This is a genomic window from Bacillus sp. DE0042 (genome assembly GCF_007680225.1).
GTDB lineage: Bacteria > Bacillota > Bacilli > Bacillales > Bacillaceae_G > Bacillus_A > Bacillus_A wiedmannii.
This window is the reverse complement of the sequence record NZ_VEJP01000001.1, coordinates 633,677-691,347: the sequence shown is the minus strand read 5'-3', so window position 1 is coordinate 691,347 and position 57,671 is coordinate 633,677. Positions and strand designations below refer to the sequence as shown.

The window sequence follows — 57,671 nt, the reverse complement described above, 5'->3', positions numbered from 1 at the left end:
AAATGAAGAAGGAAAGCTAATAGATATTATAGGAAGTTGGGTTCAAGCAGTTGGTTCTGTAATTTCATTAATTGGACAAATATGTGAAGAGAGTGTGGAATTGGAAGGGAACGATGAATAGAGTAATTTAATAGAACAGTTAAAACAATAATTCTTTTAAAGTGAAAGCAAACAGAATATAGTCCGGCTAGAAAACTAGAGGACACCAATTCATTAAAGCAGTAATTAAAGCTGTTTTAAGAATAGGTGTCCTTTTTATTTTAAAAAAGGGGATGGGGAAATGAAGGTGCTAAGAGATCAGTTACGTAAGTGGGAAAAGCAATCAAAACAAGCAAAGAAGAAAAATAAGAAAAAACGAAAAGAGAAATTAAGCAATCGTGACATTGAAGATTTAATGGGAATTTATGGGCCGCGTTATGAGCGTAGACGTGGAGCTTTAAGACAAAAGTAATTAAAAAATAAAAAGGAGTGGTCTTACATGACTAAACAATTATCTTTCTTACCAAAAATCGATAGAACGGCAACACAAGAGGAATTAGAAGGCGTGTTGGAAAGTGTACGTATACATAGGCAATTTGGGATGATGCGTAAAGAAATGAAAGTCACTCCTTCTTATGAAATGCGTGAACACGGGCCTACACATGCAGTTGGTAAGCCATTAGAAGATGTTGCCATAGCAAACATTCAACAAAGCAAACGAGAAGAGTGGCTTGAAAGAATATCATTACGTATAGATCAATTTTTAAATCGATTAGGGAACGGACGTGCAGGAAGCATTCAAAGAGATATTATTTATAAACGCTATTTAGAAGAAGAGGACGTATGTGATTACATGGTTTATAACGAAATAGGGATGTCAGAGCGTACTTATCGACGTTGGAAGTCCAAAGCGTTTTATAAACTTGCTTTTGCACTTGGATTAGAAGTTTACGAGACAGAAGAAACGGGAGGTAATAAATAATGAATTTTGTTCAACCGATACGTGATCCAGAGCAAATACAACAGCTAAAAGAGTACTTTAAGGAAAAAAGCTTACGTAATTACATTCTCTTCATTATGGGTATTAATACAGGTCTTAGAATCTCAGATATTTTGAAACTAAAAGTAGGGGATGTCAAAGGCAGTCATATATCTATGAGGGAAAAGAAAACAGGGAAACAAAAACGAATACAAGTTACTGCAGTACTGAAAAGAGAACTTAAAAGGTTTATTGAAGAAAGAGAAGACAATGAGTATTTACTACAAAGTAGACAAGGGAAGAGTCGTCCAATTGGTCGTAGCATGGCATATAAGATATTAAGTGGAGCAGCGGCAGAGTTTGGGTTAGATGAAATAGGAACCCATACGTTAAGAAAGACGTATGGGTATCATATGTACATGCAAACGAAAAACATAGCATTACTCATGGAGATATTCAATCACTCGTCTGAGAGGGTCACGTTACGTTATATAGGTGTAAACCAAGATGCAATGGATAAAGCAATGACTAGGTTTAAAATCTAAGCATTGCTTTTTTCTTTTAAATTTAGGGGTATCGCCAGCATTTTTGAACCCCCCACGCTAAGAGCATACAAAATTTTATACAGTTTTCGACTAATCCAGTAACAAACGAGAACCTGAAAACGGCACGATGATAGGAATGTATAAAAAGATGAATAGGGTTATAGAAAAAGAAAAAGGCGAATGCATCTTGAAAGTAGGGATTCGCCTTTTTCTTGCTACCGATAATAATGTGTTATGTAAATTAGCAATGAATAGACTATACAATTTCATCGTGGTATTTTAATTATATAATAATATTAGAAAGTAGGTACGAGTTTGAAAGAATGGATTTTGTTAAATGAACAAGAATATGAGAATGTTTGGGATAGATTTTATGATGAATTTGCTTTTAATCCTAATATAGCTGGTGAACAGTCATTTAAATTTTCTTGTCCATATATTACTTATGATTTACCTAATTATTTTGAAGGAAAATGGACTGATGACGATGATTATATTTTTGATCATATATTATTGAAAGCTCTTATTTTATGTACCGAGAAACATGAATATATATATGCGTTAGATTGGCATCATGATAGCTACTGGATGAATCCTAGTTTAAATTTAAATCTAAACGAAAAGGATCATCAATGGAAAATCCCATTTTTTCCGGATGGAGATTATTATTTCTTTTTGCAAAAAGACTTTAAGTGGGGTTATTTAGGGCATCCATGGGAAAAAGTTATTTATATTTTCGGAGAAGAATTAATCAAGAATTTCAAAGAATTAAGGGCTAGTAGATTAAAAAAGACCAATGATAAAGTATAAATTTCACTTCCCATATCGATAATTATGTAAATAAGCTGTCCACATGGGCAGCTTATTTTATTTTTCCGCATAGCGTAGGTTATTTTGCAAAATATTGGTGGTATCCCATCACCATCAAGTTAAGAATTTGGTTGCTCCCCAAAACGAAAAAATATGCTTTTTTGTTTTGGGGAGCACAAAATTTCGTTCTGGGGGTACTATAAAATTTTAGCTTGATGGCTATGGGGCGGGACTCTTATAGGAAACTATAGGCCAAAGTATAATATAAAGCACCCACCAAATTTGAAAAACTTTCAGATGTGGAAGGTTATTCTTTGAATCATTTCAGTATTCCTATCTAGCTAATTTCTTATATTTTGTCAGATATTTCAATGCATTTTTAAATATCCGACAAAATATCATTGACAGTTTATTAATTTATACATCATTATTAATAATGAAAATCATTATCGAACTTATCGGAGGACTTACTATGCGTACATATTTAAAGACGATACTTAGTTTATTGTCAGCTCTTTTTTTAGTGTTCATAGCTGCTTGTGGTAGCAATGAAGTGTCAAAAGAAAAAACAGAGTCAAAATCAAACAAAGTACAAGGTTATACCGTTAAACATGCTATGGGTGAAACAAAGATCACAAAAACTCCTAAACGCGTTGTTGTTTTAACTAACGAAGGAACAGAAGCGATTTTATCAATGGGAGTAAAGCCTGTTGGTGCTGTGAAATCTTGGCTAGGGGATCCATGGTACGATCATATTAAAAGCGATATGAAAGATGTTAAAGTTGTAGGGGTTGAACATGAAGTCAACTTAGAGAAAATTGCATCGTTAAAACCTGATTTAATTATTGGTAATAAGGTACGCCAAGAAAAGGTGTACGATAAATTAAGCGCAATTGCTCCAACAGTATTTTCAGATACACTAGGAGGCGATTGGAAGGAAAACTTTAAATTATATGCAAAAGCTTTAAATCGTGAAGAAGAAGGCAACAAAGTATTAAGCAAATTTGATGCACACCTAGAAGGTGTAAAACAAAAATTAGGTGATAAAGTAAATCAAGAAGTTTCTGTTGTCCGTTTCATGGCTGGAACTTCTCGTATTTATTACACAGATTCTTTTTCTGGAGTTATTTTTGATCAATTAGGTTTTAAACGTGTGAAACAGCAAAAAGAGCTTTTTACTGCTAACAGTAAATTTGGCAACCTTGCTATAGATGTAGGAAAAGAAATGATTCCTAAAATGGATGGAGATGTTCTTTTTTACTTTACATATGCTCCAGAAAATGATCAAAAAGCTTTAGATAAAGCAAAAGAAATGACAAGCGATCCTCTTTGGAAAAATCTAAATGCTGTTAAAAATGGAAATGCACATGAAGTTAGTGATGCAGTTTGGAATACTGCTGGTGGTGTAATTGCAGCTAACAAAATGTTAGATGAACTTGAGAAAATTATGCTTAGCAAATAAGGTTTCAACTTCTTAATTTTTTTATATTAAGGCCGGAGAGTATAAAAATACTTTCCGGCTTTTACTATTTTTTAATGGAAACTTTTGAAGGGGGAGCACCCCATTGCCATCAACCTAAGAAAACAGGTCACCCCCAAAACGATTAATAAGCTTTTTCGTTACAAGAAAGCCTAAAAATTTCGTTCTGGGGGTGTAATAAAACTTTAGCTTGATGGGCATGTGGTGGTATCCCTATACAGTTACTCATAAATTTCGTACTGTGTAACTCAAAAGAAAAGGTTTTATAAAGTCAATGATAGCAAGGGATTTCACGCTAGGGTCAGTTACACACAATATAAGATATGGGTAAGTGAAGAAAAGGCATAAAAAAGGAGCGTAGTTCGTCAAATAGATGTAATGTTCTATTACTATTAAGTTGAGAAATTCATTGTTTCCGATTAATTGCATCTGTTTATTGTGATTCTTATTGATTTTAAAAAATAAAAAATCGCCTTATTAAAGGCGATTCATTTTGTATTCTTTTGATAAATAAATATCTTTTAAAATTAAATACAATGTTCTGCATTAACGTGTTTCTGGATCTTTGTCTTTTTTTCTAAGACCAAATAATCCTAGTAGTCCTAATAAACCAAGCCAAGTCCAATTATTATTTTTATTACGATTATCATTTAAATCATTTGTCGTATTTACATTTCGAGTACTCACATCATTATTAACTCTATTCATGTTATAGTCATTAACTCTATTCGTGTTATAGTCATTAACTCGAGTTGTAGTATTATTATTGTTAACTCTATTCGTATTATGTCCATCGTATTCAGCATGGACGCTTGTACCAAAAACCGTAATAGTTAGTAATAGGGCACCTAAAATAGATGAAAGTTTTTTCTTCATAGTTTTCCCCCTCCTTTCATATTCAGTAATGTCTCCAGTTTTTTAGGCAATATTCGTTTGAAAATATATAAAACCATTTGAATTGAAATGTATTTATTCTTTATAAGAATAAATTTTTGGTAACTGTACATTCTATGAGAGGTAATTACTATATTTGGGTAAGGTGTTCCTTATGAGTTATAAGAACTTATTTTCTTTAATCCAGAACATGGTTAGGAAAATTTTTTCTATAGTAAGTATTGTTGCTAAAAGTCTAATTTCTTTAAGGAGGAATATTTTTATGGGTATTTTAAGTGGAAATCCACAAAATGAACCAATGCACTACGGAGAAGTCTTTGGGATTTGGAGTTACCTTGCGGCGGCACAAGGTGCAATTGCTGGATATCAAGTTCTTATTAACCACACAGGAGACGAGGATTTAAAGAAATTTTTAGAAAACCTTGTAGAGAATGATATCCAATCAGAAGTTGAAGAATTAAAAAATATATTAAAATTGAATGGTGTTGCATTACCACCAGCACCTCCAGAAAGACCAGTTGCATCTATTGAAACGATTCCTCCTGGTGCTCGTATTAATGATGCGGAAATTGCAGCTAAAGTTTCTATGGATCTTGCTGCTGGGTTAGTAGCATGTAGTCAAGCTATGGGACAATCTCTTCGAGAAGATGTTGGAATGATGTTTGGTCAATTTCATATGAAAAAAGCACAAGCTGGAGCTATATTACTTCGTCTAAATAAGAAAAAAGGTTGGATTATTCCACCTCCATTACATGTTCTACAATCAGATCAAGCATAATACCTAAATAAAATTCAATCTATTCTTTATGACTGTTGCAGTGAAGTTGTCTAGAAAAATAAAGGTTACTAGTGAATTAAAATAAGTGGCAGAGTCGTGACCGCTTTTTGGCAGTAAATGTGCCGGCTGTTTAGGAATCAACGTGATATATTTGTATTGTGAGTAGTGGCGGAAAACATTACTTATAAAATTCCTGATAACTGAAAATGGATTGTCATAACCGGTGGCGATGGTTGCAGATTGGATGAACAGTTGTTTCTTAATTTTACATTCAATTGCAATTTACGTTGTATAAACGGAGAAGGGCTTTAGCTCTTCTTCCAGTTACTTAATAATGCATAAAAAGATTTGTGCAGCAACATTAGGTGATTGGAAGAAGGGTAAAACTTCATTTACCGTAATTAAAATACAAATAAATAATTGATATCAGAGCATCCATTCAGGTTGTTTTTATTTTGGAGGAGATTGTACTTTGAAAATACCATTAAAAAAATGGTGCTTGAATAAAAGTTGTGGATTTAAAGAGGCTTCTCATACGATACGTGATGGTTGTAAATGCCATGAACGTAATGGGTCAATGATGAATCAAATTGGTGCAAATGAAAGATAAGAAAATAAAAAAGAGGGCTGAATCCCTCTTTTTCTTTTGATATGCTAATTAATCACAAATCGGTATTCCAAGCACTCTTAGAGCTAATGCTACTTGAAGAGAAATCTCTAATCTAGCAATCTCGATACCTGCTACTGTAAGAACTAAAAAAGGTTGGCCATTTACAAACACAACGCAACTTTCCATGGTTACGCCTCCTTTCTAGCAAACTACTACAGTATATGAATTGAATATGAATATGTAATAGTTAAATTGATGGATTTAATAGAATTGATAGATTTACCTTGTTCTAACAAAACAAACTCAACTCAACCCATTTAATGGAAAGATAGTTAAAATACCATCTAATGTAACATAACGTATGGAGGGGTAAGGAATGAAGTTTGTGCAACCAATTCGAGATAAGAAAAAATTAGAAGAAGTGAAAGAGGTTTTACGTCGCCAGTCTTATCGTGATTTGTTTTTATTTGAGATGGGAATCAATACTGGTCTAAGAATTAGTGACTTATTAAAGTTACATGTAAATGATGTGAAAGAAAGAACTCACATTGTTATTAAAGAACAAAAGACCGGAAAAGAGAAACGTTTCATTATCAATACAGCGTTAAGAGAAAAAATAAATGAGTATGTAACTGGAATGAATGAAACAGATTGCTTATTTGCTTCTAAAAAGACAGGAAAACCAATCACAAGAATTCAAGCTTATCGAATTATGAACGCTGCTGCTGAAAAAGTAGGCCTTGATGAAATTGGAACGCATACTCTTAGAAAAACTTTTGGATATCATTATTACCAAAAGACAAAAGATGTAGTAATGCTACAAACGATCTTTAATCATTCTGCTCCATCAATTACATTACGTTATATAGGCATTCAACAAGATGAGATTGATAAATCATTGGAAGATTTCAGTTTATAAATAGGGGTAGCACCAAATAAGAAACATTTAAAGTAGCGAATCTGCTGCTTTTTTTATTTTACAGAGAAAAAGGAACCCTAAAAAGGGCTCCTCTGTCATCTTGCCGTTCTATAATCGTTGTTTTTAAGCTTTTTTCTAATATCCATAAATCCCAGGACCATTATTATCATGCATATTAATTTGAGCCAGTAGAACTCCTGGTGAAAGATTAGCCCAGAGAAGAAGTCATAAGCGTATAACAAACCGACAATTGGGAATAGCCAAGTCATAAATTTCAAATCTTTTAGATGAAACTTATAATTATTAATCTTTTTCCACATATGTATCAACTCCTATTGTCCTGATGTTCTGTAGTTTTTCTTGATGATATCTCGCATGTTTAGGATAAAGAATAGAAGAAAAACCAAGGCTATGATACCGTAAATCCAGTAGTATGTCCCGTTGTGAATTCAGTATAAAAAGAAAGGGAATTCCAAACTAAAAGGATGGTTGAACAGATAGTAGAGATCAATAATGAACTAAAACTTCTCATGATTTTCACCTCGATTCAAAATGTTAGAGATTATTTATAATTTTACATATAGATAAATAGATTTGCAATAATAGGATGTAATAAAATGATTTAAAGGAATTACCGTGAGGTGGTGTAAATGGAAGAAGAAAATATAAACGTTCCTACATGTTCTGTTTGTAATGAACCTTGTATGTGGACATTAAAAATGCCATTAACTATTACTCATTTTGATAAAACATATATCCGTGAAGCAAATACGGATAATGCTCATATATGCATTGAGTGTTTAGAGAAGGAAGTGCAAACAATTGGATAAGGGGGCAGGTGTTATGTAATTATGGCCAGACAACGAAGTCCAGACCGTAACAAAGCGTATGAAATATTTAAAGAACATAATGGTGATATTACGAATCGTAAAATTGCCGAATTGTTGTCTACATCCGAAAAAACTGTAAGTGAAAAAACGGTTGGCGGATGGAAATCGAAAGATGGATGGATAGACAAATTAAATGGAGTACTCCATAAAAATGAACGGAGTACTCCAAAGAAAGATACGGAGTACTCCAAAAAGAAACCAGGAGCACCCAAAGGTAATAAGAATGCTGTAAACAATCGTGGTGGAGCCAAAAAGGGCAATAAAAATGCTACCGGTAATCCCGGAGGTTCTGCTCCGCTACGTAATGGTAATGCTGCTACACATGGTTTGTATAGAAAGTATTTACCACAAGAATTATACGCTTTAAAAGAAGAGCTAGAGGAAGCCATTAACAATGATCCATTATCAATTCTATGGGAAAGTATAATGCTGCAGCACGCTCAAATCATTCATGCTCAACGTATTATGTTCGTTAATAATAAAGAGGACATGACAAAGGAACTACGAAAGAAAAAGCTTAGTGAAAGCGGCTTTGAAGAAGAGTGGGAGATTCAATTTGCTTGGGATAAACAAGCAAGTTTCTTAAATGCTCAATCTAAAGCACTTTCTACCTTGTCTGCTCTTATTAAAGATTTTGATAGGTTGGCTAATATAGATGATGAGCGACGCGCTAAACTTGAATTTATACAGGTTCAAATCGATAAGATTAAATCTACTAATAATGATGATAATAATATTGAGCCAGTTGTCATTGTAGATAATATCAGTGGTGATTTAAATGTCTAAAAAGCAAATAGATGAAATACTTCCACCAGCATTTCATCAAGTTTGGTTAGCCCGTAAATGTGAATCTATATTAAAAATCGTTTGTAAGGGCGGTCGTGGTTCGGGTAAATCTACTGATATATCCATTTGTATCGTTATGGATGGACCTTATTCAGTTTCCTATTACGGTTCTTTGTATACGTAAAGTAAAGGATACAATAAGGGAATCCTGCTATGAGCAAATAAAAGAAGCGATAGAAATCTTAGGTGTAGAGCATTTATTTCGTTTTAAAGAAAGTCCGATGGAAATCATTTATAAACCGCGTGGAAACAAAATGATATTCCGTGGTGCTGATGACCCTGCAAAAATCAAATCTATTAAAATAGCGAAGTATCCAGTTGCTATTGCATGGTTTGAAGAGTTGGCCGAATTTAAATTAGAAGAAGATGTTTCTACAATAGAGAAGTCTATTTTGCGTAAAGAATTACCGAATGGACTGCGATATAAAATGTATTACTCGTATAAACCACCGAAGAGAAAACAGTCCTGGGTTAATAAGAAGTTTGAAACGCAATTCAAGCCAAAGAATACATTTGTACATCATAGTACATATCATGATAATCCTCATATTTCTAAGCAGTTCGTGGAAGAAGCAGAAGAAACAAAAAGACTTAAACCACAGCAATATGAACACGAATATGAAGGGAAACCGACAGGCAGTGGCGTTGTTCCATTTAGTAATCTCACATTCAGACGTATTACAGATAAAGAAATTAAAACATTTGATAATATACGTCAAGGGATTGACTGGGGTTATGGGAATGACGCGCTGTCTTTTGGCCGTATGCATTATGATAAAACGCGCAGAAAGCTTTATATATTCGGTGAAATACATGGCGTTAAAATCAGTAACCGTTCCTTAGCTGAAAAGATTAAACAACTCGGTTGGGATGACGTCGAGATAATTGCCGATTCATCGGAACCAAAGTCAATTGATGAAATGAAAAATGATCATGATATTAAGAAAATAAAAGGTGCAGTTAAAGGTCCTGGTTCCGTTGAATACGGGGAAAAATGGCTAGATGATTTAGTGGAAATCATAATCGACCCTAAACGTTGTCCGAAAACTGCAGGTGAATTCGAGAATATTGATTATGAAGTTGATAAAGACGGTAATCCTAAAAATAGATTACAAGATAAAGATAATCATAGTATCGATATGACTCGTTATGCATGTGAGGACGATATGAGTAAACGTAAAGTCGTTATGGGTGGAAAGGTTAAAAGAATGTAGTCGGGTATAAATTGTTCGGCTATTTCATTTGCTTTTTATTAATAGAGGTATCGCCACATACCTATCAAGCTAAGAAAAGCAAATACCCCAAAAACAAGAAAATTGGCATCCTCAGGTGAAAATGTACAATTTTTTGTTTTGGGGATACTTCAAAATGTTAGGTTGATGGGCATTTGGTGCTATTTTGTATCATACATCTCTAAATTTTATAGAATGTTCACAGCTGTAATTTTGCAGGTTGAAATAGCAAACCTAACGATTGTAGTTGGATTTATAGGTAAAGTACCTAGAACGATACCAAGACCTGTTTGTTCCACGTTAAAATTTGCTGCAGTAGAACCAGTACTTGCTAAAAGATTCACTGTAGAACCAATAAGCGTATCTAGTAATTCCCTAATTGGTCGTTCACGACAATCACATTCGCATCCTGAGTCTACAGGTGGAAGTAATATTATAGATGGCCCTGGTGGTAAAAATCCTACCCCTGTTACATCAGAAATATTGACCACAAAGGATGTGATACCATCTGTAACTGTAACTAAAAAATCATTTACGGAAGTGATAGTAAATAAAAAGAAAAGAGGGGGGACGTTGGGCGCGTCTGCAATAGTGCCAAGAATTACTGTTTCCCCAATAAGTTGTTGTAAAACGTTCTGCATAGGTAAAACGCAGCAATCACAAAGACAACTTTCAGTTGCTCCCGTTGGGCCAGTTGCTCCCGTTGGGCCAGTCGCTCCCGTTGGGCCAGTTGCTCCCGTTGGGCCAGTTGCTCCTGTTGGGCCAGTTGCTCCCGTTGGGCCAGTTGCTCCCGTTGGGCCAGTTGCTCCCGTTGGGCCAGTTGCTCCCGTTGGGCCAGTTGCTCCTGTTGGGCCAGTTGCTCCCGTTGGGCCTGTCCCTCCCGTTGGGCCAGTTGCTCCTGTTGGTAAAGTAAATGGGGGAATTGGGGGAAGTGTAGGACCAATTAAATTTGGATTCAATGCATTAGCTTGAAGTATTTGATTTTTATCAAACATATAACTACCTCCTATGGGTATATTTTGTTATAGGAATATAAGCAGTTACCTTACATGAAATCTATTCATCACTATATTATATGCTAACTTTTTACTATTGTGTGTTTTTTATAGCACCGAAGTTCATTTTTATCGTTTTGGGGAAGAATGTGTTTCTTAACTTGATAGCGATGTGGCGGTGCCCCTAATAGAAGAAAGGAGGACACATAAACGATATGAGCGATAAGAAGACAATTAAGAATGTAAAAGTATTTGGTATTAATAAAGCTGCAGATGATCCGAAGAATAAGGAAGACAACAGTAAGCAAATGGCGGTTGACCCATTCGCGCAAATATATGGTGATAAGGGATTAATTATACCTCCTTATGATATGTCAGTACTGCTGGAAATAAAGGAAAGTAATCCAATCCATTCTGCTTGTATTAGCGCAAAAGTCGATGATATTGCGGGTGTTGGTTTCGACTTTGCTCCTTTTGAAGAAGTGAAAGAAGCAAACCAAGAGCAATATAAAAGATTAAAAGAATTCATGCGTAATTGTAATCCAGAAATGACAAGCGCAGAGATTATAAGGGCCGTATGGGATGATTATGAAACAGTTGGCTGGGGTATTATCGAGGTTGTTCGGAATAACAAAGATGAACCGTCAAAACTTTACCATATTCCAGCTCATACAGTACGTGCTCATAAAGATAAAGTACGTTTTGCTCAAATCGTAAGTAACAAAGAACGATGGTTTAAAAAATTCGGTTATCCAGATGATTATAGCCTTGTTGATGGTCGCCCTTTAGGAGCGGAGGATATCGCGGAAAATGGAACAGAAAAAGCCGGTGAAGTTATTGTTATTCGTAAATTCGGTTCTCGTTCTTCTTATTATGGGATACCTAATTACGTTAGTTCTATTGGCTCAATAGTTGGATCTCAAGCAGTGAGAGATTACGATATTAACTTTTTCACGGGTAAGACTATTCCAGATGCTTTGTTATTTCTTGAGGGCGTCGATGAAATAGATGATGGAACAGAAAACGAGTTAAAAGAGTTCTTCTCTGCAGAAACAAAAGGAGAGCATCACAAGTTGGCCGTTGTTCCTGTACCGCCAGGAGCAAAAGCTAGGTTAGAAAAAGTCAGTCCGTCCAGACGTAAAAGAAGGTAGTTTCCGTTTATATAAGCAGGATAGCGCAATGGAGATATGTGTGGCCCATCGTGTACCACCTTATCGTATCGGTTGGGCTATGACAGGTTCATTAGGACAAACAACTGCTAAGGAAATGAATGAGATGTACAAGCGTTCTATTATTGAGCCTGGGCAAGAAATATTAGAACATCGATTGAATAATCAATTGTTCCGTGTATTCGCTGAAATATTAGGTGGTTTAGATTGGTATTTTAAATTAAACGAAATTGATACAGATGATCGTGAAGCAGATATGCAATATGCGGCTGATGGTTATGAGAAACGTATATTAACAAGGAATGAATCTCATAAAGTAGTAGGTTATGAACCAGTAGCAGATGGGGATACATTCTTTGAAGGCAGTCAAACTGTTTCTCAAGTAGAGCAGATTGCAAAAGCTGCAGATGATAAACAAGATAACTTAATTGCTATTAATACATTTAGAGAAAAGCATGAAGAAATAGAGAAAGCTATGCAAAAGAAGGTAGCTGATTTTTTTCAGAGCAGGGAAAGCGGCTCTTAAACCTGCTTCCCGTAATTCGTATTAATAAAGCAGATGAAGAGATTGATCTTGTGATTACAGAAGCAGAAGTTGATGAATTTCTTGATAGTGTCGATTGGGATGAGGAACGAAAAATGTTTGTCGATGAAGTCACTGCTACGCTACAGGATGATGTAACAGAGTTTGTACAGAGTACTATTGTATCAAACGGTTTAACCTGGATGGTATTAGATCCAATTGGTGACGTCGCTGCAAAATGGGTTGCTGCTTATGCATTTGAATTAGCAAAGGGAATCCATGAAACTACTAAAGATAGATTAAGAGAAACGATGTTAAAGAATCTTAGTGAGGGAATGGGTGTCGATGCATTAAGTGTTTCTATTGCAGATGTAATGTCTGAAGCGAGTAACTACAGAGCAATGATGATTGCACGTACAGAAATAACATATGCAATGAATTACGGCAATTTAATTGCTTATAAGGGTGCAAATAGAAACAAGAAAACATGGCTTACAGGAAATGACGAGCGTGTTTGTAAAGAATGTGGTGGTTTACATGGGGAAACGGTAGATATTGATGATCTATTTAGTAATGGAAAGATGTGCCCACCAGCTCATCCGCATTGCCGTTGCACTATGATTTCAGAAGAGTAATAAAATACACCTATCTGATTGGGGTTTCATCGTCAAAACGTATACAGCTTTAAATTGGCTGCTATGCGTTTTGACAGTGGAACCCCAATATTTATAGGGAAGGAGGTAAAACAATGGCATATGAACTGAAAAACGCTAATATTAGCTATGTTTCCCTAGTTACAAAGGGAGCTAATGGTCGTCAATTTGCCATCATGAAAAGCGAAGCTGCTAAACAACCAAATATATCAAAACAGATCCCAATCCTTAAAACAGAGGAAGAGAAGCAGCTTATTACAGGTGTAGTATATGAACCGCTTGTTGAAGATAGTCACGATGACATGATGACTGCAGAAGAGATAGAAAAGGCTGCATATACTTTTATGGAAAATTACCAACATATCGATAAGCAGCATGATGAAATAGCTGGTAAAGGTACTGTCGTCGAAAACTGGATTGCTAAAAGCGATATGATGGTTGGCGATCAAGAGGTAACAGCTGGTACCTGGCTTATGACAGTCCGCGTCGACGATGAAGAAACATGGGAACAAGTAAAGAAAGGCGATATTACAGGGTTTTCAATGGGGGGATTTGCTGAACGTGTAGAAATTGCGAAGGCAGATGATTTTACTCATGAAGATAAAAGTCTCATTCGAAAAATGCTAGATTTCGTCAAAGGTGAAAAACACGAAATTAAAAAAGGCGAAGTTAAAGACCGCTTTATTGATGAAAAACAAAAGCGTGATTTACGGGCTGTTTTTAATTTATTTGAAGATGTGTTCTATTGGGAGATTTGGGAAAGTAATCCCGATATCGACCGTATGGCAGCTGCTCTTGACGATATGAAGGACATACTTTCATCTATTAAGGGCGGTTATACCATTGCGGAATCAGAAGATAGTACAAAAGGCGTATGAAGGCGAAACAGTTACAGTTAAACCAAAACCACAAGAACCTTCTCAAAACGTAACATGGACAACAGGGCTTGCTTATATCGATGGATATAATGTAAACCTTAGAAATGGACCATCAACAAATTACGGTATTATCCGTCAATTAAGTAAAGATGAATCCTATCAAGTGTGGGGAAAACAAGGTGATTGGTTAAATCTTGGTGGTAATCAATGGATTTATAACAATCCATCCTACATTAAATATCAAGGGGAACAAACTTCTGCTGCAAGTTCTGAAGTAGGAAAACGCGTTGTTTCTAAAGTGGACAACCTTCGCTTCTATGATTCTGCTTCTTGGTCTGATAAAGATGTAGCTGGAACTGTAGATGAAGGACTTGGTTTCATTATCGATGCCAAAATAAGTGTTAATGGCTCACCGCAATATAAAGTACACAACAGCCAAGGGAAAATATACTATGTAACTGCATGTGAAGTCTACGTATATATGAAGTGAAAAAGTATGCCCAAGTTTAGACATACTTTGGATGATGAAGAATTAGGGTTTACTGTGAATCTAAAAGTTAAAGTAAATGGTTTGCCCTGATATGAAATTCAAAATAGTAAAGGCGTTTCGTGTGCCGTTTATGTTCACATATTTGCTCACATTTTGTTCACGTATTATATAAAAAAGTATGAAAATCCATAAAAATAATTATTCTAATAAACTTTATTCCGGATACTAAAAAGTGCCAGACCCCTTGTGATATAAGGGATTTGGCACTTTTATATTTTTTATGTTTTAGCAAATAAACAACCCTAAAACTGCTCATTCTTCTCCCAAGATTCTACAATATAATGTGCAATCGTCGGGTTGAATCCTTTCCCAACTAAAAACATAATCGCAGCAACTTCTGTTAAAGCATGTTTGTGTGATGTATGTTTTGCTTCATTTAAACCGTAATCTACCCAAGGTTTTACGAAATCTAGTACAGGTTTCTTTAAAGGTAAAAACTGTGTACCGACAACTTGTTGAATTTGTTGTTGCGTTGGTTCTGTAATTGGTCCAGGCGGTAAGATTTGAGGCTGTGTGATATCAAATGTTGGTCCTGGTGGTAAGATTTGCGGTTGTGTAATATCGAGTGTTGGTCCTGGTGGTAAAATTTGTGGTTGTGTTGGATCGATTGTTTGAGGTGCCGGTGGTGAAACACGCGCGTCATAGTTTGGTTGGTGCATTTGCGGCTGAGTTGCATATGGATTTTGTTGAAATTGTTGTTCTTGATTTTGTGGTACTACGTATGGATTTTGTTGAAATTGTTGTTCTTGATTTTGTGGTGCTACATATGGATTTTGTTGAAATTGTTGTTCTTGATTTTGTGGTGCTACGTATGGATTTTGTTGAAATTGTTGTTCTTGATTTTGCGGTGCTGCATATGGGTTTTGAGGATATTCATAATTTGGACGTGTGTCGAATGAATTTTGTTGATGATTAGCTTCTTGGTTTTGTTGTGATGCGTATGGATTTTGTTCATAGTGTTGCTCTTGTAGCTCTTGTTCTTCATATTGTTCTGTGTATCTTTGGTCCTGTTGCTGAGGGTAAAATGGTTGTTGTGGATAAGGCGGTTGATTATTATAGAACATATTTATTCCTCCTTCATGATGATGCCTACCACCCAGTGTATGGGCGGACAAGAAAATATGTGATGAAAAAATGCGGGCGTGTTACAATAAGTAACTGGGTGAAGATAAAATGACAAAACAAGAAAAGATTCAAAAAACAATTACTTTTGTAAAACATATTTTAGAAAAAGATGCGAGTGGGCATGATTGGTATCATATTGAACGCGTACATAAACTGGCGATTTCTTTATCCGAGCAAGAAGGGGGAAATCGTTTTATAATTGAAATGGCAGCATTACTTCACGATGTGGCAGATGAGAAGTTAAATGAAAGTGAAGAAGCAGGAATGAAAAAAGTTTCTGATTGGTTAGAAGAGTTACATGTTGAAGCAGAGGAAAGTAAACATGTTCTTCATATCATTGCCAATATGTCTTATAAAGGTGGTCATGGCGGTAAAGTGGATTCACTTGAAGGGAAGCTTGTTCAAGATGCGGATCGCTTAGACGCTCTTGGAGCAATTGGAATAGCTCGCACATTTGCGTATGGTGGAGCGAAAGGGAGATTAATGTATGATCCAACTATTCCTCCACGTGAAGTGATGACGAAAGATGAATATAGAAAAAATAACGATCCATCTTTAAATCATTTTTATGAAAAACTTTTGAAACTAAAAGACTTAATGAACACGAACGCAGCAAAACAAGAGGCTGAAGTTCGTCATCGTTATATGGAACAGTTTATTGAACAATTTATGAAAGAGTGGAATGCACAAATATGAAAATGTTAACTGTGGAAAACTTATCGAAATCATACGGAGAAAAACCGTTATTTGATGGATTATCATGTAGTATTACAGAAGGACAACGTGTCGGAATTATTGGTGTAAACGGTACTGGTAAATCGACATTATTAAAAATTATTGCAGGGTTAGAAACTCCTGATACAGGTGATATGACGCATTCCCGTGGGTATACAATTAGTTATTTATCACAGCAACCAGAGTTTGATGAAAAACTAACAGTATTAGAGCAAGTGTTCCATGGTGATACACCTTTAATTCGTCTTCTTCGTGATTATGAACAATCGTTATTAAATATCGAAAAAGATCCAAGTAATGAAAAAGTACAGGAACAATTATTTGCAGTGCAGCAACGTATGGATGCGATGAGTGCATGGGAAGCAAATGCGAATGCAAAATCGTTATTAACGAAATTAGGAATTACTGATTTTACAGCAACTGTTGGAAACCTATCTGGTGGACAAAAAAAGCGTATTGCAATGGCGCAATGTTTTATTGAAACACCTGATTTATTAATTTTGGATGAGCCTACGAACCATCTTGACCATGAGACAGTTGAATGGTTGGAAGAATATTTAGCAAGATATAATGGTGCGGTATTACTTGTAACCCATGATCGTTATTTCTTAGATCGTGTGACAAACCGTATTTTTGAATTAGACAATGGTAAACTATATAGTTACGAAGGAAACTATAGTACATTTTTAGAAGCGAAAGCACTTCGTGAAGAACAAGAAATTGCGCAAGAATCAAAACGTCAAAACTTATATCGCCGCGAACTAGCATGGATCCGCCGCGGTGCAAAAGCTCGTTCGACAAAGCAAAAAGCACGTATTCAACGATTTGATGAGTTAAAAGGTCAAGAAGGACCAGCTGCAAAACAGTCAGTTGATATTGCGCTTAGCGGCAGTCGCCTCGGTAAAAAAGTACTTGAGTTAAAAGATGTAACGAAAAAATTCGGTGATAAAACGGTATTACACAACTTTAATCATATTGTAAAACCAGGAGATCGTATCGGAATCATTGGAGCGAATGGAAGCGGAAAATCTTCTCTATTAAATATGCTTGCAGGCAAGTTAGCTCCTGATAGTGGTGAAGTTGAAGTAGGACAAACTGTAAAAGTTGCTTATTATACGCAAGAAAATGAAGAGATGAATTTAAATCAGCGTATGATTGAATACATTAAAGAGATTGCAGAAGTTATTCATACGACAGATGGAAAAGTAATTGGTGCATCTCAAATGCTAGAACGTTTCTTATTCCCGACGCACTCACATGGTACACCGCTTGGTAAACTATCTGGTGGTGAAAGAAGACGTTTATATTTATTACGTATTTTAATGGGAGAACCAAACGTACTATTACTGGATGAACCTACGAATGATCTAGATACACAAACATTAACAGTACTGGAAGATTATTTAGAAGATTTCCCAGGTGTCGTTTTAACTGTATCGCATGACCGTTACTTCTTAGATAAAGTAGTAGATGAATTGTTCATCTTTAGTGGTGGAGGCGAAGTGCGTGAATTCCTAGGTAGTTATACGGACTTTTTAGAAATGGAAAAGACGAAAGAACTTATTGAGAAGGCGGAAGTTCAAAAAGAGAAAAAAGTGGTAGAAGAAGCTCCGAAACAACAACGTAAACGTAAACTTTCATACAAGGAGCAGCGTGAATGGGAAACAATTGAAGATACAATTGCTGAACTAGAAGAGAAAATTGAGTCAATTGGAGAAGAACTTACGAAAGTTGGATCTGACTTCACAAAGGCACAAGAATTATCTGAAGCACAGCAAAAAACAGAAGAAGAGCTAGAAAAAACGATGGAAAGATGGAGTGAACTATCAGACATCGTTGAAGGATTAAAATAAAAACAAGCTGCATATATTGAAAAGTAAAGAGAAAAACTTTACACTATTGGTAGAACCTATTTTAGGAGGGAAAAAATGAGAACATCTAATCCAATGTTGAAAAAAGAGGCATTCCGTAAAGAGGGAGCAAGTGCTTCTGCGATGACGATTGGCGGAACAGTAGGCAAAACGTTTATTATGCTTATCTTGCTACTTGCAACGTCTGTCTATTCATACATACAGATGATGCAGGGGACGATGAAGATGCCAGTACTAATTGGTGCTTTAATCGTTGCGGCAATCATCGCATTTGCGTCTATGTTCTTCCCACGTATTTCACCTTTTGGTGCACCAATCTATGCGGCAGTAGAAGGGGTTGTATTAGGTAGTATTTCAGCGGTTTATACAATGAAGTTTGGCGATTCTATCGTTTTAAATGCTGTATTACTAACAATCTCAATTCTATTTGCAATGTTAGTGTTATATGCAACGCGTGTAGTAAAGGTAACGGATAAATTCCGTACAGGCGTGATGGCAGCAACACTTGGAATTATGGTTATGTATTTAGTCGTATTTCTACTAAACATGTTTGGTGTAACTGTTCCGTACATTCACCAAGGCGGTACGATTGGTATTATTATTAGTGCAGTTGTTATCGTAGTTGCTGCATTAAACTTATTACTAGATTTCGATTTAATCGAAAATGGTGTACGTAGTCAAGCTCCGAAATATATGGAGTGGTACACTGCGATGGGACTAATGCTTACATTAGTTTGGTTATACTTAGAAATTCTTCGTTTCGTTTCTTACTTTACGAAAAATGACTAATAAAAAAATCCTGCATGAAAAATGCAGGATTTTTTTATTTTCAAAGATAGAGTGAAATTTTAATCAGTGAGGCTTATACTGCCTGTTAATGCAGGTTAATTTCGGTAATGGTATAATATGGTTGTTGGTAAATCAAATTGAAGGGGGATGGAATATGATGAAAGAGAAGAAAGGGATTATGAAAAAACTATTTTCTAAAAGTTTTTTCATAGAACTAGAAGATGCTTTAACGTATCCATCATCAGAAGTTATTATTTCCGCTATCGAAAGGTATGCGGTTGAATGTCAGGAACAATTGAATTTTGAGAGTAAAGTTAAACCGATTACTTTTTACTTAGAAAATGTAATGTATCGTGTTGAGATAAAGATGGCTCGCGGTGGATATTACATTTCCTGTAGTGAAGTATAAATTTTGAAACCTTACATGTTTAATATATGTAAGGTTTCTTTTTTTCTTTTACAGCATATAAAATAATATTTTTTACTTTAAAATATATTATTTTACGTTTTTTACCCTTCATACATTTTTCTTTACAATAAAGAAAAATATGTGAGGTGGTATAACATATGATGAATCGAGTTGTATTAATCGGTAGATTGACAAAGGAGCCAGAATTATACTACACAAAGCAAAGTGTCGCTTATGCACGAATATGTGTTGCGGTGAATAAAGGTTTTCGAAATAGTTTAGGTGAGCAACAAGTAGATTTTATTAATTGTGTCGTTTGGAGAAAATCGGCTGAGAATGTAACTGAATATTGTAAGAAGGGGTCACTTGTTGGAATTACCGGACGTATTCATACGAGGAATTACGAGGATGATCAAGGAAAGAGAATATATATAACGGAAGTTCTGATTGAGAGCATTACATTTTTGGAGAAAAGGCGGGAGGGGGCATCGCAATAAGATGGGATTTTAAACAATGGGTTTGGGGGAATTAGGTGGAAAGAGAAAGAATGAAAAAGTATGATGATGGAAAGAAATCAGCAAGATAAAGCATCCGAGTAGGTTTAAAGAGGTGGAACATGTTACAATACAGCTAAGAACATGCAATAAAGGAGAGTTTTTTACGTGAAGATTAAAGCAATTGAACCGACGCCAAGTCCAAATACAATGAAAGTTATTTTGAATGAAGTATTACCATCAGGAGCGCGTAATAATTATACAAATGAAAATAAAGAACAAGCACCAATGCAAGTGCAAGAAATTTTGAAAATTGAAGGCATTAAAGGTGTATATCATGTAGCCGACTTTTTAGCAGTGGAGCGAAATGCGAAGTTTGACTGGAAAGTTTTATTACAACAAGTTCGTGCTGTTTTCGGCGAAGAAGTAGTAGAAGAAAGTGAAGAACAACAACTTGCTCATTTTGGAGAAGTGAAAGTGTTTGTTCAAATGTTCTTTACAATTCCAATGCAAGTAAAGTTAACAGATGGAACAACGGAAGAACGTGTTGGTTTACCAGATCGTTTTAAAGAATCAATTATGAAAGTTCAAATGTCTGCACCAAACGTTGTAAAAGAACGTAAATGGGTGGAACAAAGTACACGTTACGGTAATTTTGAAGAAATCGGGAAAGAAGTAGTAGAAGAAATTGTTGCTGCTTATTCAGAAGAACGTGTAAATGAAACAGTTAAAGAATTATTAAACCAGGCAGGTGCTGTTGAAGTAACGATTCAAAAGCGTGAGCCATATAAAGTAACAGAAGAGATGATGAAAGATGCTGACTGGAAAAACCGTTTTGCGGCATTAGAACAAATGGATCCTACTGAAGAAGATATGCCAGTGTTGAAGATGGCGTTAGATGATGAAAAAGTTTCGATCCGCCGTTTAGCAACAGCGTATTTAGGTATGGTAAAAGGTGATGGAGTATTGCCGTTATTATATAAAGCGTTATTAGATCGTTCAGTAAGTGTTCGCCGTACAGCGGGCGATTGCTTATCAGACGTAGGTGATCCAGCAGCGATGTTCGTTATGATTAAATCTCTGAAAGATTCAAGTAAATTAGTACGCTGGCGTGCAGCGATGTTCTTATTTGAACTTGGAGATGAAAGTGCGATTCCGGCATTAAAAGCAGCGCAAGATGATCCAGAGTTTGAAGTAGCGATGCAAGCGCGTCTAGCATTAGAGCGTATTGAAGGCGGAGAAGAAGCAAAAGGTTCTGTATGGAAACAAATGACGGAGTCTCGTAAAGGAGAATAATGTATGATTGTTTTCTATGATAGTTGGTGCCCGATGTGTACGGCGGTTGCTGAACGTACGAAAAAATTAGATAAAAAGGGTAGGATGAAATTTGTTTCATTTCGAGATGAAGATGTAGTTGAGAAATATGAACTCTCTCAAGAACTACAAAGCAAGATGGAACAAAGATTGTATATTTTGAAAAATAATAAGTGGTATGACGGGATTCATAGCATACATGTATTAGCAAAGGCTGTTCCATCTTACTGGTTTGCCGTGCCTTTTATAAAACTATCTATTGTACTTGGATTTGGAAGTAAAGTATACGATTATATCGCTAACAATAGAAAACTTGTCCCAGTTGGACATTGCCGTGAAGGGGTTTGTGAAATCCCTACAAAAAAATGAAATCATCGTAATCTTTCTTTTGCACCTAGTAATAGAGCGTGATATGATGAATTTGGAATGAAAGTTGAAGGAGAGATTACAAGATGTCAAATGCTTATGAAGAATACATGCGTCAAATGGTAATCCCAATGCGTCAAGAATTAGTGCGTTCTGGGTTTGAAGAGTTAACTACAGAAGAAGCTGTAACAGAATTTATGGAAAACACGGCAGGTACAACTTTAGTAGTTGTAAACTCTGTTTGTGGTTGTGCAGCTGGTTTAGCACGTCCATCAGCAGGTCAAGCAGTTGTTCGTGCTGAAAAACAACCTGATCATCTTGTAACTGTATTCGCAGGCCAAGATAAAGATGCTACTGCAAAAATGCGTGAATACTTCGGAGAAATTCCTCCATCTTCACCATCTATGGCATTATTAAAAGGAAAAGAAGTTGTTCACTTCATTCACCGCCATGAAATTGAAGGTGCAACTATGGACGAAATTATTACGAACTTAGAACAAGCTTTTGAAAAGAATTGCTAAAGAAGGGGGAGAGTAAATCTCCCTCTTTTCTTTATATAGAGGTGAAAAAATGATCGTAACAACAGCAGGAAGAACGAACAAAGAAATGACAGATTATGCAAACAAGGTAGCAGCAGAATTAAATCGTTCTTTCGTTAAACGTAATGACGTACCAGTACATAAACTGCATGAGCAGTATGAACAAGATGTACTTGTTGTAGGGAAAAACCGATTAGCTATTTATCCGAGAGGAACGGAAGAGTCGTTTTTCTTTCATCCAAACTCAGCGATGTTTCGTGTGAAAAGGTTAATGCGCGGAGAACATGATCCGTTTGTACAAGCCACGCAATTAGAGAGCGGAATGACAGTGTTAGATTGTACGCTTGGCATGGCATCAGATAGTATTGTAGCTAGTTATATTGTTGGTGAAAGCGGAAAAGTAACGGGACTTGAAGGCAATGAGTATATGGCTTATATTATGGAAAATGGTTTGAAAACATGGTCTTCATCTGTTTCTGAAATTGATGAGGCAATGCAACAAATCGATGTGAAGCAAACGGAGCATTACTCATTTTTAAAACAATGTGAAGACAATAGTTATGATGTCGTTTACCTTGATCCAATGTTCGAAGAAACTGTTATAGAATCAGATGGAATAAAAGGATTAAAACACTTCGCTTTGTATCATGATATTACTGACGAAACAATTGCGGAAGCGAAGCGTGTGGCGAGAAAGCGTGTCGTTTTGAAAGATCATTTCCGTAGTTCTAGATTTGAAAAACACAATTTTCACGTATACAAAAGAAAAAGTGCTAAGTTTCACTTTGGTGTAATTGACCCTTGCTAATTGTTTGAAAAGATGTATAATAAGCAATAATTAATTAAATATACTGTCTGTGATGAAGAGAGTAGTCTTTTTTCGAAGGAAAGCGAGCTAGAGATGGTGTGAGCCTAGTACGGAAGAAAAAGATGAAGCGCACTTCGGAGATGCTTCTTGAACGAATAGTAGAGAAAGCCGAGGCCCCCTGTCCTCGTTATAAACGGGAAAGTGGTTCTTAACGAACAACAAGGGTGGTACCACGGGTTAAAACTCGTCTCTTTTTTAGAGACGAGTTTTTTGTGTTTTAAAAATTAAGGAGGTTGTAGTATGGATTATAAAACGCAGTTTGCGGAAAGTTTATCTAATATTTTCACGAATGAATTAACGCAAAACCAAATTTTAGATTTAATCGAAACGCCGAAACAAGATGAATTCGGAGATGCGGCATTTCCATGTTTTTTACTTGCGAAACAATATAAAAAATCACCAGCTATTATCGCAAAGGAAGTTGCGGAGAAATTACATGATCCGTTCTTTACGAAAGTAGAGGCTGTTGGCCCTTATGTAAATGTATTTTTTAATCGTGAAACTGTAAGTGATACAGTATTAAAAACGATTTTAGCGGAGAAAGAAAAGTACGGTCAAAATCACTTTGGATGTGAAAAGACTGTAGTTATCGACTATTCCTCTCCGAATATCGCGAAACCTTTTTCAATGGGGCATTTACGTTCTACAATGATAGGGAATTCATTGAAACATATCGCTGAAAAATGTGGCTATGAAGTTGTAGGAATTAATTATATTGGGGACTGGGGAACACAGTTTGGAAAGTTAATTACTGCTTATAAAAAATGGGGAAATGAAGCAGTAGTGAAAGAGGATCCAATACGTGAACTATTTAAGTTATATGTTCAATTCCATGAAGAGGTAAAAGACGACGAAGAACTAGAAGAAGATGGACGCGCTTGGTTTAAGAAATTAGAAGAAGGTGATGAAGAAGCAGTTGAGCTTTGGAATTGGTTCCGTCACGAATCCTTAAAAGAATTTTCTCATATTTATGAACTGCTCGGTGTTGAATTTACTAATTTTCAAGGAGAAGCTTTTTATAATAATTTAATGGAAGATTTTATTGGGATTTTAGAGGAACATGATTTGCTTGAAGAGTCAGAAGGTGCGTTAGTCGTTAATTTAGAAGAAGAGGGAATGCCGCCTTGCTTAATTAGAAAATCAGATGGTGCGACGATTTACGCAACACGTGACTTAACGGCAGCGTTATATCGTCAAAACACATATGCATTTGATAAAGCGTTATATGTAGTTGGCCCAGAACAAAGTTTACATTTTAATCAATTTTTCACTGTATTAAAAAAGCTTGGTTACAATTGGGTTGACGGCATGGAACATGTACCGTTTGGGTTCATTTTAAAAGACGGCAAGAAAATGTCGACACGTAAAGGAAGAGTTATTTTACTTGAAGAAGTACTTGAGGAAGCAATTGACCTTGCAAAACAAAATATTGAAGAGAAAAATCCAAATTTAAAGCAGAAAGAAGAAGTAGCAAAGCAAGTCGGCGCTGGCGCAGTTATTTTCCACGATTTAAAAAATGAGCGTATGCATAATATTGAATTCTCATTAGAAAACATGCTGAAATTTGAAGGGGAAACAGGGCCGTATGTACAGTACACACATGCACGTGCGTGCTCTATTTTAAGAAAAGAAAGTGTAGAATTTGAAACGTGTACGTTTGCTTTAAAAGATGATCATAGCTGGAGCGTTGTAAAATTATTGAATAAATTCCCACAAGTAGTCGAAGCAGCCTTCAACAAAAATGAGCCATCAATCATTTCGAAATACGTATTAGATGTAGCACAATCGTTTAATAAATATTACGGAAATGTGCGTATATTGGAAGAGAGCGAAGAGAAAGACAGTAGACTGGCATTAGTGTTTGCTGTGACAGTTGTATTAAAAGAGGGATTACGTTTACTTGGGGTGGAGGCACCTAAGGAGATGTAAAACAAATAGGTATACGTATCATAGTAGATATGTATGCCTATTTATTTTTATAGAAAATGTGAAAGCAGAAGTTTTATTTTATTAAATCTAAATTTTTCTAGAATTGTTTCAAGTGTAGGAATGTCCTTATTAAATGGAGAATTGTAATGTCATATATAAAAAGGAGGCGTTAAACTTGGAAACATACGATTGGAACAGTAAATTAAAATATTTAAAAAACACGAGAGATTTATATTACAATGACGATTATGTAAGCTTTTTAGTAAATACAGTTTGGAAGATTACTAAGCCAGTAAATATCGTTGATTATGGTTGTGGATATGGTTATTTAGGTTTAGTATTAATGCCTTTACTTCCAGAAGGATCTAAGTATACAGGCATTGATAGTGGAGAAACATTACTAGCTGAAGCGAGAGAGTTGTTTCGTTTACTTCCGTATGAGACAGAATTTCTTGAGGGAGATGCTACAGAAATTGAATTGAACGATACATACGATATAGCAATTTGTCATGCTTTCTTATTACATATGAGTTCGCCAAAAACGATGCTACAAAAAATGATACATTCAATTAAAAAGGGCGGAAAAATAATCTGTTTTGAACCACATTGGATATCAAATATGTCTTCATACTCTTTAGATGGAGAGAATCAATCGGAAATTATTAGGCTAGGTGCTTTGCAGAAGTTATTTGAAAGTGACATGCAGAGAAGCGGAAAAGATGGAAATATTGGTATGAAAATACCGATGTTTTTAAGTGAACTAGGTGTAAAAAATATTGAATGTAGAGTAAGTGATAAAGTGAATTTTTTAGATTCTAATATGCACCATAATGATAAACAAAGGTTGTATCATTCATTAAAAGAAGAGGGGATTGCAGGGGATCCGGGTGATAAACAGCATTTTATAGAATGTTTAATGGCTAGAGGGTTAACATATAATGAAGCTTTAGTTCAGTATGAAGCAGAACTACGATTTTTTAAAGCATTTCAATTGCATTCTTCTTTAGTATATGCTCCGAATATGAAAATTACATTTGGTGAAATAGAATGTTGAAAGATAGCGGTTTATTAAGGATTGCTACCTTCAATATATGGAACAATGATAATCTTTGGTTGGAGCGATTAGAAGCTATTTGTGAGGAGATTCGAAGTATTTCCCCACATATTCTTGCTCTACAGGAAGTTAGAAGTTGTGTTAATTTGAATTCAAAGAAAAATGTTGCGCAGTATATAGCGGATCAAATAGGTTATCCGTTTTGTATATTTAAGGAGTACCCTGATTCTCCAGATGAAGGGCTAGCCTTTTTAAGTAAAACTCCTATTATAGCTGAAGAAGCAATTTGGGAAAATGACATAAAGGAATCAAATTATTGTGCCATTCGAATCATGTTTACATATAAAAATTGTAAGTTCGGAGTAACGAATGTTCATTTAAATTGGAAATCTAATAGGTTAAGAAAAGAACAAATGAATGCCGTAAATAATTGGATTACAAATAGAGTGAGTGATTACGAATTATTATGTGGTGATTTCAATGACGATCCACATTCAAGGGTGCATCAATATTTAATAAATAATCATTGGATAGATGTAGCGCAGCTTAAAGAGGTTCAACCAACTTTAGAGTATAGAAAGAATCCTAATTTAAGAGGAGAGATAAAGAAAGACAAAAGATATGACTGGATTATGATACAAGAAAATGCCCCAATGAGATTTCCTATAATTGAAAACGTATCTATATTTGGGAATTCATCATTAACTTCATCTGGCGTATTTCCTAGTGATCATTACGGTGTTTTTGTAGATTTGAAATTTGATAAATGAAAAAAATGTCATTATATGTAGTAAGTCGATATCCACCGTATAATCGCTGATATATTTAAATTATCGCCGATATAATTTTATGTACTCATTTCAGCTTCCGAAAGATAAGCTCCTCATGTTATGTTATTCCATTTAATTAAACAAAATATGGAGAAAAACAATCATTTTTACTATATTTTGTTATAACTTCGAATAATATTAAATAATACTATCCATTATAGGAGATTTTAGTTGAATACCTACAATATGATGTGTAAAATCTAAGCAAGTAGCAGTGCAAATAAATATTCGAGGTGAATACATGCTAGATTTTAAGCAGTTAGATGCTTGTTTGAAAGACAAGAGATTTATAGATGGATTACAGGAAATAAATAATGAAATTTCATATATAAAAGAAAAGAATGCTTTATCTTATTTGAAGAATTGGCTTGCTAGTGTTCCTTCGCATAAGGAGTTTGACATATTAATACGTCTTACTGATGAAGGGCTTATGCACCAATACAGTTCATTCCTCATTCGCTACGCCTACAAAAAATTCCCAAATATGAGAACGCTCTCTTTATATTGTGATGAGTTAATTGATGAGCGGAAAATACTTGAAGTAGAACAGTTGTTAAAAGACTCATTAGAAGAGGTAAGTAAAGAAGAAATAGAAGCTGATCTTTTAGCGAAAACATATTTTACATTAGTACGATGTTTGTTGGAAATGAAACGAAATGAAGAAGCCCTAATCTATATGCAAAAGGCAGAGGAGTACAGTGCACGTGCCGTATTTGATAAATGGGGCTACGTCTATATGCATACAGGTGAATGGGAGAAAGCAGAAGAACAATTTATAGCCGGCATGCAGCATAAAGATTGTGAAGAGCTATCTACCTATTTATTATCACAATTATATGCGAATCAAGGAGAACAAAAACGTGCATTACAGCTAATTGATGATGCGATTGTAAAGTTCTCGCAAGTACCATATTTTCATTTTGAAAAGGTAAAATATTTATTAGATTTAAGGAAGTATGAAGAAATGTTAGCGGTAATAGATAACATAAATAATCAGCTTCCTTATCATGCGTATAAAGCTTACTTTGTACATTTACGTGCAGAAGCGCTTTACAAAATGAATAAACTTGTAGATTTACAACAGTTATTAAAAGAAGAAAAAATTTTAAAAGAGTCTTTATATCATAATTTAGAAAAAAATCCAGATGGAAAAAAGGTGTATTTACCGATAGTTCCTATTGTACAAAAGGATAATTATTGTGTTCCGACAAGTTTAGAAATGATGTTGCAGTTATGGGGAGAAAAACGTACACAAGATGAAATAGCAGAGTTTATTTTTGATATGACAGGCTCAAAGTTTTCAGATACTGTTTCTTATTTAGAAGAATTAGGTTATGAATATCGTTATTTTAAAGGTAATGAGGAAAATTATAAGAGACTGCTGGATGAAGGGATTCCTGTTTTATTAAGTATAGATATTGAGCATGCTTCACATGTGCAAGTATTATCTGGATATGATGATACGTTACAAGTTTTTTATGTTCAAGATCCGAACTTTATAGAACCAGTTATTGTGGAATATAGTAAGTTACAAGAAAAATATTGTTACACAGGTTGTTTAGCGATTACGTTTGTTCCGAAAGAAATGAAGGAGCAATTAACATTTTTAAATGAAGAAGAAAATCATTATTTTAAATCTGTTTTTTCTCTTACGGATCATTTAGATGAACATGATAAAGAGGGGATTCATAACTTAGTACAATTTTTAAAAGAGACGAGTGATAATCCGAATACGTGGTTATATACGGTTAAGCATTTAGATGTTGAAGTAGATAATGAGTTTATTATATGTTGTATTGAAAAGTTAATGGAGAAGTTTCCGAACTCAGATTTTGTTAAATTGCATGGTGCGCAGTGCTTTATTCGCCTTCAAGAATTAGAAAAAACCGGGCAAATGCTGACAAGTGTTGAGAAGAAAAATAATCGTGCTTTATATCATTTAATAAACGGAAGATATGCTTTTGAACAGGAGAGTTATATAGAAGCGATTTCAAGTTTTCGTTCATCATTACAATTAGACGCAGATCAGCCGATTGCTTGGAGTTTTCTCGCTTTATCATATATGTATATCGATCAATCTGAAAAGGCGTTGCAGTTTTCTCAAGTTGCTTTAGAACGTAGTCCAGAAAGATTCACTTTAACGAATCACGGATTAATATTAATAGATTTAGAAAGATATGAAGAAGCGTATGAAATTTTTAATGACCTATTAAGAGAGAATAAAAATGAGGCACATGTATGGTATGAGCGCGCGAGATGTGCGCATCATTTAGGGAAATTACATTTAGCGATAAAAGGGCTAAAAGTAGCGATTTATTTGGATAGTAATGCACCTTACATCTATACGAAACTTTCGGAAATATACGAGTCTGATTTGAAGGATGAGGAAAGTACGAAAGAAATTTTATTAAAAGGTATTGAGAATTGTGACGATAAGGCACCTCTATACGTAAAACTCGGTGACTATCATTTTCAAAATGATAGTCTGGAAGAAGCAGAAACATTGTATAATCGTGCTTTAGAAGAAAATCATGATGATATTTATTCTCACTTCGGACTTACGCAAGTTTATATGGCGAAAGAACAATACAAGGAAGCGAAACAATATATTCTCGGTATTGAAAAACAAATTGAAAAGAGCCAAGATTTTCTTATGAATGCGGGAATGGTTCTATGGGATGCTGAGGTTGAACTTGGTGGAAATGAAGAAGGGTTTAAAGTAGCTTTGTCTAAGTTAGAGAGTGGTATAAAGCAGAGTGAATATAATGTGGCAAGTGCGTTAGATGAATATGTGAATCGAATTAAAGGAACGGTATTTGTACAAAGAGGTATAGCATTCTTAAGAACGTTACACAAAGAAAGAAATGAAATAAGCGAATACGGTTGTTATACAGGTATTTTATATGAATCTATTGGGCAGTACGGCCAAGCGATGAAAAGGTATAATAAGGCGATAGAACAAAAGGAAACGGCATTACCGTATTACCGAATTGGTGAAACGCTTATGGCATTAGGGCAATTGATAGAAGCAAAACAAGCGTATGAAACATGTTTAGAGCTTGATGAGAATTTCGAAGGTGTACATTTACAGCTTGCAGAAATATACGAAAAAGAAGAAAATCGTTCTAAAGAACAAAGTCATATGGTTCAGGCTATGAAAGAAGAGCCGATGCATATTAATATGGAATATTTGGCACAGCTTTCAGTAGAAATGAGTCTTCAGGAAGAGTTACTGACAGAACTAGAACAATTAGCGGACGAAGCACCTGAAATATGGCGATTAGATGCGATTGCATATGTGTATGGAGCGATGGATGAAATAGATAAAGAACAAGCACAGATTGAAGAGGCACTTCAATTAGATAGTGAGCATATAGAAGTTCTATATCATTATGCCAAAGTGTTAGTGAAAAAAAGGAATGCAAAAGCAATTGAAATTGCAATGAAGGTTATACAAAAAGATGCAAATAATGAACGAATATTTGATGTGTATGTAAAAGCGATAGAACAACATAAGAAATTGTCTAACATACGAGATTTTCTTCATACATTAAAGGTGAAGAAGGCAGAAAGAAGTATGGCATTTATGTATGCTGCATCTGCGGTGACGGAAAGATGGATTGAACGTCAACAAAATGAACAGCCGAAGAAATCCATAATTACGAGAGCTTTTTATCGTATGAAAAACCGTGCGAAAGAAATTTCGATTATTACTATAATCATTGATTTGTATGAAATTTCGTTAAAGTTAAATCAAAAAAATAGTATGGCAGCGCAGCGATTTTCACTATTTTACGAGAATGTGGCGATGTATAAAGAGGCGATAGATGTATTGCAAACATCGTTAGAAAATAAATGGGATTACGATGTAGCGAAGCAACTTGTAAATCTTTTCATGGCGTGTGAGGAAGAAGATATGTTACGGGATGCTTCAGAATTAACGAAGCAAATGGTTCGAGAGGTACCAGATGATTATGATACGCTTCTTTTACAAGCGCAAGTATTCTTTAAAATAGGAGAAGAAAGAAAAGCAGAAAAGATTACCTTACAATTAATGGAGCAAACACCGTTTGTAAGTAGAGCGTTTCTTGCTTTAGGAGAAATGTATCAAAGTCAAGAAAGGTTTGAAGAGGCAATTCATGTATTAGAAAATGCTTCTATACATCATCCAAATGAAGCAGCAATTCTTCTTTCTTTAGCATCTTCGTATCATGGTGCCGGACAAACACTAAAGGCAGAAAAAATAACAAATGATGTATTAACAATAGATGCGAGTGATTTGTTAGCAAGATACGATCGCGCTTGTTATTTAGCACAGTTAAATAGAATTGAAGAGGCGAAGGAAGAGCTTGAAATTGTTCTTCGTGAGGATGAATCAGGATTCTTTGCTGAGCTTATTGAAGAAGATGAAGATTTAGCTGGAATACAAGAATTTAAGAAATAATTGTATAGGAATTGTGAAAAAAGGGTATAATTAAATATATATTTCGAATTAGTTGACAATTTATTGCCCAATGGCATAAAATAGCTTTTAATAAAGTATACAAATCTGAAGACGAGAACGAGTAAAATAATGAATTGTTCCCCAGAGAGCCGGTGTATAGCTGAAAGCCGGTGTGCAGACGTTATTTGAAAATCATCTCCGAGGAGCCGAGGCTGAAAATAAGTAAGCCCGGACGGATGTCTACCGTTACAAAGAACACGTATGATAGTACGTTGCTAAGTGCTATTAGCGAAGAGCTAATAGAATTAGGGTGGTAACGCGGTTAAACCCGTCCCTACTTCATGGGGACGGGTTTTTTGTGTGCTTTAAAATATTCAAAAGGAGTGATTGTAGATGAAGAAAGTAGATGTAAAAGAGTCAGCTGTAGGGAGAGAAACACGTATTCGTAAGCAGTGGAACGAGCAAAGTATTTTCGAGCAATCAATTCAGAATCGAGAAGGCGCACAGTCTTTCGTATTTTATGAAGGACCACCAACGGCGAACGGTTTACCACACGTCGGACATGCACTTGGACGGACAATTAAAGATGTAGTAGCGAGATATAAAACGATGGCTGGTTATAAAGTGCTACGAAAAGCGGGATGGGATACACACGGTTTACCTGTAGAATTAGGTGTTGAGAAGCAACTCGGTATTTCTGGTAAACATGAAATCGAAGAGTATGGAATTGAGCCATTTATTCAGAAGTGTAAAGAGAGTGTATTCACATATGAGAAGCAGTGGCGTGAATTCACTGAAAGCATCGGTTATTGGGTAGATATGGATGATCCATACGTTACGCTAGAGAATCCATATATCGAAAGTGTATGGCATATTTTAGGAACGATTCATGAAAAAGGCTTATTGTATAAGGGACATAGAGTTTCACCATATTGCCCAAGTTGTCAAACTTCACTAAGTTCACATGAAGTTGCACAAGGGTATAAAACAGTAAAAGACTTAAGTGCAACAGTTAAGTTTAAAGTGAAAGATAGTGAAAATGAGTATTTCCTAGGTTGGACAACGACACCTTGGACACTTCCAGCAAATGCTGCGCTCGCTGTACATCCAAATATGGAATACGTGAAAGCGAAACAAGAAGGTCATGTATACATTGTTGCGAAAGAACGTGTACAAGATGTATTAAAAGAAGACTATGAAGTATTATCTATTCATAAAGGTGAAGAATTAGTAAACACATCTTATATGCCGCCATTTCCAATGAAAGAAGTTACAAATGGCTACCGAGTTATCGCAGCCGATTTTGTCACGGCAGATAGTGGTACAGGACTCGTTCATATCGCTCCAGCATATGGGGAGGACGATTATAGAGTCGTTCAAAGTGAAGGATTGTCATTCTTGCATGTTGTAGATGAGAAAGGTGAATATACAGAAGCAGTACCATTTTTGAAAGGGAAATTTGTTAAAGATTGTGACGTGGATATCGTTCGTTATTTAGCGAAGGAAGGTTTACTGTATCATAAAGAAAAGTATGAACATAGCTACCCACATTGCTGGCGTTGTGATTCACCACTTCTTTATTATGCAGGAGAGAGTTGGTTAATCCGAACAACTGCAATTAAAGATACATTTTTGCAAAATAACGATTCTGTTACATGGTATCCAGACCATATGAAACATGGACGCTTTGGTAAGTTTTTAGAAAATATGGTGGACTGGAATATTAGCCGAAATAGATATTGGGGAACACCATTAAACGTATGGGAATGTGAAAGTTGCGATCATCAATTCGCACCGAAAAGCATTGCTGATTTAAGAAAGCATAGTACGAAAGAAACACCTGAAGATTTGGAATTGCATAAGCCATATGTAGATGAAGTGCAAGTTTGCTGTGAAAAATGCGGAAGTACAATGAATCGTACACCAGAAGTAATTGATGTTTGGTTTGATAGTGGTTCCATGCCATTTGCACAATATCATTATCCATTTGAAAATAAAGAGTTATTTGAAGAACAGTTTCCAGCGGATGTTATTGCAGAAGGCATTGATCAAACACGCGGCTGGTTTTATAGTTTATTAGCAGTATCAGCACTATATACAGGAAAAGTGCCTTATAAACGAGTGTTATCACTAGGGCATGTATTAGACGAAGAAGGACAGAAAATGTCTAAAAGTAAAGGGAATGCACTAGATCCAGTTGATTTAGTAAATCAGTTTGGTGCAGATGCATTAAGATGGGCGCTACTCGTTGACAGTGCTCCATGGAATGCGAAACGTTTCTCGGAAAGAACAGTACTGGAAGCAAAGTCTAAATTTGTAGATACATTAGTCAATGTGTATAGCTTCTACGTTTTATATGCAAATTTAGATGAGTATAATCCGAAAGAAACGTATGACGCAAAGCGGACGAAATTGGATGAATGGGTATTATCAAGATTGCATAGCACAACGAAAAAAGTGAGAACAGCACTTGATGATTATCAATTTACGAATGCAGCTCGTGAAATCACGGCGCTTGTAGATGAAGTAAGTAACTGGTATGTAAGACGATCACGTAATCGTTTCTGGGAATCTGGTATGAATGCTGAAAAAGCAGCGGCGTATGAGACACTTCATGAAGTGCTTGTGACAATTAGTAAATTAATTGCACCATTTACACCGTTTGTCGCTGAAGATATTCATTTAAATTTAACTGGAAGTAGCGTTCATTTAGAGGATTACCCAGTTGTAAATGAATCACTACTTCAGCCGAAACTAGAAGCGGAAATGGATGCTGTTTTACAAGTTGTTGAACTAGGAAGAAGTAACCGTAATCAACATTCTTTAAAAGTAAAACAGCCGTTAGCGGAACTTGTATTACTAGCGCATAATGAAAATGATATGGATTGGGAATCTTATCGTGATATCGTCATGGATGAGCTAAATGTCAAAGCGTTTCATGTTGAACTCGATGAAACGAAATACATGTCCTATCAATTAAAGTTGAATTTTAAAGCAGCTGGGCCGAAGTTTGGTAAAAATGTGAATGCATTAAATGGATGGTTAAAACAATTATCAAAAGAAGAAGTACAACACTTTGTATCTACAGAAAGAGCAGTTTACGAAGCAGCATCAGGAGAAGAGGTAGTTGTAACAGCTGAAGATGTACTAGTAGAGAAAGTTGCGAAATCAGGGTTCTCTAATACGACTAACGGACAATATACAGTTATGTTAGATACGAATGTAACGGAAGAATTGTTACAAGAAGGAGTAGCGCGCGAATTCATTCGAGCGGTTCAAGAATATCGTAAGCAGTTGAATTTACCGGTTAATTTACGAGTCGATGTTATTCTTGATACAGAGGAAGAACTACAACGAACATTAACGAACCATAAAGATTTATTGGAAGAAAATTTACTCGTTAAGCAATTTACATTTGATCACTTAACGAATGAAGACGATGAACTATCTTTAGGTGAAGCGAAAGTTCGAATTAAATTAAGCGCGGCTCATTAAAGAAAAAAGGAAGTTGGAATCATTCCAACTTCCTTTTTGTATGATGGAAATTTATCCGGCTAATTTCCTCATAATCCATTCGATAGGTCCTCTAGAAAATTTCTTTCCCCATAACACACTAATTAAAATGCTGAAAATGAAAAATCCACTAGCAAATAATGAAACGAATAGTAGTGATTGTTGTTCCATTTTATTTAATAGAATTAACGTCCCAATACCGATAAATACATGACTGACATAATGAGTTAATGTTAATTGTCCTGTTTGTACAATGGAAGTGACAAACCAATTATTTCTATATTTTTCAGCGATGTTGAGGCAAATGATTAATATAGCAATAGCGGATCCTGTAGCAGATAAAATATATAATACATTTGGTAAGATGGGTCCTGTATTAAATAAAAATGTGGCAGCCTCTTTGCCGATGTATGGAATAAAAAAGTGAGTAAGCCCTTTTGATAAAAGTTCTGACAATATTGTAATTGTAATACCCAGTAAGAGTAATCTTTCTCTAATTTTCTTATTATGAAGATCTAACCTGCCAATTATCATACCGATTAAGAAGAACGAGAACCAAGGGAAAATAGGGTGATAGCCATTAAAGAATAAATTGCGAAGAAAACCTTGTATTGTCCAGAAGTCTACATAGTTTATGAATGGAGTAGGTCCTCCCCAACCTTCGAAAGTATTGAAAGTAAGCTGAAGAGCTTGTGCGATTAATAAAATAATGATAGAAAGAAAAAGTAATAGTTTTTTGCGTACTGTAATGAGTAATGCAGCGACGAAAAGGTAAACACCGTAGTAGTGTATTATATCCCCAGTCCACTCTAGTCCATATAGTAGTAATCCTAAAATAAATAAGAATAGTGATCGTTTCCATATGGTCTTTCGGCTATTAGAAATTTTTATTTTTTCATTGCTAGCAACGGCTGACCTAGTCATTAAAGTTATACCGATGCCTGCAAGTATAACAAACAAAGCAGAAGCTCTACCTTCAAATAGTGACATGAGGGTTATTAAAAAAGGGGGACCATTTCCTTCTGCACCTGTTATCACCATGAAATTAACAAGTAGCATACCAAACATCGCCAAAGCTCTAGCGAAATCTAAGCCGATAATGCGCTTTTTTGTATTCACTTCAATCCCTTCTTTCAAAAATGCTATTTACAGCTTCAATCCAAATTTGTTTATAATCTATCTTTGCATCAATCATCATAAAATTCCCGATATTATCAAGCACTAATGCTAACATATGAGCTTTTGAAACTAGATTTTTATTTTCAATTAATTGAAGTTTATTTGCTTTTGTAAGGAGTACCTCAAATCCATGTAAATATTCTGTTTGCACAGTTAGTAATCGATCTTTGTACATATTGTTTCTTGAAGATAGTAAAACATATTCTTGTAACACAAGATTAAAATAAGGGTCGTTTCGCTGTTCATCAATTATTTTAAGGCCAATTGCAATACATTTTTCAATAAAATTTGTTTTCGTAAATTCTTCTGTATGAAAATACGAAGAGAACTGCATAGCTTTACATAATTCAGTAAAAATACATTCAATCAAGGCATCTTTAGACTTAAAGTAGTAATATATAGATGGTTTTGCGATACCAACCTTCTCACCAATCATCGTATAAGTTGTTTTAGCGATACCGTACGTAGCAAAAAGGCGATAACTTGCTTCCATTATTGAAGAGAGTGTTTCTTCACTTTTACTCATAATAGATCCTCCTAAAAAAGGTTATTTAAATCGTAGCATTCATTTATAATTTTTTCAACCTATCGTTAGGTAAAAAAATCCTATTTTTTAAAACAGTAATATGAAAAGTTTCAGGGGTAAGGAATGACTTTAGAAATTTCTTTCTAAAGTATTGTTTTCATTTTACACATAAATATTGAGAAAATTTCACTGACCCTAAATGGAAAGGTAATAGAATTGTTTATAGAGAATTACTCGTAGATTCAATTTTTATCCCCCCATTTTGTGGGGAATGATTGCCTAGTGGTAATGGGATAAGGTTGAGCTACTTTATTAGGGGGAGTGGTTCTATGTTTAATAAAAAAATGGTGGCAATGGCAATGACTGTGCCGTTAGTAATGGGGACGATTTCTACGGTTTCGGCATTGGAAAAACAGCAGCAAGTAAAGCTAGAAGCTTATTCGCCGCAGAAAAAAGCAACTGAATATTTAAAAGAAAATGCTGCGCAATATGGATTAAAAACAGACCTTTCAGACTTGCAATATATTTCTACAACAGAAACGTCAATAGCTTCATATGTTAGGTTCCAGCAAGTTGTTAATGGTGCACCTGTATTTTCAAAACAAATTACAGTTACTCTTAACGGAGAGGGAAAGGGCGTACTTGCTGTTTCTGATTATCAATCTGTCAAAGGTGTGAAGGAAGTAACGACAAAAATTAGTGAAAAAGATGCAATACAAAAATCAATGGCGTATGTTGGAGAAGCAAGTGAACAAAACTTATGGGCTCCTACAGAGAAAGAATTTGGATATATTGTTGAAGAGGGAATTGCTCGTCCAGTATATAAAGTTGTAGTCCATTCTAATAATCCATTTGGTGCATGGGAAACATTTATTGATGCAGAAAATGGGAAGTTAATTAAAAAGGTTGATATAAACCGAAAAGCTGAAGGGACAGGAAAAGTATTTTTACCTAACCCAGTCGTATCTAGCGGTAGTAAAGTAGGCTTAAAAGATAATAACGATGCAGATTCAACAGCGTTAACGAATCAATTGAAGACTGTTACGTTAAAAGGTTTAGATGGGACAGGATTTTTAATTGGAGAGTACGTAACGATTTCTTCAAAATCAAAAACAAAATCTACAAATTTACAATTTAACTATACACGTGCAAATGATAGCTTTGAAGATGTTATGTCGTATTATCATATCGATACAATACAGCGTTACATTCAAGGGTTAGGTTTTAAAAATATTAATAATCGCTCTATTAAAGTGAATGTGAATGGAACGACGGCGGATAACTCATTTTATTCTCCGACAACGAAAGCTTTAACTTTTGGTACTGGCGGAGTAGATGATGCAGAAGATGCTGGTATTATCGCACATGAATACGGACATTCAATTCAAGATAACCAAGTTCCTGGCTTTGGTAGTTCAGTAGAAGGCGGAGCGATGGGAGAAGGATTTGGTGACTTCTTAGGTGCTACGTATGAAGATGCAGTATCAACTACAGGATACGGAAAAGCATGTGTTGGAGAATGGGATGCGGCTGCGTATTCTAGTTCAGACCCGACGTGCTTACGCCGATTAGATACGAATAAAGTGTATCCGAAAGATATTACAAATGAGGTACATGATGATGGGGAAATTTGGGCACAAGGTCAATATGAGATGGCACAAGCTTTTGGACGTGATGTAGCAACGAAAATTATTTTACAATCACACTGGTCATTAACACCAAACTCTAAATTCAGTGATGGAGCAAAAGCGATTAAGCAAGCGGATGCTCTTTTATATGGTGGACAACATGCTGCTGATATCGATCGTATTTGGGCAGCAAGAGGAATTAGTACGAATTAATATAAAAAGTCGTGGCGTTTATAAGCCACGACTTTTTAATTTGCTTAAGCACTGGTACTAGTAAAGTAAGCTATATGAATGCTAATGTAAATTCATCCGCATTCTAGTTGTTTTTTTCGTCTTTAAAAACAAAATGCTCTTTAAATTTTCTAGACTCAACTTTTTGACCGTTTCTCATGGAGCGGAAAGGGTGTTCTTGCCAAGTAATGATTACATCAACTTCATCTGCTTTTGTGACAATTGGAAAATTAGTATGTTCAAATCCAGTTTTTCCACTTGCTAAGCGACTTTCCTTTCGTGAGAAAAGTTCATATTTCGTTTTCGTTTTTGGCTCGTTGCGGAATACTTCGACTTGTACGTTATATACTTCACTGTTACCAACATTTTTTACTGAAAATTGATATGTTTTAAATTCATCTTCTTTAGCTTGAAGCATATTTTTATCTATGTTCTTCGGTTCATCAATATTCACTTTCCATTGATCAGAGTTTTGGGAGATTGGTAAAGATTTTGGTGAATAGGCGTATGTTTCATTCACTGCAATTAGGCATAACAAAAGAAGAAAGAAACTAATCGCTTTTTTCATATAAACACCTCGCTATAAAATTTTTATCCCGCATTAACGGGCAGTAAGACCCTCCACCTCAAAATTCAGGGAAAGCAAAGAAGTTAGGTGGGGGATCAACTGCCCGTAAAAGCCCGATTGGTGAGGGCTGATTAAAGTTTCACTTTATCAATATGCGTAAATGAAACGGAAATTATGTAATAAAATGGAAAAAGGTGATAATTTGATTCAAATGAATTTGAAAAAACTTGAAGAAGTAGTAGGTGGTGAAGGGTTACAAGGATCGGTTCATCACATAGAGATACATGGTGTCTGCATAGATTCCAAAAGCATTAAAGAAGGAAATTTATTTGTTCCAATCATTAGGGTGAAAGATGGACATGATTATGTGAAAGAGGCATTCGATAATGGAGCTGTCGCTTCCTTATGGAAAAAGTCTTACGGCACTCCGCCAAAAGGGATGCCAATTATATTTGTAGATGACACTTTGTTTGCTTTGCAACAATTGGCACAATTTTATCGAAAAGAGCTAAATGTAAAAGTAATTGGAATTACAGGTAGTAATGGTAAGACAACGGTAAAAGATATAATAAGCACGATTTTAAGTACAACTCATCGTGTGCATAAAACAAAGGGGAATTTTAATAGTCAAATCGGTTTACCATTAACAATTTTAGAGATGAAACGAGATACAGAGTTTTTAATTCTTGAAATGGGGATGAGTGAAAAAGGACAAATTCGAAACTTATCAATAATAGCACAGCCAGATGTAGTGATCATTACAATGATTGGCCATTCTCACTTAGAGACACTTGGATCAAAAGAAGAAATTGCGAAGGCTAAATTAGAAATTATTGATGGATTAAAAGATGAAGGATTATGTTTGTATAATGGTGATGAACCATTGCTTTTGAAAAATAAGAATTTATCGAGTATAAATTGTAAGGCATTTGGTGAAAAGTATACAAATGATTTGTTTCCAACAAACGTGCAATTAGATGAATATGGTGTTCATTTTAAATTAAATGATTCAAAAATACAGTACGATGTTCCCTTACATGGAAAACATAATATTTTAAATACGATTGTCGGAATCGCCGTAGGTCAATTTTATAATGTCCCTACAGAAAAAATACAGAAAGCATTGCGACAAGTAAATATTACTCATATGCGCTTTCAATTTTTAACTGCCAAAACAGGTTTTACAATTATTAACGATGCGTGGAATGCCAGTCCCTCTTCAATGAAGGCTGCAATTGAAACGTTACAGACATTAAATGCCTATAAGAAAAAAATGATAGTAATTGGGGATATGTTGGAGTTAGGGAAGAATGCTGAAACATATCATAGAGAAATTGGTAAAATGTTAAATCAAGAGAGCATTCAATATGTATTTACTTATGGAGAGTTAGCTGAAATTGTAGCGGAAGAAGCGAGAAAGAAATATGATATAGGAAAAGTACAGTCATTTAATAGTAAAGCCAAGATAGCAGAGGAAGTATTAAAAGTTATAACGAAAAAGGATGTTGTATTATTAAAAGGCTCACGTGGAATGGCTTTAGAGGAAATTGTACAAAAATGGATATGAAAAATCAAAATATATTAAAAAAGGCTTGCGTTTTATAAAACGAAGAGATAGAATACTCTGTAAATATAAAAAGTGAGGATCAGGAAAAGTACATGATGCAAAGGTCTACAGAGAGCAATCGGTTGCTGAGAAGATTGCGATACCGCATGATGGAAGGACACCTGTGAGTGTTGCTTTGAACGTGATAATTAGTAAAAGCAAACGGTACCTACCGTTATCAGGGCTAAGATGGTCATTATGACAATTTGGGTGGTACCGCGGAAAAATCCGTCCCTATTTATAGGGGCGGATTTTTGTATTCTTTGAAAGGAGGTGAGTGACCGTGAATGATGACGATGACAACAATAATGTAAATAAATATAAAATTAATGGAGGGAAAAATAATGGGGTCAATAATGAAGCGTTCACTCACAAAAGAATGTACGGAGCAAGGTGGAAAGGTTGTATTACTTCAAGGCTGGGTAAAAAAGATTCGTCATCTAGGTAATGTTAGTTTTTTATTAATAAGGGATCGATCGGGAGTTATGCAATGTGTATTAGAAAATGAGTTAGCTGGATATAAGGTAGATGTGGAAAGTGTCGTTCAAGTCGTTGGTGAAATTGTAGAGACTTCGAAAACAGAGTTAGGGGTTGAAGTGCTTGCTCACGAAGTGAAAATATTAAATGGCGCAGAACCACTTCCGTTTGAAATAAATAAAAAGAAGTTACAAATTGGTTTAGATCAACTACTGAATGAGCGGGTATTATCATTAAGACATGAGCGAACCGCGGCGATATTTAAAGTGAAATCTACACTCGTTCAGAGCTTTAGTGAATTTCTTATAGAGAACGATTTCACACGTATATTTACTCCGAAAATTGTTTCACAAGGGGCAGAAGGAGGAGCGAATGTTTTTAAACTTCCATACTTTCAAAAAGAAGCTTATTTAGCACAATCACCACAGTTTTATAAACAGATGATGGTAGCTGGAGGGTTAGAACGTGTTTTTGAAGTTGCACCTGTTTACAGAGCGGAACATCATAATTCTTCCCGTCATTTGAATGAATATATATCGTTAGACGTAGAACTTGGATTTATTCATGATTTTTATGAAGTGATGCAATTAGAAACAGATGTTTTACGATATATGTTTCAACAAGTAGCAAAAAACTGTGAAAAAGAACTACAACTATTACAAATAGAAGTACCTGTTATTATAGAAATACCGAAAATTACATTGTTAGAAGCGCAAGAAATTTTGAAAAATAAATACCGGAAAGAGTCGCCAAGTGGGGATTTAGATACAGAAGGTGAAAAACTACTAGGGAAATATGTGAAGGAAACATATAAGAGTGAGTTAGTTTTCATTACACATTATCCGAAAGAAGCTAGGCCGATGTATACGATGCCGAATAATGAGAATCCGTCTATTACTGATTCGTTCGACTTACTATATAAAGGGTTAGAAATAACATCAGGGGCACAACGAATTCATGATTATGAAAAGTTACTTGCTTCTTTTAAAGAAAAGGGATTACATCCAGATACATTTCAATCTTATTTAAATACATTCCGATACGGTTGTCCCCCGCATGGTGGTTTTGGAATTGGATTAGAGAGAGTTGTATACAAACTATTAGAATTAACAAATGTACGAGAGGCGAGTGCTTTTCCAAGGGACTGTACAAGACTTATCCCTTAATAATAGGGGAAGGAAATGTATCCGTTGTGCTATTTTATAGTACAACGGATTTTTTAGTTCATAAAACTCAGCACTTTCTCACCAAATTTTAATGTAAGCTTAATTGTTCTCTCTTTTTTCACCTTTAGTATAAGCCTTAGAAACGAAAGAGATATACAAGGTGAAGGGAGAAATATTACATGCGTATTTTAGTTGTACCATCAGGATTTAAAGAAAGTTTAGGGGCGAAGGAAGCTGCTGATGTAATGAAAGAAGGGATTTTAAAAGTCATGCCGTTAGCTACTGTAGAAACTTTACCAATGGTGGATGGTGGGGAAGGTTTTACAGAGGCAATTACAAATATTACTGGTGGAAAAATGTATGAAGTAGAAGTAACGGGACCTGTAGGAGAAAAGACACAATCTTATTTTGGTGTTTTTGAAACGAGAAATGGTGAGCGTACAGCTGTTATTGAAATGGCTGCTGCAGCAGGATTACGCCTTGTACCGAGAAATTTACGTGATTCTAGAAAAACGACTACTCATGGTGTTGGGCAGTTAATAGAATTAGCTTTAAATAAAGGGGTAGATCGTATATTAATAGGGTGTGGTGATTCAGGAACATCTGATGGCGGAGCTGGTATGGCTGAAGCGTTAGGTGTAAAGTTTTTAAATGAAGATGGAAAGGAAATACAAATTCAAGGTGGAACCTCTTTATTACAAGTTTCAAACATAGATACATCACAAGTAGATCCTAGATTAAGGCATGTTCAAATCGATGTTGCCTGTAATTGGTTTAATCAATTATGCGGCGAGCAGGGAGTAGCGCGAGTATTCGGTCCGCAAAAAGGTGCTAACGAAGCCCAAGTAATAGAACTAGAAAAAGCACTGGAGCGCTATGCTTCTGTTATAAAAAAAGATATAGGTATAGATGTACATCATACGCCAGGTAGTGGTGCATCTGGCGGACTTGGTGCTGGACTGCAAGCTTTAATTGGTGCAACGCTTCATCCGAGATACGATATTATTATGAAGTATATGGATTTAAATAAACTATTGCTAGCGTGTGATCTTGTATTTACTGCGGAAGGAAGTATAGATTTTCAAACACCACGTGGTAAAATTCCAGCTGAGGTGGCTAAATGCGCAAAAAAATATGGATTACCAGTAATCGCATTAGTTGGGACAGTCGGTAAAGGTGCACGTATTAATTACGATTATGGAATTGATGCATATACAAGTATATTACCAATGCCATCTTCATTAGAAAATGCATTTTCTAATGCGGAGAAATGGCTTCGTGATTGTACAGAGAGTACGATGCGTACAGTTTTAGTCGGTTATCAAATCGCTTCTCGGTTGAATAAAAGTGGGTACGTATCATGATTGAAAAAAATGTAGTGGAATTACATGTGAACAGTACTGATCATCCGAAAACTAAGCCATCTTGGATTCTGCCCATAGCACTTATATTAATAGTAGAAATAGTTCTTTTGCTTCCATCGTCATTAACGATGGAAGCGAAATGGAGTTTGTTTGGATTTTGCTGTGCAATTATATTATGGACAACAACAACGATAAATTCGGCCTATATCGCACTTGGATCTGTCCTATTTCTAATTATTTCAGGAACAGCAAAGCAAGATCTTTTATTTGATTCGTTAGCTTCAGATGTCATTTGGCTTATGATCGGTTCCTTTATTTTAGGAAGGGCACTTCAAGTTACCGGTTTAGCTGAGAAAATGACGTGCTTTGTTGTAAATCGTGCTCGGAATATTTTGGGCTTGTGCGGGATTTTGACAATGATTATTCAAATACTCGCTTTCTTTATTCCATCAACATCTGGACGCGCAGCGGTTGTATTACCTGTTTTTCAAGCTATATCAAAAGAATTTGGGAGTAGAAGAATTACGAAAGCATTAGCAATTTTAATGCCTACTGTTATTTTAGTTTCAACAAGTTCTACAATTATTGGTGCAGGTTCCCATTTAATTGCCCTAGATATGTTAAAGGAATTTAATAATAAGGATATTACATTTGTAGAGTGGTTAATATGGGGATTTCCATTTGGATTCATAATGAGCTTTATAAGTTGTCGTGTAATATTATTTTTATTTTTAGATAAAGAGGAAGTAAAAACAAAACTGAAACAGAAAAAAGTTAAGTTTGAATTATCGCGAAATGAAAAGTATACAATCAGTATTTTAATAGCGATGGTAGCTTTTTGGTTAACAGAGTCGTTTCACGGTTTGGAAATTGCAACTGTAACGATAATCGGAGTGTTTTTATTAACTTTGCCAAAACTGGGCGTGATGCAGTGGAAAGAAAGTTTAAAAGGTGTCTCATGGAACTTAATTTTATTTGTTGGAGCAGCAATTGCATTAGGGAAATCTTTAATGGAGAGTGGTGCAGCGCAATGGATTATGCAGAAGTTATTTTTAGTAACAGAACTAATTAATAAGCAATCCATTTTCATCGTGTTACTCGTAATTGTTATTCTTTCAGTCACATCACATTTATATATTACATCTCACACAACGAGAGCGGTAATTTTTATTCCGCCATTATTATACTTTGCAAGTAGTCTACAGCTAAACGAAGTCGCTGTACTATTTTTAGGCATTGTTGGCATGAATTATTGTTTAACCTTTCCAGTCAGTTCTAAAGCATTACTTTTATTTCAAGAAAGTGATAGAGAAACTTTTCAGCCGCAAGATTTATTAAAGTTAAGCAGCTATTTAAGTGTTATGTATATGTTTGTAATGGTTGTATTTTACTATGCATATTGGCAGTGGGTTGGATTGTCTCTCTAAAAATCAGGAATATAATTCATTCCTGATTTTTTTCATTAAGTTGAAAAGAATATTGGGTATTATTTCTTTTGGAGGAAAGTATTAGTTGTTATACTGAAATGGTATGAAAAGATTATATAATGCGGGAGGCTTTTATGGGAGAAAGGATTTTAATTGTTGAGGATGAAGAAAAAATTGCGCGTGTCATGCAGTTAGAATTAGAGTTTGAAGGATATGAAAGTGAGATTGCTAAAACAGGAACAGAGGCAATGGAAAAGTTTCAAGTTGGTAAATGGGATTTAATTTTACTTGATGTAATGCTTCCAAATATAAGTGGGTTAGAAGTACTTCGAAGGATACGTTTGAAAAATGCTGTAATACCTATTATTTTATTAACTGCTCGTGACTCAGTTGTTGATAAAGTAAGTGGCTTAGATCAAGGGGCAAGTGATTATATTACAAAGCCATTTCAAATAGAAGAACTTTTAGCGAGAATTCGTGCATGTTTAAGAATTTCAAACGTAAGAAAAGAAGAGGAAAATAGTAGTTATCAAATTGCAGATTTATATTTAGATGAGAAAACACGAGAAGTGAAAAGAGGAAATCATTTAGTGGAATTAACACCACGTGAGTTTGATTTATTACTCTTTTTAATGAAGCATGAAAATCAAGTGTTAAATCGAGAACAGATCGTAACGAATGTTTGGGGATTTGATTATTATGGTGATACAAATGTTGTCGATGTATATATTCGATATTTACGTAAAAAAGTAGATTGTAATGTGGACGTGCCACTTATTCACACTGTTAGAGGTGTTGGCTATGTCTTAAAGGTGTAATATATGAAAATTAAAAATAAAATATATTTATTCTCTACAGTATGGTTATTACTTATTTTGTTACTTATTAATAGTTCTATATACTTTTTGTTTTATAAAGTTACAACGAACGGAGAGTTAGAACGCTTAAAACGTGAGGCAGTACATATTATAGAAGGAATGAATGCAGAATCAGTAAAAGAAATAGATGCAGCAAATCTGTTGCAACCATATTTACCTTCAAACGGTATGATTAGAGTTATTAATGAAAATTCAAAGGTAATGATTAGACAAGAAGTGGATATTGCAAAACCAATCCCAGTAGTAAATACGAAATTTGAAAGAAAAGAATCAGCGGGAATTTATGAGAAAAATGGAGGGAAATTCGCTTATATAAAAATACCAATCATTTGGAATGATGGGAAGATCGTTTCGTTAGAAATGACGGAACGTTTAGATAGTTTGCAAGAGAATTTAAATATGTTAAAAAATGTATTAGTTATTGCTTCACTTTTCGTTTTAATTCCGTCTTTTTTTGCGGGAAGAATGTTAAGTAAACTCATTTTAAAACCTGTAAACTCTTTAATACAAACAATGGAGCATATACAAGATAGAGGGATATTCAAAAAGATATCGCTAGAGAAAAAATCAAAAGATGAATTGTACAAAATGGGAACGACATTTAATAAAATGATAGATTTATTACATCAAAACTTTGAAAAACAACAGCAGTTCGTTTCAGATGCTTCACATGAATTGAGAACACCGTTAACAGTTATTGAAAGTTATGCAAAATTATTAAAAAGATGGGGAATGAAAAAACAAGATGTTTTAGAAGAATCTGTAGAAGCGATATACTCCGAGGCAGTAAGAATGAAAGGCATGACAAATCAAATGTTACTGCTTGCCAACAGTAGTGCAGAGTGGAAGTTGGAAACGAAAGAATCAGATGTAGTTCGTTTATGCAAGTTGACTGCGGAACAACTAGAAAAAACATATAATCGGGATTTTCGTGTTATTACAGAGGAAGAAAAGATTGTTGTAAATATTGATGAACAAAAAATAAAACAAGTATTAGTAGTATTATTGGATAACGCAATGAAATACAGTAAAGATTCAATCGATTTGATAGTAGGAATACAAAAGGAAAGAGTCTTTTTTTCTATTCAAGATTACGGTATGGGAATTCCTAAGGAGGATATACAGAAAGTGTTTGATCGCTTTTTTCGAGTTGATAAAGCGAGGAGTAGGGAAACAGGAGGAACAGGTCTAGGATTGTCGATTGCGAAACAAATTATTGATGCTCATGAAGGGAATATACAACTGGAAAGTGAAGAGGGAAAATGGACGAAAGTTACCGTATATTTGCCTCGTTTTTTATAAAGAGATAGGAGCTTGAAAATGAAAAAGAAATGGAAGGTTGCATTGTTACTTTGTTTTGTGCTTGTAAGTGTAGCTTTTGTATCACAACGTATTGTTTCTAAGCAAGGAGAAAAAATATTATCCGAAAAAAATTCAGAATATTGTGTCTGAACAGTATCCTGGAAAAATAAAAAATATGAAATTAGTAAGCAAAGGGGAACAAGATGTATATAAGGTAAACCTTTTAAATGAAAAAGGCTCATATGAAATAATAGTAGATGCTCAAAGTGGTAACATAAAACGTGCAAAAGAAATATCATTAAAAAGTAATACAATAACGAAAGAAAAAGCGGAAGAAATGGCACTTCAGAAAGTACAGGGGATCATTAAACAAACTATATTAGAAAAAAGAAAGGGGATAGAGGTATTTGTAATATCGGTAGAAACAAATGCTACTCAAAGTACAATAGTTGAGATCGAAAAAACTACCGGGAAAATTCAATTGTTACAGAAACAAACGACAAAAGTTACAGAGCAGCATGCAAAAGAGATTGCAGTGCAGCAAGTACAAGGGAATGTGAAAGGGATAAGACTAGAGAAAAAGAACGAAAAAAATGTATATGTAATAGAGATAGAGAAAAGTGCAAATGAGAATGTAATGGTAGAAATTGAAGAAGCGACGGGTGCTTTTATTGGTACTTCACAAATACAAAAAATCGTTACAGAAGAGCAGGCGAAAGAAGTTGCGTTACAAAAAGTACCAGGCGGTTTTATCGAGAAGGTAAGTGTAGTCAATATAAATGGTACGTCTACCTACCAAATTATAATAAAAAAACAAACAGAAACGGTTGATGTAAGAGTACATACAATAACAGGTGAAGTCATGTCTACTACTGCGGTAAATAATGCTATTCAGCAAAAGGAGTCATCTCAACAACAAGATGACGATGATCAAGAAGAAAGTACTGATAATCACGGTGATGATGATGACGAAGGATAATGAAAAATAAAAGAGGTTTCTCATCAAATTTTAATATAGCCCTTGACAGTTATAAATATAACCGATATACTTCATATTAATTTCAAAAGAAAATATATTCTAAATATTAAAATGTGTTGAATAGGAGTAGTAAGGTCGTATATTTGTACAGAGAGCTATGGGTTGGTGTGACATAGTCAAATGACATCCTGAACTCGCCTAGGAGCAGTAAGGTGGAACGGAATCACATTCTTAGTAAATCTTAACGGTTAACCTTCGATATTAGGTTTGTAATCAAACGATTACTACTAAGGTGGATTCATAATGGAATCAATAAGGGTGGTACCGCGTTAAGTAAATGGCTTAGCGTCTCTTTATATAGAGACGTTGAGCCATTTTTTTATTTTATGGAAATAGAAATGGAGGGTTTATTCGGATTGGTTTATAAAATTTAATTATTTATATAAAGTAATTTAACTGGGAGGAAAATAAGATGAAACAGACGGAGCAATGGACTTCGAAATTAGGTTTTATAATGGCTGCAGCAGGATCAGCAATTGGACTTGGCGCAATATGGAAGTTTCCTTATATCGCTGGGAAGAGTGGGGGAGGAGCATTCTTTTTAATCTTTATATTATTTACTGTATTAATTGGACTACCACTACTTATAGCTGAATTTATGATTGGACGCAGTACGCAGAAACAAGCAGTTGGAGCATTTAAAAGTATCGCACCTAATACAGGATGGCACTGGATTGGACGCCTTGGCGTTGGAACATGTTTTATACTACTTTCGTTTTATAGTGTTGTAGGTGGATGGGTGTTAATTTATTTATTCAGAGGAGTAACGGGACAACTTATTACTCCGGGACAAAATTATGGAGCATTATTTACTGAAACAATTGGAAATCCCGCTTGGGCGATTATGGGACATTTCGCTTTTATGTTCATTACGATTTGGGTTGTATCAAAGGGTGTACAAAATGGAATTGAAAAAGCAAGTAAATATATGTTGCCAGCATTGTTCGTTTTATTTGTTGCTCTTATTATTCGTTCATTAACACTTGATAATGCAATACAAGGTGTGAAGTTTTTCTTACAACCAGACTTCTCAAAGATTACTTCAGAAAGTATTTTATTCGCGATGGGACAATCATTTTTTGCGATTAGTATCGGGATTTCGATTATGGTTACCTATAGCTCGTATTTAAATAAAAAAGAAAGTTTACCAAAATCAGCAGTTACAATTGTTGGATTGAATTTATTTGTTTCATTATTTGCAGGTCTTGCTATCTTTCCGGCCGTATTTTCATTAGGAATGGAGCCGACAGAAGGGCCTGGATTACTATTTATCGTATTACCATCTGTATTTAGTCAAATTCCATTCGGTGGGTTGTTCTTAACAGTATTTCTTGCACTATTTACATTTGCAACATTAACATCGGCATTTTCTCTACTAGAGACAGTTGTTTCAGCATTAGCAAATGGTGAACAAGAAAAGAGAACGAAATTATCATGGATAATCGGTTTCAGCATTTTCTTAGTAGGTATACCATCCGCGTTATCATTTGGAATATGGAGTGATATTACGATTTTCGGAAAGAATATTTTTGATGCAGTGGACTTCTTATCTAGTAATATATTAATGCCACTTGGAGCACTATTTATTAGTATTTTCGTTTCATTCAAAATGGAAAAGAAGGTGCTAGAAGCAGAGTTTTTTGTAGGTGGAAATTATGGAAAGAAAGTATTTACTTGTTGGGCGTTTTTACTTCGATTTGTAGCGCCACTTGCAATAATCATCGTCTTTTTAAATGTAATAGGGATTATTTAATCTAAGGTGTTATAATATTCAGTAAAAAAAGAAGGTGATGATTATAAAGGCGAATTTGATAGGAACAGGGAAATACATGAACATTAGAGGGAAAAAGCTATACGTTGAAACGTATGGAAATCTTAAAAATAAACCAGTCCTATACTTGCATGGTGGACCAGGAGAAAGTTGCTATGATTTTTCATTTCATCAAGCGGAACGTTTAAAAGATTCTTTATATGTAATAATGATAGATCAAAGAGGTGTTTGTCGCTCAGAAGAAATTACTGAGGACGAAGCTTTTGGATTAAATGATTTGATTGAAGACTGTGAGGAACTAAAAAAAGTATTACAAATTGAGAAATGGTCTGTCATTGGACATTCTTTCGGTGGATATGTAGCATTGTTATATGCGTCGATATATCCAAGTTCAATAGAGAAAATCATATTTGAAGCGCCAACTTTCGATTTTGCATTAACAAGTAGAGCTTTGTTACAAAAGACAGGGCATTTATTAAAAAAGTATGGAAAAGAAGAAGTAGCAGAGGAGTCCCTTACTTATTCAGCTAGCGATGCTACTTCAGAAGAGTTGCTAGAAGCCTATATAAGATTAAGCGATGAATTAAAAGAAAAAAGAATGGAGATTTACAATTATAAGGAAGATGTGAAAGATGAGAGTTTATATAGTGATGATGAGTGGGAAGTATGTTCAAATCGTTCCAAAATTCATTTTGATAGATTGAAATTAGAAGGAGTATTCCACACTTCATTATTACCTAAGATACAAGATATACAAAATCCAATGTTATTAATTGTAGGAAAACATGATGTAGTAACGTGTGAAAAACAAATTGAAACATTTAATAAAGATGCTCAAAATGGGGATTATATTGTATTTGAAGAGAGTGGTCATACACCGCATTATGAAGAAGCAGATCGATTTGCTGAAATAGTCATTCAGTTTTTGAAATAAAGTAGAAAAGGAGCTTCGTGTAATGCGAAGCTCCTTTTCTTACATTTTGGGATAAGTGATTGTAATATTAGGCCATTTGTTTTGCCAGTTCTTTTTATTAACTCTAGTGTTGTATATATGTAATCGTTCTTTTGTTTCAAGAAAAGGAGCTGTTGGTCTCACTTGTAAGGAAAGAACATCTTCAATACCGCATGGGGCTGTTAATATAACTTTGTTTTTTTCGTCTAATGTAACCCCTAAAGCGGTTGCTGTTTCAGGAAATTTAGAAATAGCATCAACAGAAGAAGAGTACGGTGGCATATTATTCACCACATGCATACGAGCTTGATTCTTTACCGACCAAGGGATAGTAGCATCAATATTCTTTAATTTCGTTTCTAATGATTGTTCGTATATCTCATCTTTATATAGACTATTATAATAAATTACATCAACATCAGGCATAGTTGTTCTAGCTTCATAGTTATGTAAAGTATCCCAAATTTTAGAGCGAACAAATCCGGCGCAAATCCACCAATCAGGTAACTCTAGTGATTTTGCCATTTGTAATACGTTCATCATCCATTCGTCGTTTTCTATTAAGCGAATTATATCTTGCTCTGTTTGTATAGTCATTTGTTATCCCACCTACTATTTTTATAGAGGACTAATTCATCAGTTTAATAATCCACGTGATCCAGTAAGCACCTGGTATGAATAATAGTTGTGCTAATAACGTACCAAAAAGTCTAGAAATCATTAGCCAGCCATACATTTTACTCATTGCTTCTGCACCTTCTTCTGATTGAAGAGCTCGCTCTGTTAAAAGAGCGATACGTGGATCAAGCAGCACTGTTAATAAAATAGTAGCAAACCCATTAATAAGGCCAGAAGCTGTAGTAGCTTTTGTTGCGTAATCTGGAAGTAAAAAGGAAGCGTATAGGGCTGAAAGAACACCAGCTGTATAAATAGCAGTAGCAAACATGTTAATAAGCATAATACGTTTTGGAATACCACCAATGCGTAGTCTATGAATCATTTCTAATTTTGGGAAGCGTACATATTTTTTTGTGTACTTTAATTTTTGAATGTTATTTGTTCTCATCATTCGAATGAAAGAACCGTCTGTTTCAAAGTTTTGAATGACATATCCAAATAGTTTGGTTAAAGTTGGATACAGTATAATCGCAATCAATGTACCGACAGAGGCGGATAATAGAACGAGCCGTATAATATGTTCTAAATTAATGGATGCGTCTCGTTTTGCCTCATCGACAAACCCACTGATTAAAAAGGCTTGTAGCATGTTAGATGTTCTTGAAATGAGTAACACCATGCCTACGACAGACAAAGCAACAGCAATTCTCTTTAAACGCACTCCAGCTAATCGAATACTATAAGAGCTTGTTTCAACCGCATGAATAACAATTGTGAAAGCCATTATAACAATTAACGTAATTGACATTAGATTCACCAGTTTCTATTAAAATAATTGTAACTTTTTTACTTTATCATATGTATTACATTTTGTAACTGAAAGTATGTGACATAGAAGAAAAAATTTCGAAAAGATAAATAATGATAGTATAGTAAAAGGTGGCCATGAAAAAGCCTTCCATATAATATGTAAAGTAAATAGGAGCGGGGGATTAAATGTGTATACAACATTTCTATTTGATTTAGATGGAACATTGACGGATCCGAAAGAAGGAATTGTAAATTCAGTATTGTATGCATTAAAAAAGCTTGGAATTGAAGAATTACATGTAAATGAGTTAGACTCATTTATCGGTCCGCCCATCCAACAATCATTCGTAGAGAGGTACAATATGAATGAAGGGGAAGTTGAAAGAGCTGTTTTTTATTTCAGAGAGTATGTAAAGCAACGTGGATTGTTAGAAAATAATGTATACGAGGGTATTCCAAATCTTTTAAAACGATTAAAAGATACCGGAAATCGTTTATTTATAGCGACTTCAAAACCTACTATATTTGCTGAACAAGTTATAGAGCATTTTCAATTAAAGAATTATTTCGAAAGTATCATTGGAAGTAATTTAGATGGTACGAGAAGAAAAAAAGAAGAAATCATTGCTCATATTTTACAAACAAATGAAGAACTTAATAAAGAAGAAATTGTTATGATTGGAGATAGAAAACACGATATAATCGGTGCGAATCATAATGAGATTGCTTCAATTGGTATTTTATATGGCTATGGTAGTGAAACAGAATTGACTGAAGTTGGTGCGACTCATATAGTAAATGATGTAAAAGAACTACATCATTTTTGTTTAGAAAATAGTTTGGTAAAGTAGTAAATGTAGAGACTAACAATCCCTTTATAACGTATGACGATGAAATCGTTTATGTTTAAAGGGATTTTTCATATGTAATCGAATATGTATAATTAGACATTTTCAGCATGAAAAATTTGTATGAATAAGAGGAGGGATGTCAGAATCAAAAGATTAGTAGAAGTTTATCTATAAAAGTTTGAATTTTCTGTTTAAAGGAGGGGGATAATTGGAGCTAGTTATTATATTATTAGCACTTAGTTTACTAATGTTTGTAGCATATAGAGGGTTTTCTGTTATTTTATTTGCACCGATATTTGCATTATTTGCGGTATTTTTGACAGAGCCTAGTTTTGTATTACCTTTCTTTTCGAATATCTTTATGGAGAAAATGGTAGGTTTTATTAAACTATATTTTCCTGTATTTTTACTTGGGGCAATATTTGGTAAAGTAGTAGAAATGTCAGGAATTGCGGACTCGATTGCAAAGACAATTATAGAGTTAGTTGGTGAAAAACGTACGATTTTAGCGATTGTATTAATGGGTGCTATCTTAACGTATAGTGGCGTTAGTGTGTACGTAGTAGTGTTTGCTGTATATCCGTTCGCAGCTAAGCTGTTTCGACAAGCGAATATTCCAAAGCGTTTAATCCCTGGAACGATTGTACTTGGAGCAGTCACGTTTACAATGGATGCGCTACCTGGATCACCACAAATTCAAAACGTAATACCTACAACATTTTTTAAAACGGACATTTATGCTGCGCCGATACTTGGTATTGTAGGGGCAATTTTTGTACTTACGTTAGGTTTACTATATTTAGAGAGTAGACGTAAGAAGGCGAAGGCAGCAGGAGAAGGGTATTTTGGTTTTAACGATGGGGATACTGAAATGGCAGCTTCTTTGCAAGTAGAACAAAAAGATATGCCGATGCTTAAAAGTATTGAAATTACAAGAGTACAGCAAGTGATTGCTTTTATACCACTTATTTTAGTAGGTGTAATGAATAAAGTTTTTACTATTATGATACCGAAGTGGTATCCGAATGGTTTTGATTTTTCTGCAATTGGTATGAAAGCATTTGGAAAAGTAGAATTAAGTGCAGTAGTTGGAATCTGGTCAGTAGAATTGGCACTTATTATAGGTATTGTAACAACGTTATTATTATATTGGAAACGAGTAGTAACAGGATTTCAAGCTGGATTAAATACAAGTATTGGTGGAGCGTTACTTGCAACGATGAATACAGGTGCTGAGTTTGGATTCGGTGGGGTAATTGCAGCACTTCCAGGTTTCGCGATTATGAGAGACGGCATTTCTGCCACATTCACAAATCCTCTAGTGAATGGAGCGGTCACGACGAATATTTTAGCTGGAATTACAGGCTCTGCATCAGGAGGAATGGGAATTGTTTTAAGTGCGATGGGAGATAAGTTTATTGCAGCGGCCAATCAATTTGATATTCCATTAGAAGTAATGCATCGTATCGTGTCAATGGCATCGGGAGGAATGGATACATTACCACATAACGGGGCTATTATTACTATTCTTACAGTCACAGGTTTAACACATAAACAGTCGTATAAAGATATTTTTGCTATTACAATTTTGAAAACGGTTGCTGTATTTTTAGTAATTGCATTCTATACTGCAACAGGAATTTATTAAGTCGATATTTTATAAACTAAAATATAAATTAGGGTAAGAAGGGGTGGAGTACTTGCAAGATGTTGCTGAGTTTCGTATGCCGAAGTCTGTATTATATGGAAGAAATTCGCTTGAAAAGCTGGGGGAACAATCTAAGAAGTTGGGGAAAAGAGCGTTTATAGTTACGGATACAATTATGGAGGATTTAGGATATGTTGAGAGGTGTATACAACAATTAAATACGAAAGGTATAACTGTTATTACATATAATAAAGTAAATGCTGAGCCTACAAATATACACGTGTTAGAAGCGTTAACACTTTGTAAAGAAGGAAAGTGTGATTTTATTATCGGTATTGGTGGTGGAAGTTGTATTGATGCTGCGAAAGCAGTTGCGGTGTTATATACAAATGGTGGAGAAGTGGAAGATTACGTCCAAAAAGATATGGAAATAGAAAACGATCCGCTACCACTAATTGCAATCCCAACAACTTCTGGTACTGGATCGGAAGTAACAAGTGTAGCAGTAATTACGAATAAACGAACAGATGTAAAAATGATGATGAAACATCCGAGTTTTACCCCACAAGTAGCGATTATTGACCCGATTTTAACGCGTTCGGTACCACCCCATATTACAGCAGCAACAGGGATAGATGCATTATGTCATGCAGTCGAAGCATATATTTCTAAAGTTTCACAATCACTTACAGATGTACTAGCTCTTTCCGCTATTGAAGGTATTATGAAATATTTACGTATTGCATATGAGGATGGAGAGAATATGGAGGCAAGAGAAGCGATGATGATTGCTTCCTTACAAGCTGGAATCGCATTTTCCAATGCATCTGTTACGTTAGTTCATGGAATGTCAAGGCCGGTAGGAGCATTATTTCATGTACCACATGGTATATCGAATGCAATACTATTACCTACAGTTTTAGAATATACAAAAGTTAGTGCAGTAAAAAGACTAGCGGATATTGGACGTTGTTTAAATAAAGATTTGTATTCCTATCGTGATGAAGAAGTAGCCGACTACACGCTGAGGGAAATAAAAAAACTTTGTTTTGATCTTCGTATCCCAAATTTAAAAGAATACGGAATTGGTGAAGTTGAATTTGAAACAGCTATTTCTAAAATGGCATCAGATGCAATTGAAAGTGGAAGTCCAGCAAATAATCCACGTGTGCCATCATATGATGAAATTAAACAGTTGTATCGAGAATGTTTTCATTATCAATATGAAGATTCTATAAAAACATCAGAAAGTTAATTTCAGAATATTCTTATAAAAATTTCCTTGGAAATAGTTAAAACAAGACTTTATATTATAAACGTAAAGTCTTGTTTTATTGTGTATAATATACATAATAAAATGTTGTGATTAGTTTTAAAAAACAGTATAAGGTGGGTGGGTTTTAATGAAAACAATAGGTTTAATTGGTGGTATGAGTTGGGAATCAACTTCTGAATATTATCGAATCATAAATGAAGAAATAAAAGAGAGATTGGGAGGGTTACATTCAGCAAAATGTATGATTCATAGTGTGGACTTTGAAGAGATTGAGCGATTCCAGTCTAACGGAGATTGGAATGGAGCAGGAGAAATGTTAGGAAATGCGGCATATTCGTTACAGAGGGGAGGAGCAGATTTTATAATTATTTGCACAAATACAATGCATAAAGTAGTTGAGAAAATAAAGGAGAATATTCATATTCCAGTCTTACATATCGCTGATGCAACTGCGAAAGAAATTAAAAGGAAAGATATTCAAACGGTTGGTTTACTGGGAACAAAATATACAATGGAGCAAGACTTTTATAAATTACGCATAGAAGAGAATCGTATAAAAGTAATGGTTCCATCAGAAAAGGATAGAGAAAAGATAAACGAAGTAATATATACAGAATTGTGTTTAGGAAAGATAACATCTCAATCTAGAGAGTATTATAAAATAGTTATAGAAGAGCTAGTACAAGAAGGGGCACAAGGAATCATATTAGGTTGTACAGAAATAGGATTATTAATAAAGCAGGAAGACGTATTAGTTCCGATATTTGACACAACTCATATACATGCAGTTGAAGCAGTTAATTTCGCTTTACGAAATAGATCATAATTATATTATGTAATCTAGTTCGTGTTTGTGGAAAACATTCTGAAAATACTTTATAATGTAAGTGGTTACATTTAAGGGGGAATGCGTATGTTTTCAGTTCAACCAATCGCATTTGTACATAATGAAAGAAAGGAAATAAAAGATGATGAGTGGGGAGAAGTAAGATCCTATATCACTTTAACTGAAATATATACAGAGGAAAGTATACAAGGGATTGAAGATTTTTCTCATATTGAAGTTGTTTTTTATTTTCATAAAGTAACTGATGAACAAATTCAATATTTTGCTAGACATCCTAGAAATAATAATGATTATCCTAAAGTAGGCATTTTTGCACAGCGCGGGAAAAATCGTCCGAATCGCATAGGAACCACAATTGTAAAGGTGATCAAAAGAGAAGGTAAATCAATTATTGTTGAGGGATTAGATGCTATTGATGGCACCCCTATATTGGATATAAAGCCGATAATGAAAGAGTTTATGCCGAAAGAAGAAATTGTACAGCCTAAATGGGCAAC

General features: G+C 34.9%; 49 protein-coding genes, 7 pseudogenes and 4 other annotated features (2 of these 60 running past the window's edge). Of the genes and pseudogenes, 45 read left to right on the top strand and 11 right to left on the bottom strand.

Annotated elements, in window-relative coordinates; translation table 11 throughout:
- The 6 genes and pseudogenes from FS802_RS03225 to FS802_RS03205 form a co-directional block, all read left to right on the top strand.
- Positions 1-121: pseudogene (locus FS802_RS03225) on the top strand (DUF6944 family repetitive protein) (it extends 536 nt beyond the left edge of the window).
- Positions 122-280: 159 nt separating this feature from the next.
- Positions 281-451 carry a hypothetical protein gene (locus tag FS802_RS30945; protein WP_098653736.1) on the top strand — a complete coding sequence of 57 codons (171 nt, stop codon included), beginning with the start codon at positions 281-283 and terminating at the stop codon, positions 449-451.
- 27 nt (positions 452-478) lie between these two features.
- A complete protein-coding gene (locus FS802_RS03220; protein ID WP_063263976.1) occupies positions 479-961 on the top strand; it encodes an ArpU family phage packaging/lysis transcriptional regulator in 483 nt (160 codons plus the stop codon).
- Positions 961-1,503 (top strand): site-specific integrase, encoded by a 543-nt coding sequence (locus FS802_RS03215; RefSeq protein ID WP_098653735.1) that lies wholly within the window; start codon positions 961-963, stop codon positions 1,501-1,503. Before FS802_RS03220 ends, FS802_RS03215 begins: the two co-directional genes overlap by 1 nt.
- 315 nt (positions 1,504-1,818) lie before the next feature.
- Entirely contained in the window at positions 1,819-2,313 is a 495-nt protein-coding gene (locus tag FS802_RS03210; RefSeq protein WP_098653734.1) for a DUF2716 domain-containing protein, read from the top strand.
- A 472-nt stretch (positions 2,314-2,785) separates the two neighbouring features.
- The gene (locus FS802_RS03205) at positions 2,786-3,775 is read left to right on the top strand and encodes an ABC transporter substrate-binding protein (RefSeq protein WP_001261484.1); all 990 of its coding nucleotides are present in this window, start codon (positions 2,786-2,788) and stop codon (positions 3,773-3,775) included.
- 564 nt (positions 3,776-4,339) lie between these two features.
- Here FS802_RS03205 and FS802_RS03200 read toward each other — a convergent pair.
- Positions 4,340-4,669 (bottom strand): WGxxGxxG family protein, encoded by a 330-nt coding sequence (locus FS802_RS03200; protein WP_000728140.1) that lies wholly within the window; start codon positions 4,667-4,669, stop codon positions 4,340-4,342.
- A gap of 280 nt (positions 4,670-4,949) precedes the next feature.
- Between FS802_RS03200 and FS802_RS03195 the strand changes: the two genes are divergently transcribed.
- On the top strand, positions 4,950-5,465 hold the full coding sequence (locus FS802_RS03195; RefSeq protein WP_000512143.1) for a DUF3231 family protein: 516 nt from the start codon (positions 4,950-4,952) through the stop codon (positions 5,463-5,465).
- Between the two features lie 472 nt (positions 5,466-5,937).
- Positions 5,938-6,075 carry a hypothetical protein gene (locus FS802_RS30940; RefSeq protein ID WP_154131307.1) on the top strand — a complete coding sequence of 46 codons (138 nt, stop codon included), beginning with the start codon at positions 5,938-5,940 and terminating at the stop codon, positions 6,073-6,075.
- A 48-nt stretch (positions 6,076-6,123) separates the two neighbouring features.
- On the opposite strand, the gene FS802_RS03190 is transcribed toward FS802_RS30940, so the two are convergent.
- Positions 6,124-6,261: a DUF3956 domain-containing protein gene (locus FS802_RS03190; protein WP_000443221.1), complete on the bottom strand. Its 138-nt coding sequence runs from the start codon at positions 6,259-6,261 to the stop codon at positions 6,124-6,126.
- A gap of 190 nt (positions 6,262-6,451) precedes the next feature.
- Between FS802_RS03190 and FS802_RS03185 the strand changes: the two genes are divergently transcribed.
- Positions 6,452-6,994 (top strand): site-specific integrase, encoded by a 543-nt coding sequence (locus FS802_RS03185; RefSeq protein WP_098653733.1) that lies wholly within the window; start codon positions 6,452-6,454, stop codon positions 6,992-6,994.
- A 95-nt stretch (positions 6,995-7,089) separates the two neighbouring features.
- Here the strand turns inward: FS802_RS03185 and FS802_RS31435 are convergent, their stop codons facing one another.
- Both FS802_RS31435 and FS802_RS31430 read right to left on the bottom strand, forming a co-directional pair.
- Positions 7,090-7,314, bottom strand: a complete 225-nt coding sequence (locus FS802_RS31435; RefSeq protein WP_000265596.1) for a hypothetical protein — start codon at positions 7,312-7,314, stop codon at positions 7,090-7,092.
- 12 nt (positions 7,315-7,326) lie between these two features.
- Positions 7,327-7,526: pseudogene (locus tag FS802_RS31430) on the bottom strand (hypothetical protein).
- A gap of 118 nt (positions 7,527-7,644) precedes the next feature.
- Between FS802_RS31430 and FS802_RS03170 the strand changes: the two are divergent.
- The 3 genes and pseudogenes from FS802_RS03170 (at position 7,645) to FS802_RS03160 (ending at position 9,944) form a co-directional block, all read left to right on the top strand.
- Entirely contained in the window at positions 7,645-7,824 is a 180-nt protein-coding gene (locus FS802_RS03170) for a hypothetical protein (protein WP_000390758.1), read from the top strand.
- Between the two features lie 21 nt (positions 7,825-7,845).
- Positions 7,846-8,670 (top strand): phage terminase small subunit, encoded by an 825-nt coding sequence (gene terS / locus FS802_RS03165; protein ID WP_088107118.1) that lies wholly within the window; start codon positions 7,846-7,848, stop codon positions 8,668-8,670.
- Positions 8,663-9,944: pseudogene (locus FS802_RS03160) on the top strand (PBSX family phage terminase large subunit). Before terS ends, FS802_RS03160 begins: the two are co-directional and overlap by 8 nt.
- A gap of 206 nt (positions 9,945-10,150) precedes the next feature.
- On the opposite strand, the gene FS802_RS03155 reads toward FS802_RS03160, so the two are convergent.
- Entirely contained in the window at positions 10,151-10,957 is an 807-nt protein-coding gene (locus FS802_RS03155) for an exosporium leader peptide-containing protein (protein ID WP_000459812.1), read from the bottom strand.
- Between the two features lie 215 nt (positions 10,958-11,172).
- Here FS802_RS03155 and FS802_RS31310 point away from each other — a divergent pair.
- The 4 genes and pseudogenes from FS802_RS31310 to FS802_RS32005 form a co-directional block, all read left to right on the top strand.
- A pseudogene (locus FS802_RS31310) lies at positions 11,173-12,652 on the top strand (phage portal protein).
- 113 nt (positions 12,653-12,765) lie between these two features.
- The gene (locus FS802_RS03145; RefSeq protein ID WP_033657799.1) at positions 12,766-13,284 is read left to right on the top strand and encodes a phage head morphogenesis protein; all 519 of its coding nucleotides are present in this window, start codon (positions 12,766-12,768) and stop codon (positions 13,282-13,284) included.
- Between the two features lie 113 nt (positions 13,285-13,397).
- Positions 13,398-14,171: pseudogene (locus tag FS802_RS32010) on the top strand (XkdF-like putative serine protease domain-containing protein); the annotation flags it as partial.
- Positions 14,164-14,670, top strand: a pseudogene (locus FS802_RS32005) (SH3 domain-containing protein); the annotation flags it as partial. The pseudogenes FS802_RS32010 and FS802_RS32005, both read left to right, overlap by 8 nt.
- A gap of 302 nt (positions 14,671-14,972) precedes the next feature.
- Here FS802_RS32005 and FS802_RS03130 read toward each other — a convergent pair.
- The gene (locus tag FS802_RS03130) at positions 14,973-15,794 is read right to left on the bottom strand and encodes a hypothetical protein (protein ID WP_088107120.1); all 822 of its coding nucleotides are present in this window, start codon (positions 15,792-15,794) and stop codon (positions 14,973-14,975) included.
- A 109-nt stretch (positions 15,795-15,903) separates the two neighbouring features.
- Between FS802_RS03130 and FS802_RS03125 the strand changes: the two genes are divergently transcribed.
- The 14 genes from FS802_RS03125 to ileS all read left to right on the top strand — a co-directional run bounded on the left by FS802_RS03125 (position 15,904) and on the right by ileS (position 34,992).
- On the top strand, positions 15,904-16,551 hold the full coding sequence (locus FS802_RS03125; protein ID WP_000165957.1) for an HD domain-containing protein: 648 nt from the start codon (positions 15,904-15,906) through the stop codon (positions 16,549-16,551).
- Positions 16,548-18,443: an ABC-F family ATP-binding cassette domain-containing protein gene (locus FS802_RS03120; RefSeq protein WP_000783182.1), complete on the top strand. Its 1,896-nt coding sequence runs from the start codon at positions 16,548-16,550 to the stop codon at positions 18,441-18,443. Before FS802_RS03125 ends, FS802_RS03120 begins: the two co-directional genes overlap by 4 nt.
- Before the next feature lie 75 nt (positions 18,444-18,518).
- Positions 18,519-19,250, top strand: coding sequence for a Bax inhibitor-1/YccA family protein (locus tag FS802_RS03115; RefSeq protein WP_001260655.1), 732 nt, complete (start codon positions 18,519-18,521; stop codon positions 19,248-19,250).
- A 154-nt stretch (positions 19,251-19,404) separates the two neighbouring features.
- Positions 19,405-19,659, top strand: a complete 255-nt coding sequence (locus FS802_RS03110; RefSeq protein WP_000975142.1) for a DUF4318 domain-containing protein — start codon at positions 19,405-19,407, stop codon at positions 19,657-19,659.
- Between the two features lie 158 nt (positions 19,660-19,817).
- Positions 19,818-20,156 (top strand): single-stranded DNA-binding protein, encoded by a 339-nt coding sequence (locus tag FS802_RS03105; RefSeq protein ID WP_088107121.1) that lies wholly within the window; start codon positions 19,818-19,820, stop codon positions 20,154-20,156.
- A gap of 165 nt (positions 20,157-20,321) precedes the next feature.
- A complete protein-coding gene (locus tag FS802_RS03100) occupies positions 20,322-21,449 on the top strand; it encodes a conserved virulence factor C family protein (RefSeq protein ID WP_063262727.1) in 1,128 nt (375 codons plus the stop codon).
- Positions 21,450-21,452: 3 nt separating this feature from the next.
- Entirely contained in the window at positions 21,453-21,836 is a 384-nt protein-coding gene (locus FS802_RS03095; RefSeq protein WP_144524864.1) for a thiol-disulfide oxidoreductase DCC family protein, read from the top strand.
- An 83-nt stretch (positions 21,837-21,919) separates the two neighbouring features.
- Entirely contained in the window at positions 21,920-22,354 is a 435-nt protein-coding gene (locus FS802_RS03090; protein ID WP_000063705.1) for a BrxA/BrxB family bacilliredoxin, read from the top strand.
- Between the two features lie 49 nt (positions 22,355-22,403).
- On the top strand, positions 22,404-23,180 hold the full coding sequence (locus FS802_RS03085; protein WP_088107122.1) for a class I SAM-dependent methyltransferase: 777 nt from the start codon (positions 22,404-22,406) through the stop codon (positions 23,178-23,180).
- 40 nt (positions 23,181-23,220) lie between these two features.
- Positions 23,221-23,435: a binding site (T-box leader), on the top strand.
- Positions 23,436-23,480: 45 nt separating this feature from the next.
- Entirely contained in the window at positions 23,481-25,169 is a 1,689-nt protein-coding gene (gene argS, locus FS802_RS03080) for an arginine--tRNA ligase (protein WP_088107123.1), read from the top strand.
- A 133-nt stretch (positions 25,170-25,302) separates the two neighbouring features.
- The gene (locus FS802_RS03075; RefSeq protein WP_186367209.1) at positions 25,303-26,223 is read left to right on the top strand and encodes a class I SAM-dependent methyltransferase; all 921 of its coding nucleotides are present in this window, start codon (positions 25,303-25,305) and stop codon (positions 26,221-26,223) included.
- Positions 26,217-26,993 carry an endonuclease/exonuclease/phosphatase family protein gene (locus FS802_RS03070; protein ID WP_144524861.1) on the top strand — a complete coding sequence of 259 codons (777 nt, stop codon included), beginning with the start codon at positions 26,217-26,219 and terminating at the stop codon, positions 26,991-26,993. The genes FS802_RS03075 and FS802_RS03070 overlap by 7 nt, the downstream gene beginning before the upstream one ends.
- Before the next feature lie 301 nt (positions 26,994-27,294).
- On the top strand, positions 27,295-31,497 hold the full coding sequence (locus FS802_RS03065) for a bacteriocin-processing peptidase family protein (RefSeq protein ID WP_144524859.1): 4,203 nt from the start codon (positions 27,295-27,297) through the stop codon (positions 31,495-31,497).
- 99 nt (positions 31,498-31,596) lie between these two features.
- Positions 31,597-31,836: a binding site (T-box leader), on the top strand.
- A 54-nt stretch (positions 31,837-31,890) separates the two neighbouring features.
- Entirely contained in the window at positions 31,891-34,992 is a 3,102-nt protein-coding gene (gene ileS / locus FS802_RS03060; RefSeq protein WP_144524857.1) for an isoleucine--tRNA ligase, read from the top strand.
- A 51-nt stretch (positions 34,993-35,043) separates the two neighbouring features.
- Here the strand turns inward: ileS and FS802_RS03055 are convergent, their stop codons facing one another.
- Together FS802_RS03055 and FS802_RS03050 are read right to left on the bottom strand one after the other, a co-directional pair.
- Positions 35,044-36,129: a DUF418 domain-containing protein gene (locus tag FS802_RS03055; RefSeq protein WP_144524855.1), complete on the bottom strand. Its 1,086-nt coding sequence runs from the start codon at positions 36,127-36,129 to the stop codon at positions 35,044-35,046.
- A 1-nt stretch (position 36,130) separates the two neighbouring features.
- Positions 36,131-36,715, bottom strand: a complete 585-nt coding sequence (locus FS802_RS03050; protein WP_000045221.1) for a TetR/AcrR family transcriptional regulator — start codon at positions 36,713-36,715, stop codon at positions 36,131-36,133.
- Positions 36,716-37,044: 329 nt separating this feature from the next.
- Between FS802_RS03050 and FS802_RS03045 the strand changes: the two genes are divergently transcribed.
- Entirely contained in the window at positions 37,045-38,556 is a 1,512-nt protein-coding gene (locus FS802_RS03045; protein WP_144524853.1) for a M36 family metallopeptidase, read from the top strand.
- 103 nt (positions 38,557-38,659) lie between these two features.
- Here the strand turns inward: FS802_RS03045 and FS802_RS03040 are convergent, their stop codons facing one another.
- On the bottom strand, positions 38,660-39,142 hold the full coding sequence (locus FS802_RS03040; RefSeq protein ID WP_070168758.1) for a hypothetical protein: 483 nt from the start codon (positions 39,140-39,142) through the stop codon (positions 38,660-38,662).
- Positions 39,143-39,326: 184 nt separating this feature from the next.
- Between FS802_RS03040 and FS802_RS03035 the strand changes: the two genes are divergently transcribed.
- The 9 genes and pseudogenes from FS802_RS03035 (at position 39,327) to FS802_RS02995 (ending at position 51,106) form a co-directional block, all read left to right on the top strand.
- Entirely contained in the window at positions 39,327-40,709 is a 1,383-nt protein-coding gene (locus FS802_RS03035) for a UDP-N-acetylmuramoyl-tripeptide--D-alanyl-D-alanine ligase (protein ID WP_144524851.1), read from the top strand.
- Positions 40,710-40,775: 66 nt separating this feature from the next.
- Positions 40,776-40,987 (top strand) — a binding site (T-box leader).
- A gap of 105 nt (positions 40,988-41,092) precedes the next feature.
- Positions 41,093-42,391: an aspartate--tRNA(Asn) ligase gene (gene aspS, locus FS802_RS03030; RefSeq protein ID WP_000534850.1), complete on the top strand. Its 1,299-nt coding sequence runs from the start codon at positions 41,093-41,095 to the stop codon at positions 42,389-42,391.
- A 179-nt stretch (positions 42,392-42,570) separates the two neighbouring features.
- Positions 42,571-43,755, top strand: a complete 1,185-nt coding sequence (locus FS802_RS03025) for a glycerate kinase family protein (protein ID WP_144524849.1) — start codon at positions 42,571-42,573, stop codon at positions 43,753-43,755.
- A complete protein-coding gene (locus FS802_RS03020) occupies positions 43,752-45,182 on the top strand; it encodes an SLC13 family permease (RefSeq protein ID WP_144524847.1) in 1,431 nt (476 codons plus the stop codon). The genes FS802_RS03025 and FS802_RS03020 overlap by 4 nt, the downstream gene beginning before the upstream one ends.
- Positions 45,183-45,316: 134 nt before the next feature.
- Positions 45,317-46,000: a response regulator transcription factor gene (locus FS802_RS03015; RefSeq protein ID WP_144524846.1), complete on the top strand. Its 684-nt coding sequence runs from the start codon at positions 45,317-45,319 to the stop codon at positions 45,998-46,000.
- A 3-nt stretch (positions 46,001-46,003) separates the two neighbouring features.
- Entirely contained in the window at positions 46,004-47,362 is a 1,359-nt protein-coding gene (locus FS802_RS03010; RefSeq protein WP_000694912.1) for a HAMP domain-containing sensor histidine kinase, read from the top strand.
- Between the two features lie 18 nt (positions 47,363-47,380).
- Positions 47,381-48,341 (top strand): annotated as a pseudogene (locus FS802_RS03005) (PepSY domain-containing protein).
- 107 nt (positions 48,342-48,448) lie between these two features.
- Positions 48,449-48,697: a binding site (T-box leader), on the top strand.
- A 116-nt stretch (positions 48,698-48,813) separates the two neighbouring features.
- On the top strand, positions 48,814-50,154 hold the full coding sequence (locus FS802_RS03000) for a sodium-dependent transporter (protein ID WP_000814548.1): 1,341 nt from the start codon (positions 48,814-48,816) through the stop codon (positions 50,152-50,154).
- 37 nt (positions 50,155-50,191) lie between these two features.
- Complete coding sequence (locus FS802_RS02995) at positions 50,192-51,106, top strand: alpha/beta fold hydrolase (protein WP_098654682.1); 915 nt, start codon at positions 50,192-50,194, stop codon at positions 51,104-51,106.
- A 39-nt stretch (positions 51,107-51,145) separates the two neighbouring features.
- Here the strand turns inward: FS802_RS02995 and FS802_RS02990 are convergent, their stop codons facing one another.
- Together FS802_RS02990 and FS802_RS02985 are read right to left on the bottom strand one after the other, a co-directional pair.
- Entirely contained in the window at positions 51,146-51,721 is a 576-nt protein-coding gene (locus FS802_RS02990) for a nucleotidyltransferase family protein (RefSeq protein ID WP_098654683.1), read from the bottom strand.
- A gap of 31 nt (positions 51,722-51,752) precedes the next feature.
- A complete protein-coding gene (locus tag FS802_RS02985) occupies positions 51,753-52,550 on the bottom strand; it encodes a lipid II flippase Amj family protein (protein WP_000028920.1) in 798 nt (265 codons plus the stop codon).
- Between the two features lie 190 nt (positions 52,551-52,740).
- On the opposite strand from FS802_RS02985, the gene FS802_RS02980 reads away from it, so the two are divergent.
- The 5 genes from FS802_RS02980 to FS802_RS02960 form a co-directional block, all read left to right on the top strand.
- Entirely contained in the window at positions 52,741-53,403 is a 663-nt protein-coding gene (locus FS802_RS02980; RefSeq protein WP_000288764.1) for an HAD family hydrolase, read from the top strand.
- A 208-nt stretch (positions 53,404-53,611) separates the two neighbouring features.
- Positions 53,612-55,051, top strand: coding sequence for a GntP family permease (locus FS802_RS02975; RefSeq protein ID WP_000424300.1), 1,440 nt, complete (start codon positions 53,612-53,614; stop codon positions 55,049-55,051).
- Positions 55,052-55,103: 52 nt separating this feature from the next.
- A complete protein-coding gene (gene eutG, locus FS802_RS02970; protein WP_001154378.1) occupies positions 55,104-56,306 on the top strand; it encodes an alcohol dehydrogenase EutG in 1,203 nt (400 codons plus the stop codon).
- Positions 56,307-56,454: 148 nt separating this feature from the next.
- Entirely contained in the window at positions 56,455-57,153 is a 699-nt protein-coding gene (locus FS802_RS02965) for an aspartate/glutamate racemase family protein (protein WP_098654684.1), read from the top strand.
- Positions 57,154-57,240: 87 nt separating this feature from the next.
- A protein-coding gene (locus FS802_RS02960) for an SAM-dependent methyltransferase (RefSeq protein WP_000493262.1) crosses the window boundary here: on the top strand, positions 57,241-57,671 show its 5' portion. The gene runs 43 nt beyond the window's last position; only the first 431 of its 474 coding nucleotides appear in the window; the start codon lies at positions 57,241-57,243; its stop codon lies off the right edge, out of view.

Bases quoted from the DNA above. Each gene is read 5' to 3' on its own strand.
- FS802_RS03045 (WP_144524853.1), top strand. From the start codon at position 37,045: ATGTTTAATAAAAAAATGGTGGCAATGGCAATGACTGTGCCGTTAGTA.
- FS802_RS03015 (WP_144524846.1), top strand. From the start codon at position 45,317: ATGGGAGAAAGGATTTTAATTGTTGAGGATGAAGAAAAAATTGCGCGT.
- FS802_RS03130 (WP_088107120.1), bottom strand. From the start codon at position 15,794: ATGTTCTATAATAATCAACCGCCTTATCCACAACAACCATTTTACCCT.
- FS802_RS03190 (WP_000443221.1), bottom strand. From the start codon at position 6,261: ATGGAAAGTTGCGTTGTGTTTGTAAATGGCCAACCTTTTTTAGTTCTT.
- FS802_RS03220 (WP_063263976.1), top strand. From the start codon at position 479: ATGACTAAACAATTATCTTTCTTACCAAAAATCGATAGAACGGCAACA.
- FS802_RS03110 (WP_000975142.1), top strand. From the start codon at position 19,405: ATGATGAAAGAGAAGAAAGGGATTATGAAAAAACTATTTTCTAAAAGT.
- FS802_RS31435 (WP_000265596.1), bottom strand. From the start codon at position 7,314: ATGTGGAAAAAGATTAATAATTATAAGTTTCATCTAAAAGATTTGAAA.
- FS802_RS03025 (WP_144524849.1), top strand. From the start codon at position 42,571: ATGCGTATTTTAGTTGTACCATCAGGATTTAAAGAAAGTTTAGGGGCG.
- FS802_RS03170 (WP_000390758.1), top strand. From the start codon at position 7,645: ATGGAAGAAGAAAATATAAACGTTCCTACATGTTCTGTTTGTAATGAA.
- FS802_RS03050 (WP_000045221.1), bottom strand. From the start codon at position 36,715: ATGAGTAAAAGTGAAGAAACACTCTCTTCAATAATGGAAGCAAGTTAT.
- FS802_RS03095 (WP_144524864.1), top strand. From the start codon at position 21,453: ATGATTGTTTTCTATGATAGTTGGTGCCCGATGTGTACGGCGGTTGCT.
- FS802_RS03040 (WP_070168758.1), bottom strand. From the start codon at position 39,142: ATGAAAAAAGCGATTAGTTTCTTTCTTCTTTTGTTATGCCTAATTGCA.
- FS802_RS30945 (WP_098653736.1), top strand. From the start codon at position 281: ATGAAGGTGCTAAGAGATCAGTTACGTAAGTGGGAAAAGCAATCAAAA.
- FS802_RS02985 (WP_000028920.1), bottom strand. From the start codon at position 52,550: ATGTCAATTACGTTAATTGTTATAATGGCTTTCACAATTGTTATTCAT.
- FS802_RS03205 (WP_001261484.1), top strand. From the start codon at position 2,786: ATGCGTACATATTTAAAGACGATACTTAGTTTATTGTCAGCTCTTTTT.
- FS802_RS03020 (WP_144524847.1), top strand. From the start codon at position 43,752: ATGATTGAAAAAAATGTAGTGGAATTACATGTGAACAGTACTGATCAT.
- FS802_RS03125 (WP_000165957.1), top strand. From the start codon at position 15,904: ATGACAAAACAAGAAAAGATTCAAAAAACAATTACTTTTGTAAAACAT.
- terS (WP_088107118.1), top strand. From the start codon at position 7,846: ATGGCCAGACAACGAAGTCCAGACCGTAACAAAGCGTATGAAATATTT.
- FS802_RS03155 (WP_000459812.1), bottom strand. From the start codon at position 10,957: ATGTTTGATAAAAATCAAATACTTCAAGCTAATGCATTGAATCCAAAT.
- FS802_RS03145 (WP_033657799.1), top strand. From the start codon at position 12,766: ATGTTTGTCGATGAAGTCACTGCTACGCTACAGGATGATGTAACAGAG.
- FS802_RS03200 (WP_000728140.1), bottom strand. From the start codon at position 4,669: ATGAAGAAAAAACTTTCATCTATTTTAGGTGCCCTATTACTAACTATT.
- FS802_RS03115 (WP_001260655.1), top strand. From the start codon at position 18,519: ATGAGAACATCTAATCCAATGTTGAAAAAAGAGGCATTCCGTAAAGAG.
- FS802_RS03075 (WP_186367209.1), top strand. From the start codon at position 25,303: ATGGAGAATTGTAATGTCATATATAAAAAGGAGGCGTTAAACTTGGAA.
- FS802_RS03085 (WP_088107122.1), top strand. From the start codon at position 22,404: ATGATCGTAACAACAGCAGGAAGAACGAACAAAGAAATGACAGATTAT.
- FS802_RS03120 (WP_000783182.1), top strand. From the start codon at position 16,548: ATGAAAATGTTAACTGTGGAAAACTTATCGAAATCATACGGAGAAAAA.
- FS802_RS02990 (WP_098654683.1), bottom strand. From the start codon at position 51,721: ATGACTATACAAACAGAGCAAGATATAATTCGCTTAATAGAAAACGAC.
- FS802_RS03070 (WP_144524861.1), top strand. From the start codon at position 26,217: ATGTTGAAAGATAGCGGTTTATTAAGGATTGCTACCTTCAATATATGG.
- FS802_RS03185 (WP_098653733.1), top strand. From the start codon at position 6,452: ATGAAGTTTGTGCAACCAATTCGAGATAAGAAAAAATTAGAAGAAGTG.
- argS (WP_088107123.1), top strand. From the start codon at position 23,481: ATGGATTATAAAACGCAGTTTGCGGAAAGTTTATCTAATATTTTCACG.
- FS802_RS03105 (WP_088107121.1), top strand. From the start codon at position 19,818: ATGATGAATCGAGTTGTATTAATCGGTAGATTGACAAAGGAGCCAGAA.
- FS802_RS03215 (WP_098653735.1), top strand. From the start codon at position 961: ATGAATTTTGTTCAACCGATACGTGATCCAGAGCAAATACAACAGCTA.
- FS802_RS02995 (WP_098654682.1), top strand. From the start codon at position 50,192: ATGATTATAAAGGCGAATTTGATAGGAACAGGGAAATACATGAACATT.
- aspS (WP_000534850.1), top strand. From the start codon at position 41,093: ATGGGGTCAATAATGAAGCGTTCACTCACAAAAGAATGTACGGAGCAA.
- FS802_RS03065 (WP_144524859.1), top strand. From the start codon at position 27,295: ATGCTAGATTTTAAGCAGTTAGATGCTTGTTTGAAAGACAAGAGATTT.
- FS802_RS03010 (WP_000694912.1), top strand. From the start codon at position 46,004: ATGAAAATTAAAAATAAAATATATTTATTCTCTACAGTATGGTTATTA.
- FS802_RS03195 (WP_000512143.1), top strand. From the start codon at position 4,950: ATGGGTATTTTAAGTGGAAATCCACAAAATGAACCAATGCACTACGGA.
- FS802_RS03000 (WP_000814548.1), top strand. From the start codon at position 48,814: ATGAAACAGACGGAGCAATGGACTTCGAAATTAGGTTTTATAATGGCT.
- FS802_RS02965 (WP_098654684.1), top strand. From the start codon at position 56,455: ATGAAAACAATAGGTTTAATTGGTGGTATGAGTTGGGAATCAACTTCT.
- ileS (WP_144524857.1), top strand. From the start codon at position 31,891: ATGAAGAAAGTAGATGTAAAAGAGTCAGCTGTAGGGAGAGAAACACGT.
- FS802_RS03035 (WP_144524851.1), top strand. From the start codon at position 39,327: ATGGAAAAAGGTGATAATTTGATTCAAATGAATTTGAAAAAACTTGAA.
- FS802_RS03090 (WP_000063705.1), top strand. From the start codon at position 21,920: ATGTCAAATGCTTATGAAGAATACATGCGTCAAATGGTAATCCCAATG.